The organism is Pseudomonadota bacterium (assembly GCA_008501635.1).
In the GTDB taxonomy this organism is placed as follows: Bacteria; Pseudomonadota; Gammaproteobacteria; order QQUJ01; family QQUJ01; genus QQUJ01.
This window is the reverse complement of record QQUJ01000001.1, coordinates 1-57,671: the sequence shown is the minus strand read 5'-3', so window position 1 is coordinate 57,671 and position 57,671 is coordinate 1. Positions and strand designations below refer to the sequence as shown.

Genomic DNA, 57,671 nt, shown 5'->3' with positions numbered 1-57,671 from the left:
GGAACGAGATGAGTGCTATTAACCCGACACCGCAACCGGTCACGAGCGACGGCTACTATTTCCAGCCCGAATTCGAAACCCTGCCGCGCGGCGAACTCGCCGAGTTGCAGCGCGAGCGCCTGAAAAAGATGCTGCGCCACGCCTACGACAACGTGGCCCACTATCGCACCGGTTTCGATGCCGCAGGCGTCACGCCCGATGACTTCAGGGAGCTTGCCGATCTCGCCAGGTTCCCCTTCACGGTGAAGGACGATCTGCGCAACGCCTACCCTTTCGGCATGTTCGCGGTACCCCGCGAGGAGTTGGTGCGCGTGCACGCCTCCTCCGGCACCACCGGCAAGCCGACGGTGGTCGGCTATACGCGCGGGGACATCGACATGTGGGCTGATCTGATGGCCCGCTCGCTGGCGTCGACCGGCGTGCGTCCCGGTGACATCGTCCACAACGCCTACGGCTACGGACTGTTCACCGGCGGCCTGGGGGCCCACCACGGCACCGAGCGCCTGGGAGCGACCGTCGTACCCATGTCGGGCGGCAACACCGAAAAGCAGATCGTGCTGCTGCAGGATTTCGGCGCCAAGGCGCTGTGCGCCACCCCTTCCTATGCGCTCAACATCGCCGAGCTGGCGGAGGCGGAAGGCATCGACATTCGTTCGCTGCCATTGTCGATCGGCGTGTTCGGCGCCGAGCCCTGGTCCGATGCGCTGCGTGCCGAACTCGATGAGCGGCTGGGAATCACCGCGGTCGATATCTACGGTCTCTCCGAGATCATGGGACCGGGCGTGGCCGCCGAGTGCCGCGAAGAGCGTGCCGGACTGCACGGCTGGGAAGACCACTTCCTGTTCGAGATCATCGATCCCGAAACCGGCGAGCCGCAGCCCATGGGCGCATCGGGTGAACTGGTGATCACCACGCTCACCAAGCAGGCGCTGCCGATGATCCGCTACCGCACCCGCGATATCACTTATCTCTCCGACGAGCCCTGCGCGTGCGGGCGCACCCATGTGCGCATCAAGCGCGTCACGGGGCGCAACGACGACATGCTGATCATCCGCGGTGTCAACGTCTATCCTTCGCAGGTCGAATCGGTGCTGGTGGGTTTCGCAGGCATTGCCCCTTACTACCAGCTGGTGGTGCGCCGCGAGGGCTCGATGGATGATCTCACGGTCGAGGCCGAGGCTGCCCCGCAGACCGCCGCAAGCGGCTATCCGACGCTGGCACAGGAGATCCGCCACCACATCAAATCGATGATCGGCGTCACCTGTAAGGTGGAGTTGAAACGACCCGGCGAGGTACCCCGTTCCCAGGGCAAGGCGGTGCGCGTACGGGACCTGCGGAAGAAGTAAATCGGTTCATGCGACAACTCCTTTATCGCGAGGCGCATGGACCGCAAACGGGCTTTGGCCCGGTAGCGGGACGATCCACACCCGGTGGATGGTCAACAGCGCCTAGACTTAGGGAATCTGCGAGCCAAGAGCGGCGCAATTTCTCTTTGCATTGAGCGGCAACGGGGACGGTGGCCTGCCACCTCCCCCTATCGATAAACGGAGTTGAATATGGCGGTACAGGCAGCCCGCGCCACCGGTGGCGCGGAACGTTCGTTTGCGAATCAGGTCAAGCAGCTGCGCCTCGGCGCGGGTGAGACCTTCCACGGCGAGGCGATCCTTGCCGTGACCAAGGCGTTGCTGCAGTCCGGCGTCGCCTACGTAGGGGGTTATCCCGGAGCACCGGTCTCGCACCTGATGGACGTGCTGGCGGATTGCCGCTCCCAGGTGCTGGAACCATTGGGCGTGCAGTTCGAGGCCTCGGCCAGTGAGGCCGGTGCCGCGGCGCTGCTCGGTGCCTCCATTCACTACCCGCTGCGCGGGGCGGTGACCTGGAAATCCATCGTCGGCACCAACGTCGCCTCCGATGCGCTCTCCAACCTCGCCTCGGCCGGTGTCACCGGCGGAGCATTGATCATCATCGGTGAAGACTACGGCGAGGGCGCCAGCGTCATTCAGGAGCGTACCCACCCCACGGCGCTCAAATCCTCGATCCCGTTGCTCGACCCGCGCTATCACCTGCCCAAGCTGGTCGAAACAACCGAGCAGGCCTTCGCCCTTTCCGAGGCGTGCCATCTGCCGGTGATGATGTCGCTGCGCATCCGCGCCGCACACCTGACCGGCTCCTTCGTCTGCAAGGCGAACCAGGCGCCGGCCTTCGGCCCCAAGAACCCGATCCGCGAGGTGCGCTACGACTTCGGGCGTATCGTCCTGCCCCCCTCCACCTATCTGCAGGAAAAGGCCAAATTCGAAGAGCGTCTGCCCGCCGCGCAGCGTTTCATTGTCGACCACGGCATCAACGAACTGTTTCCCGGCAAACGCAAGCGCGTGGGCATCATCCTCCAGGGAGGCACGTACACGGTCGTCATGCGCGGCTTGCACCTGCTCGGCGCAGCCGATGCCCTGGGCAATACCGACATCCCGCTGCTGGTACTCAACGCCATCCACCCGCTGGTACCCGGGCAGATCACCGATTTTCTTCAAGACAAGGACGAAATACTGATCGTCGAAGAGGGCAACCCGGCGCTCATCGAGCAGCAGGTCTGTACCTTGGCGCAGCAATCCGGCATCCCGGTGCGCATTTCCGGTAAGAACGTGCTGCCCGAAGCAGGCGAGTACGTCGCCGACGTGGTACGCGACGGGCTGGCTGCCTGGATGGCCCTGGTGGCACCCGCCGATCTCGGCAAAACGGCCGGTGCCCTGCAGGCGCAACGCGCCCAGAAGGTCGCCGCGGCGCGTGCCCTGTCACCGGGCGAGATTCCCCAACGCCCGCCCAGTTTCTGCACCGGCTGCCCCGAGCGCCCGCTCTTCACCGCGCTCAAACTGCTGATGCGCGAGACCGGGCCGATACACATCTCTTCGGATATCGGCTGCAACACCTTTGCCACCCTGCCGCCTTTCAACATGGGCAGCTCGGTCCTGGGTTACGGTTTGAGTCTCGCCAGCGGCGGTGCCGTGGGGCGTGCCCTCGACCAGCCCACGGTGGCGGTGATGGGCGACGGCGGCTTCTGGCACGGCGGCCTCACCACAGGAGCGGCCAACGCCTTCTGGAACGGTCACGATGCGGTGCTGATCATTCTTGAAAACGGCTACGCCTCGGCCACTGGCCAGCAACATGTCCCCTCCAGCGGTTCAACCCCGTGGGGCGACGTGCGCGAGATCTCCATTGAGAAGACGCTGCGCGGCATGGGCGTGCGCTGGATCAAGCGTGTCGACGCCTACGATGTCACCAAAACCATGGGCGTGCTGCGCGAGGCCCTGGCGCGACGCGGCCCGGAACTGCGCGTCATCATCTCCGACCAGGAGTGCATGCTGGCCCGTCAGCGCCGCGAAAAACGCAAGAGCGCGGAGTTGGCCAAGGCCGGCAAGCCCGTGGCCAAGGCACGCTTCGGGGTCGATGCCGATGTCTGCAGCGGCGATCACTCGTGCATGCGTCTCTCGGGCTGCCCGTCGCTTACCTTGAAAGCAGCGCTGGATCCGCTCAAGGATGGTCCCACGGCGTACGTCGAGGCGAGTTGCGTGGCCTGCGGACTATGCGGCTCCGCAGCGCAAGGGGCCACGCTCTGCCCCTCCTTCTACCGGGCGGAGAAGATCAGCAATCCCAACCGATGGCAGCGGTTGCGCGCCGGGGTTTCCGCCAGGTTGCTCAAAATGATGGGGGCCTCATAGTGACTCATACGCTCACACCATGGGTAGGAGCGGCGAAAGCCGCGATTCGTTTGAGTTTTGTCTCGCGCCAAGACGCGAGGCCCATTCAATTCAAACCGAGGTGACCTATGACGCCTGACCGTCCCCTTACCGTGCTCATCGGCGCTCTTGGCGGCCAGGGTGGCGGTGTGCTCGCCGACTGGCTGGTGGAGGCGGCCCGTGAAGCCGGCTATCCCGCCCAGGGCACCTCGATTCCCGGCGTCGCCCAGCGCACCGGCGCCACGACCTACTACTTCGAGCTGTTCCCGCAGCGCGATCCGGCCAGCCACCCCATCTTCTCGCTCTTCCCCAGCGCCGGTGATGTGGACCTGGTGGCTGCCATGGAGCCCACCGAGGCGGGTCGCGCCCTGGATCAAGGCCTGGTCACCGCCAACACAACGGTCATCAGCACGGCACTGCGTGTTTTCAGCACTGCCGAGAAGGTGATTGCCGGTGATGGCAGCATTGATCCTATGCCGATCCTGCAGGCCCTGCGCGGTGCTGCACGGCGACTGATCCGCCTCGATGCGGTCGATACAGGCGGCGCGGCCATCAATGCGGTGATGCTGGGAGCGATTGCCGGCAGCGGCAGCCTGCCCATAGAACCCGACTGTTACCGCGATGCGATCCGTCATCGCGGGGTGGCGGTGGAGGCCAATCTGCGCGCCTTTGAAACCGGCTATGCTCTGGCCCGGCAAGACGACACGGCGGCGGTTGCACCCCCTGGCGCAATCTTCCAACCTGTGCCGGACGCCTTCCGCCAGGCGCTGGATCAGTTGCCCGCGGCGCTGCGGCCCATGGTCGGACATGGCCTGGCACGGTTGATCGACTACCAGAACACCGATTACGCCCAGCGCTACCTGGATCGGCTGCTACCCGTTATCGCGCTCGACGCCGAGCACGGTGGCGAGGGGAATGCCTACCGCCTCTCACAGGAGGTGGCGCGGCGGCTCGCCGCCTGGATGAGCTACGAGGATGTGATCCGCGTCGCCCAGCTGAAGACCCGCGCAGGACGCCTGGCAAGGATTCGCGACGAGGTCGGCGCAATAGGCGGCGAGCCGTTGCGGGTGGCCGAATTCCTCAAACCGGGCCCTGCGGAGATCCGCATGATCCTGCCGCCCCGGCTCGCCCGGCTGATCCGCGATCCCGCGCCGGGCAAACCCGCCGGCCGTTCGCTGCGGCTGCCCACCACATCGGCCTGGGGCTACGCCGCGTTACGCTTTCTTGCCGGGCTGCGCCCCTGGCGGCCGCGCAGCGTGGGCTTCGCCCGCGAGCAGAACGCCATCGATCAATGGCTGGCGGCGGTAACCACAGCCACTGCCTACGATTACGGATTGGCCTGTCAGGTGGCTGAACTGGCAGTCTGGGCAAGGGGTTACGGCCAGGTGCGCGAACGCGGCATCGAGTGCCTGGACGGGCTCTTCACCGGCTGGGCGGAGAATCTGCAGGCGCGACCCGAGGCGACAAGATCCGCCGTTGGCGAGGCATTGAAAGCGGCTCGCGACAACCCCGATGCGGGTTACCGTGCTGTCATAGGCCAAAATTCGTAAACTAGTTCGAAACGTACAATTCGAAACGCACAAATTGGAGGGGAGCCGATGAGTGACAAAAAGGTAGGAGGCGACGGCTATATGTTTCAGCCGGAAGTGGAGGCCATGCCCCGCGACCAGCTGGAGAAGTTACAGCTCGAACGCCTGCAGACAACCCTGCGCCGCGCTTACCGGAACGTTGCACATTACCGCCAGGTCATCGATGCCTGTGGCCTGCCGGTCGATAAGGTCAACGATCTGGACGACGTGCGCTGGTTGCCCTTCACCGTGAAGGACGATCTGCGCAATGCTTACCCCTTCAACCTGTTCGCCGTACCGCGCGAGGAGGTGGTGCGGATCCATGCCTCGTCCGGAACGACCGGTAAACCCACGGTCGTCGGCTACACCCGCGACGATATCGGCACCTGGGCCGATCTGATGGCCCGCTCCATGGCCGCCACCGGTGTGCGCCCCGGCGACATCATCCACAACGCCTATGGTTACGGGCTGTTCACCGGCGGCCTGGGCGCCCATTATGGCGCCGAGCGGCTCGGCGCCACGGTCGTACCCATGTCCGGCGGCAACACCGAAAAGCAGATCGTGCTGCTGCAGGACTTCGGCGCCCGCGCCCTCTGCGCCACGCCCTCCTACGCGCTCAATATCGCCGAACTGGCCGAGCAGGAGGGCATCGATCTGCGCTCCGGCCCATTGGCCATCGGCATCTTCGGCGCCGAACCCTGGTCGGACGCCATGCGTGCCGAACTGGAGCAGCACCTGGGCATCAAGGCGGTCGACATCTACGGCCTCTCCGAGATCATGGGACCGGGCGTGGCGGTCGAGTGCTGCGAAGCCCAGGCGGGGTTGCACGGCTGGGAGGATCACTTCCTGTTCGAGATCATCGACCCGGAAAGCGGTGAACCGCTGCCCATGGGCGACACCGGCGAACTGGTCATCACCACGCTCACCAAGCAGGCGCTGCCGATGATTCGCTATCGCACCCGCGACATCACCCGCCTCACCGACGAGCCCTGCGCCTGCGGCCGCACCCACGTGCGCATCCTGCGGGTCACCGGGCGCAACGACGACATGCTGATCATCCGCGGCGTCAACGTCTACCCCTCGCAGGTTGAAGCGGTGCTGGTGGGCCAGGAAGGAATCGCTCCCTACTATCAGTTGGTAGTTCGGCGTGAAGGCAACATGGACGACCTGACGGTGGAAGCGGAAGCGCTGCCGGAGACCGATCCGTCGCGTTATACCGAGGTCGCTGCCGAGGCGCGTCACCACATCAAATCGATGATCGGTGTGACCTGCAAAGTCGAGATGAAAAAGCCCGGCGAGGTGCCGCGCTCCCAGGGTAAGGCGGTGCGTGTCAAGGATCTGCGTAAAAAGTAACGGCCCAGCGATACCTCTGACGCGTCGCAAACGCGTCAGAGGCCGCATGACAAGCTAGCGTTGATTCACCATGACCGGTTCACCTCAGATTCCACATATCGACCTGGACAGGGCGCAACCGGTCGCCTTCCAAATTCGCAGACTTCGCGATCTCTACTATCCACGACCACAAGTCGTGAAAAACGAACGACCCCATCGCCATAACTTTCAGGAGCTGATCTGGGTAGCCTCCGGAGCTGGCCAGCACGAAATCGACGGCAAACGCCTCGCGATACACCCCGACACTGTTTACCTGATCGCGCAGGGTCAGGTGCACTGCTTCCTGGAAGCGAAAGGAATTCACGGTTATGTCTTGAGCTTTACCGATGATTTTCTTCCCGACTCGGCGACACCGGCAGGCCGTTTCTACCACGCGCTGTTCAACAACGTTCAAACGCTGCCCGCGCTGCATATCGATAAGAAGGATTCGCAATCCATCAAACAGCTGCTGAAACTGATTGACGAAGAGTATGAGCACACGTATCCAACGGCCGACGTTGCCGTCCTTCAGCATCTCCTGCAAGCGCTGCTCATCAAGATAGAGCGGCTGCTTTATGACAGCGCAACCGCGCATGAGAACAGCGAGGCCGACAATTCTCTACTCAGCAGATTCCTAACCGTGCTGGAGGCCAACTACACGATACATCATGACGTCGAATTCTACACACAAGCGCTTGCCACAACCCCACGGCAACTCTCGGCAGCCGTAAAACAACACCTGGGAAAGACCGCCAAACAGATCATCGAAGAGCGTCTGATACTGGAGGCCAAACGCAATCTGCGCTTCACTGATATGAAGATCAAAACAATCGCCGAGCAGCTCGGTTTTTCAGACTCCTCCTACTTCAGCAAAGTGTTTCGGAGGCATGCCAAGACATCACCGCAGGCATTCAAAGCCGGCTGAGGAAAAGCTGCCAAAATCAAGGAATCGGGCGTCAATGGGGTCCGTCACTGGGGTCGGAGTCATTGATCTACCGTTGCTTGTGTGAATTCACCGTGCTGCCACAGAATCAATGTCTCTGTCCCTGTCCCTATTGATCCCGAAGGCGCAAGGGGATTGCGCCCTACCTATCTGATACCAATCCAACGCTGGCTAATTGCAGATAATTACCCGCCTAACGCCGATTATTCCATTCCCCCATACGCCGCGAGTGGTTAAGTTAGTCCCTGGAAAGAACAGGAGGGGGTATCGAGAATGGTCGAGTTCGTATACTCAAACGCCGAGCGTGAGCAGGAGGTCTATGGCTACGACTCCGTCACCAAGAGTCATTGCCGTATGTGCCACGGCGGCTGCGGCGTATTGATCTACACCAAGGACAACAAGGTGGAGAAGATCGCGGGCGACCCGGAGTGTCCCATCGCGCACGGCACCTTGTGCAGCAAAGGATTGGCGACCACGCAGATCGCCTATCATCCGGATCGTCTGCTGCATCCCGTCAAGCGCATCGGCCCCAAGGGCAGCGGCCAGTGGGAGCGGATCACCTGGGACGAGGCACTGGATACCATCGCTGAAAAAATCAACGGCTACAAGGCCGAGTTCGGCGCCGAATCCATCGTCATGGGCTACGGCACCGGGCGTGAAAACGAAGCGGTGATCTACCGTTTCGCCAATCTGCTGGGCACGCCCAACGTGCTCACCGCCGGGCACCTCTGCTATGGCCCGCGTATCTCCACCAGTATCATTACCTGCGGTTCCAATCCCATCGTCGACTACGAGAACCATCCGGAATGCATCATGGTGTGGGGCAACAACCTGGTCATCGGCAACTCGGATGAATACAAGGGCGAATCGCTGTCGGTCTCCATCGAGGAAGGCGCCAGGCTGATCGTGGTTGATCCGCGCATGACGCGCCTCGCCGCGCGCGCCGATCTGTGGCTGCAGCTGCGTCCCGGTACCGACACGGCACTGGCGCTGGGCATGCTTCACTGCATCATCGAGGAAGAACTTTACGATAAAGAATTCGTTGCCAACCACGTGCACGGCTGGGAACCCTTCGTCGAACGCGTCAAGGAGTACCCGCTGGACAAGGTGGCCGAGATCACCTGGGTGCCGGCGGAGAAGATCGCCGCGGCCGCGCGCCTGTACGCCACGGCCAAGTCGGCCGGCATCCAATGGGGTGTGGCCATTGAGCAGCAGATCAACTGCGCCGACAACAACCGCACATTGATGGCGTTGATGGGGCTCACGGGCAACATCGATCGCAAGGGCGGACAGGTGCTGTTCAAGACGCCCAAGGTACGCAACGTCGGGCAGTTCGGCGCCCACAAAGAGATCTCCGCGGAGCAGAAGGCCAAACGCCTCGGCGGCGACCGCTTCAAGCTGGCCCACAACTTCGCCATCATGAATCCCAAGGCGGTGTGGGATGCGATCATCGACGAAGAGCCCTACCCGGTGAAGATGTGCTTTTTCATCAGCTCCAACCCGGTGATGACCCGCGCCAACGCGCAGGAGGTCTACAAGGCGCTGGAGAAGGTGGAGTTCATGGCCGTGGCGGACTTCTTCATCACCCCTACCGCAGAGCTGGCAGATATCGTACTCCCGGCCGCCACCTGGCTGGAGATGGACTACGTCGCGGATTTCTGGAAACGTCACGGTTATATCCTGCCGCGCCGCAAAGTCGTCGAGATCGCCGAGTGCCGTTCCGACCATGAGATGCTCAACGATCTGGCGCACCGCGTCGGCCAGGGCGAGCACTGGTGGGACAATTTCGAAGGCGGACTGGACTACATCCTCGAACCCATGGGCATCACCTGGAAAGAGTTCAAGGAGATGAAGTACATTCGTGGCGAGATGAGCTACGAAAAGTACAAGACCAAGGGTTTCTCAACACCCACCGGCAAGTTCGAACTCTACTCCACCAAACTCGAGGAGTGGGGTTACGACCCGCTGCCCCGCTACCGCGAACCGTCGGAGAGTCCCGTAAGCACGCCCGAGCTGCTCAAGGAGTTCCCCTACATCCTGGTGACCGGCGCCCGCTCGCCGGGTTACTTCCACACCGAAAACTTTCAGTCACCGTGGCTGCGCGAGCAACGCCCCGAGCCTTTCATCGAGATTCACCCGGACACTGCAAAACAGCTCGGCATCAAAGAGGGCGACTGGGTGACCATCGAATCACTGCGCGGCAGAGCCAAGCAGCGTGCCAAAATATTCTCCGGTATCCATCCCCAGGTGCTCGGCGCGCAGCACGCATGGTGGTACCCGGAGAAGAAAGATCCCGGCCACGGCTGGAACGACTCCAACATCAACGTGCTGACCGACAACTCCTACGAGTCCTGCGATCCGGCCATGGGGGCCACCAGCGTGCGTACCCTGCTGTGCAAAATCTATCGTTCCGAGAACCAGGAAGGCAGCAGCCATGGGTGAGCTGGCACTGATCATCGATCACGAGGCGTGCTGGGGTTGCCTGGCCTGCGAGGTGGCGTGCAAGCAGGAGAACAACACCGACCACGGCGTCAAGCTGATCGATGTGCTGGAGGACGGGCCCAAACTGGTCGATGGCGAACTGGCCTTCACTTACAACGTCAACGCCTGCACCCATTCGCTCTGCGACGGTCACCCGTGCATCGAGGTCTGCCCGGTGTTCTGCATCGAGTCGCGCGACGACGGTATCGTGGTGATGGACTACGACGAGTGCATCGGCTGCGAGATCTGCGTCGATGCCTGCCCCACCGGGGCGATCACCATGAATCACGGCGAAAACATCACCCAGAAGTGCAATCTCTGCCATCATCGGGTAGAAAAGGGACTGATACCGGCGTGCGCCGACAATATCTGCCTGGGGCATTGCATTTACTTCGGTGATCCGAAGGAGATCGCCTCGATCATCGAATCGAAACGTCGCAGGCGGCGCGGCGAAGCCCAGGAACATCCGGCAGAGATCCGCATGAAATACCGGACGATCAACTAGGGAACCTCTGATTAAGTCTGTTTAGATGAGAGTGTTGTCCAGAAGCGACGAGTTCAAGGCGGAAAGCGCGCGTAATAGGCAGTTATTGCCAAGCTTTCCAACGCCGAAATCGTCGCTTCTGGGCTGCAGAATCGCTGAACACGACTTGATCAGAGGATCCCTAGAACCCGAGAAGTCGAAAAAGCTGCGATTCGTTGTCTCTCCCTTCCCGTTGGGAGAGGGCTGGGGTGAGGGAAACGCTTTAATCAAACCCTCCCCCTCATCTCCCCCGTCCCGGGGAGAAGGAACACCGCGAGGGGCGAGTCGCATCAACTGAAATCGATCCTGCCAACGAAGCAGGAACGGGGGAACGGCCAAACCACGCAACGTGCTCTGCGGTACGTCGCGCTGCGTACCGCTCCCGCACAGCACCGAGGGGGAGGAAACATGGCATCGACCGCACGACTGGGGATCAATCCCGGCACCCGAGACGGTTATTACTACCAGCCGGAACTGGAGACGCTGCCGCGCTCCGATCTGGCCGCTCTGCAGTTGCAGCGGCTGAAAAATCTGCTGCCTCACGCTTATGAAAATGTTCCCCGCTACCGGGAAAAATTCACAGCGGCGGGAGTGACACCCTCTGATCTGGAGTCCTTGGACGATCTGCGGCGTTTCCCGTTCACGGTCAAGAGCGATCTGCGCGATGCCTACCCCTTCGGCCTGTTCGCCGTGCCGCGCGAGCAACTGGTGCGCCTGCACGCCTCCTCCGGCACCACCGGCAAATCGACCGTGGTCGGCTATACGCGAGACGACCTCAACACCTGGTGCGATCTGATGGCACGCACCCTCTCCACCAGCGGCGCCCGGCCCGGCGATATCGTCCACAACGCCTTCGGCTACGGCCTGTTCACCGGCGGCCTGGGCAGCCACTATGGCGCGGAACGTCTCGGCTGCACGGTGATTCCCATGTCCGGCGGCAATACCGAAAAGCAGGTGCTGTTGCTGCAGGATTTCGGGGCGCGCGTGCTCTGCGCAACACCCTCCTACGCGCTCAACATCGCCGAAGTCGCCGAGCAGATGGGGGTCGATCTGCGCGCGACGCCGTTGGCCGTCGGCTTCTTCGGCGCCGAACCGTGGAGCGAAGCGCTGCGTGCCGAGCTCGATCGGCGTCTGGGGATACGCGCCGCCGACAACTACGGCCTGTCGGAGATCATGGGGCCGGGCGTGGCCGCCGAGTGCATGGAAGAACGCGCCGGGCTGCACGGCTGGGAGGATCACTTCCTGTTCGAGATCATCGACCCCGAATCGGGCGCACCGCTGCCCATGGGCGCATCGGGTGAACTGGTGATCACCACCCTCACCAAACAGGCGTTGCCGATGATCCGCTACCGCACCCGTGATATCACCCGCCTGACCGATGAGCCCTGTGCCTGCGGTCGTACCCATGTGCGCATCCTGCGCGTCACCGGGCGCAACGACGACATGCTGATCATCCGCGGCGTCAATCTCTATCCCTCGCAGGTCGAGGCGGTGCTGGTGGGTTTCGCGGGCATCGCCCCCTACTATCAACTGGTGGTGCGTCGCGAGGGTTCGATGGACGATCTCACCGTCGAAGTCGAGGCCGCCCCGCAGACCGCCGCGAGCGGTTATCCCGCCCTGGCGCAGGAAATCCGTCACCACATCAAATCACTGATCGGCGTCACCTGCACCGTGGAGATGAAGCGGCCCGGCGAGGTACCGCGTTCCCAGGGCAAGGCGGTACGCGTGCGCGATCTGCGCAAGAACTGATCCCCTCCTGTCTCCCTTCAGCGCCCGCACCCGGTGTGCGGGCGTCGCGCTTTTGGGGAACCGTCCTCCCGGCACCGCACCTAATAGGGGAGACTCGCGCCCCTGCGCGCACCGAGTTGATTTGGTTACACTAGGCCCAACTCCGGTCGCACCCACAACGAAAAAGAGGCTGTAATGCGAACCCCCTGCCATCTGCGTCTGCTTGTCCTGCTGTTACCTGCCCTCCTCGCGCCCTTCGCCTCCGGTGCCGCGGAGACCGTCAGGGTCCACGGACTGGCGATGCACGGCGCGCCCAAGTACGGACCCGATTTCAGACACTTCGACTACGTCAATCCCGATGCCCCCAAAGGGGGAACGGTGCGCCTCGCCTCCATAGGAAGTTTCGACAGTCTCAATCCCTTCATCATCAAGGGCGAGGCCGCCGACGGCATCGGCAGCCTCTACGATTCCCTGACCACCGCCTCGGCTGATGAACCCTTCACCCGCTACGGCCTGCTGGCCGAGTCCATGGAACTGGCCGCGGACCGCTCCTGGATCATCTTCACTCTGCGCCAGGAGGCCCGCTGGCACGACGGCAAGCCGGTCACCGCCGATGATGTGATCTTTACCTTCGAGACTATTCGCCGCGACGGCGCACCGCAGCTGAAGTACTACTACACGGATATCCGCGCGGTGGAGAAGCTGGGCACGCATCGCGTCAAGTTCACCTTCGCCAACGGCGAGAACCGCGAGTTGCCGCTGATCGTCGGCGAGCAGGCGATACTGCCAAAACACTTCTGGGAAGGACGTGAGTTCAACAAAACCAGCCTCGAACCACCGCTGGGCAGCGGTGCTTACAAAATCGATTCGCTGGAGCCGGGACGCTTCATCGTCTACCGTCGCGTCGATGACTACTGGGGGAAGTCGCTTCCGGTCAACATCGGGCAAGACAACTACGATGTCATCCGCTACGACTACTACCGCGATGCCACCGTGGTGATCGAGGCCTTCAAGGCCGGTGAGTTCGATTTCCGCAACGAAAACTCATCGAAGCACTGGGCGACCGCCTACGAGATTCCCGAAGTGGCCGACAAGTTGATGGTCAAGGCGGAGATCGGACACGACCGTCCGGCCGGCATGCAGGGTTACGTCTACAATACCCGCCGCCCGCTGTTTCAGGATGCACGGGTACGCGAGGCCCTCGCCTACGCCTTCGATTTCGAACGCTCCAATCAAACGCTGTTTTACGGTCAGTACACCCGTACCCGCAGCTATTTCCAGAACTCCGAACTGGAGGCCAAAGGGACACCCAGCCCCGCCGAGCTGCAACTCCTCGAACCCTATCGCGACCAGCTCCCGCGGAGGGTCTTCACCGAGGAGTACCAACCTCCGGGGACCGACGGCAGCGGACGCATCCGCGAGAATCTCCGTATCGCCGTCAATCTGCTGAAAGAGGCCGGCTGGTCGATCCAGGAGGGAAAACTGCGCAATGCCGCCGGCGATCCCTTCGAATTCGAGATCATGCTGGTGAGCCCCCTGTTCGAACGCATCACCCTACCCTTTATTCAGACGCTGGAGCGACTCGGCATTACGGCGCGCGTGCGCACCATCGACACCGCACAGTACATCAAACGGCTCGAAACCTTCGATTTCGATCTATTCGTCTTTGTCTGGGGACAGTCGCTCTCACCCGGCAACGAACAGCACAACTTCTGGTCCTCGCCGGCCGCCGAGCAACCGGGAAGCCGCAATTTTGCGGGCATCAAGAATCCGGCGGTCGATGCGCTCATCGACCTGATCGTCAAGGCGCCCGACCGCGAGAGCCTGGTGACCCGCGTGCGCGCTCTGGATCGGGTTCTGCAATGGGGCTTTTATGTCATCCCCCACTGGCACATCGATTACGATCGCCTCGTCTACTGGAACAAGTTCGGGCGACCGGAGATCACCCCGCTGCAAGGCGCACAGTTCAACACCTGGTGGGTCGACCCGGTGAAAGAGGCGCGTCTCAAAGGTCGCATCAAATCGGTGGCGCGCTGATGGACGCCCCATCGAACACAAGCGCAGGAGCGGTGGAAGCCGCGATTATGATTGGGCTTTGTCTCGCGATACCTCGCAATTCATTCGCGGCTTCCGCCGCTCCTACGCGATTCCAACCGGCTGCGCGGTAGACCACGGTGCTTGCCTATATCTTTCGCCGCCTGTTGCTGATCATCCCGACCTTGTTCGGGATCATGGTGCTCAATTTCGTCATCGTACAGGCAGCACCCGGCGGGCCCGTGGAGCAGATCATCGCGCAGGTACAGGGCCTCTCGGTGGAGGCTACGGCGCGCGTCAGCGGCGGCGCCGGGGGTGAAACAGGCGGTGGCACCGGCCAGGGGAAAGTGGCGACTCCCGGCGGCGGCGAAACGCAAGGCAAGTACCGGGGCGCGCAGGGGCTGGATCCGGAATTCATCGCCCAGATCGAGAAGCAGTTTGGCTTCGACAAGCCAGCGCATGAACGCTTCTGGCTGATGATGCAGAACTATCTGCGCTTCGATTTCGGCGACAGTTTTTTCCGTGACCGCTCGGTGATCGATCTGGTGATCGACAAGATGCCGGTCTCCATCTCACTGGGACTGTGGACGACGCTGCTGGTCTATCTCATCTCCATCCCGCTCGGCATCAAGAAGGCGGTCAGGGACGGAACACGCTTCGACGCCGCCAGCAGCATGGTGGTCGTCGTCGGCAACGCCATACCCGGTTTTCTTTTCGCCATTCTGCTGATCGTTCTGTTTGCGGGCGGCCGTTACCTGGATTGGTTTCCGTTGCGTGGCCTGATCTCAGAAGACTGGGAGACACTCGCGTGGCCGCAGCGGATCACCGATTACTTCTGGCACATCACTTTGCCCATCGTCTCCATGGTGATCGGCGGGTTCGCCGGACTGACCATGCTCACCAAAAACTCATTTCTGGAGGAGATCAACAAGCAGTATGTGATGACCGCGCGCGCCAAAGGCCTCACCGAGAATCGCGTGCTCTACGGCCACATCTTCCGCAATGCGATGCTCATCGTTATCGCGGGCTTTCCCAGCGCGTTTATCGGCATACTCTTCACCGGAGCGATGCTCACCGAAATCATCTTTTCGCTCGACGGCCTGGGCCTGCTGGGATTCGAAGCCGCCATCAAGCGCGACTATCCCGTCATGTTCGGCACGCTCTACATCTTCACGCTGCTCGGATTGATCCTCAACCTGATCGGCGATCTGATGTACGTCGCCATCGATCCGCGCATCGACTTCGAGAGCCGGGATGTATAAAAAGCACTCAACGCCAAGACGCAAAGGGCGCAAAGAGATTTCTTTCAATGGCAACCTTTGCGATCTTGGCGTCTTGGCGTCTTGGCGTCTTGGCGTTGAAAAAATTCAATCATGCGTTTGAGCCCACTCAACCAACGCCGTTTGCACAGCTTCCGCGCCAACCGCCGCGGCTGGTGGTCGCTGTGGTTGTTTCTGGTGCTCTTTTTCCTGTCGCTGTTTGCCGAGTTCATCGCTAACGACAAACCAATCCTGGTCTACTACGACGGCGGGCTTTACATGCCTGTCTTCAAGGCCTATCCCGAGACCGACTTTGGGGGCTTCCTGGAAACCGAGGCCGAGTACAAAGACCCCGACGTACGCGAACTGATCAACGAGAAGGGCTGGATCGTCTGGCCGCTGGTGGCGTTCAGCTACGACAGCATCAACTTCTCGCTCACGGTCCCGGCTCCCTCGCCACCCTCGGCCAACAACTGGCTGGGCACCGACGACCAGGGGCGCGACGTTGCGGCGCGCCTGATCTACGGGTTCCGCATCTCCGTGCTGTTCGGACTGACGCTGACCATTCTGAGTTCGATCATCGGCGTCGCAGCAGGTGCGGTTCAGGGCTATTTCGGCGGCTGGACCGATCTCATCTTTCAGCGCTTCATCGAGATCTGGTCGGGCATGCCGCAGCTCTATCTGCTGATCATTCTCGCCAGCGTGGTGGAGCCCAATTTCTGGTGGCTGCTGGGACTGCTGCTGCTTTTCTCCTGGATGTCGCTGGTAGGCGTCGTCCGTGCCGAGTTTCTGCGCGCGCGCAACTTCGACTACGTAAAAGCGGCTCGCGCCCTGGGTGTCAGCAACGGGATGGTGATGTATCGCCACGTCCTGCCCAACGCCATGGTAGCGACGCTCACCTTTCTGCCCTTTATCCTCAACGGTTCGATTACAACCCTGACCGCGCTCGACTTCCTCGGCTTCGGGCTGCCGCCGGGTTCACCGTCACTCGGCGAACTGCTCAATCAGGGCAAAAACAATCTGCAGGCGCCATGGTTGGGATTTACCGCATTCTTCGTGCTCGCGGTGATGCTCAGTCTTCTGATTTTCATCGGTGAAGCGGTGCGTGACGCCTTTGATCCGCGCAAGACAAGATTATGAAAAGCTTTCAACGCCAAGACGCCAAAATGCGAAGAGGTGCTGTCGCTAAGGAGAATTCCGTGTTTCCCGACAAGGGCAGTTCGCTCACGAACCCAATGGTATCTCTCGCGAAGACGCAGAGGTCGCCAGGATGAGTGACAAATACCTTTTGCGGTCTTGGCGTCTTGGCGTTGAGATCCGTGTTCCATGACCACCAACCCTTCGAGCAAACTGCTACAGGTCCGCGATCTGGCGGTCACCTTCGACACACCCGGCGGTGTCGTGGAGGCCGTGCGGAATGTGTCGTTCGACATCGACAAGGGCGAAACGCTGGCACTGGTCGGCGAGAGCGGTTCGGGGAAATCGGTCACCGCACTGTCAATCCTGCAGCTCCTCCCCTACCCGCTCGCCAAACACCCACGCGGCAGCATTCAACTCCGCGGGCAGGAGATCGTCGGCGCGACGGAACCGGTGATGCGCGCCATCCGCGGCGATCAGGTTGGCATGATCTTCCAGGAACCCATGACCTCGCTCAATCCGCTGCACTCCATCGAAAAACAGATCGGCGAAACGCTGCAACTGCATCGCGGCCTCACCCCGAAACAGGCGCGAACCCGTATCCTGGAACTGCTCAACCTGGTGGGATTGAGCAACGTCGAGCAACGCCTCGACGCTTACCCGCATCAGCTTTCGGGCGGACAGCGTCAACGGGTGATGATCGCCATGGCGCTGGCCAACGAGCCCGATCTGTTGATTGCCGATGAACCCACGACCGCACTCGATGTCACCATCCAGGCGCAGATCCTGAAGCTGCTGAAGGATCTGCAGCGTGAACTGGGCATGGCGCTGCTGTTGATCACCCACGATCTCGGTATCGTGCGTAAGGTTGCGGATCATGTGTGTGTCATGCAAAACGGGGCGTTGGTAGAGAGCACGGATCGCGACACCCTGTTCGCTACGCCGCAACACACCTATACCCGACATCTCCTCGCCGCCGAGCCCAGGGGCCACCCGGGTCGACGCCCCGCAGAAGCCAGCGAGATCCTGCGCGCCGAGGATGTCAAAGTCTGGTTCCCCATCAAAGGCGGCCTGCTACGACGTACGATCGACAATATCAAAGCCGTTGATGGCATATCCCTCACCATCAGGGAGGGACATACCGTGGGCGTGGTCGGCGAAAGCGGTTCGGGCAAGACCACGCTTGGCATGGCATTGCTGCGTCTGGAGCGCAGTCGCGGGGGGATTCGTTACAACGGTCGCGAACTGCAGGGACTGAAGAACAAGGCTATGCGGCCGCTGCGCCGCGAACTGCAGGTGGTGTTTCAGGATCCCTATGGCAGTCTGAGTCCGCGCCTGTCGGTGGGACAGATCATCGGCGAGGGACTGGACGTGCACGCGCTTGGTGCAAATGACGCCGAGCGCGAGGCGCTCATCGTTCAGGCCCTCGAAGAGGTGGGACTGGATCCCGCCAGTCGCCATCGTTATCCGCACGAGTTCTCCGGCGGTCAACGCCAGCGTATCGCCATCGCCCGCGCCATGGTGCTGAAACCGCGACTGGTGGTGCTGGATGAGCCGACGTCGGCACTCGATATGTCGGTGCAGGCTCAGATTGTCGATCTGCTGCGGGAACTGCAGCAGCGCCACCGCCTCGCCTACCTCTTCATCAGTCACGATCTCAAAGTGGTCCGCGCGCTCAGCGATGAGGTGATCGTGATGAGAAATGGTCGGGTTGTCGAACAAGGAAGCGCCGAACAGATCTTCGATGCGCCTCAACACCCCTACACCCAGGCCCTGATGGCCGCGGCCTTCCAGCTAGAGACCCTCGTTCCGTGATATGCGCAATTATTTCGCGAGCAACGATCTCTGGTGTGAATCTGTCATGACATGTGGTGCTAGACTACCTAGTGAACAAGTCATGAATAACAGGATTGGCAGGACGACACCCCGAGGATCGCGTATTTGCCACCGGGGGTGCGGCTGTCAGGGCGCAAGGGGCAGTGCGGTATGGATCAGAGACTGGTCGACCCAGTCGATCTGGCAGATGTCGGTCGTGGTCTGGAACAACACAGCCGGCATCTTCGACTGCTGGCTACGGCGGTTCATGAGATCAACCGGATCAATGATATTCCCCTCATACTGCAACGATTGGTAGAGGTGGCGCTGCAGCTTACTGATGCCGGTTGCGGTGCTGCCGGCGTCATGAACGGTCAGCACATGGCGTTCCAACACTACCTGGCAAACGGTGAGTGGCGCGGCATCGATTTTACCTTCGCGCCAGGCTACGGAGTTCCGGGCCAGGTCATACTCACCAAGCGTCCCTACCTGAGCAACCATGCCGCTACCGATCCGCACGTCATTCCCGAGATTCGTGAAGCCCTGCAGATTTATAACCTGCTCAATTGTCCGATTCTTTCCGCGGATGACGAATTGCTCGGCAGTTTCGAAATCCACAACACCCGCGACTACCGTCCCTTCGACGCCCATGACCAGATGATGCTTGAGACTCTGGCTGCAGCCGCCTCGATTGCCATGCAGAACGCCCGCAACACGGAGGCAAGAGTCCAAGCCCAGGATGCCCTGACGAATTCCGAACAGCGTTACCAGGCTTTGCTGGAAGGCGCGAGCGACGCCATCCTGGTGGCCGATGCCAGCACCGGCATTCTCCTCGAAGTCAACCAAAAGGCCCAGCAACTGACCGGTCGCACTCGCGAGGAACTGGTGGGCCAACCGCAGACCCTGCTCCATCCCGAGGAACTGGCTCACTACCACCGCGCCAGATTCGCCGAGAATGGAGTAGCGGGACACACGGTCCATACCGACGCGCTGCTGGTGCATAAAGACGGCCGCCGCATTCCGGTGGAGATCGGCGCGACCGTCATCGAACTGGGAGACCAGCGGCTCATTCAGGGCATCTTTCGTGATCTCTCCCAGAACCTGATCACTCAGGAAAAGCTGCGCCGGTATGCCAAACTGTACGAGGCGACCTCGGAAGGAATCGTCATCACCGATGCGACCCGCGGGATCGTTGACGTCAATCCCGCCTTTTGTCAGGTCACCGGCTACCGGCGCGAAGAGGTGATCGGTAAAAATCCCAGCATGCTGCAATCCGGCCGCCACGACGCCGCTTTCTATCAGGCGATGTGGGAATCGATCAAAGCCACCGGACACTGGCGCGGCGAGGTGTGGAATCGGCGCAAGAACGGTGAGATCTACCCGGAATGGTTGAGCATCAACGCCGTCTACGATGAGAAAGGCGAAATCGTCAACTTCGTGGGCGTCTTCACCGATATCTCCACCATCAAGGAGTCGCAGGAACGCCTCCAGCGTCTCGCTCATCACGATCCCCTCACCGACCTGCCCAACAAACTGCTTTTTGGAGCAAGGCTCTCCCACGCGCTGCATCGCGGTCACCGCGATCAAACCATGGTGGCTGTCCTGTTTCTGGATCTCGACCGTTTCAAAAACGTCAACGACACCTTGGGACACCCCGCTGGGGACAAACTGCTCTGCCAGGTTGCAGCCCGCCTCAAGCTCTGCGTGCGCGAGGACGATACCGTCGCCCGCCTGGGGGGCGATGAATTCACCATCATCCTCGAGAATGTGAAAGATGCGCGCGACATCGTCCCGGTCGCTCAGAAGGTCATTGACGCGTTGAAAACACCCTTCTCATTGAGCAATCAGGATCTGTTTATCACCGTCAGCATCGGGATCAGCGTCTTCCCCGAGGACGGTACCGACAATGACACTTTGCTCAAGAACGCTGATTCGGCGATGTACTGCGCCAAGGACCATGGCCGCAACAACTACCAGTTCTATACCAGGGAGCTGACCCAAGAAGCTTGCGAACGCCTGGCTTTGGAAACCAGCCTGCGGCGCGCGCTCGAGCACAAGGAGTTCGAACTCCACTACCAGCCGCAATACTGCCTGCGCCGCGAAGCGCTGGTCGGCGCCGAAGCGCTGGTGCGCTGGCGACATCCGGAACTGGGCATGGTCAGCCCGGCGCGTTTTATTCCGATCGCCGAGGAGATCGGACTTATCGAACCGCTCGGGCGTTGGATACTGGACACCGTCTGCACTCAGGCCAGGTTCTGGGATGACGCGGGTTTTCCCGCAATTGTGATAGCGGTGAACCTGTCAGCCATGCAGATCATGCGCGGCAGCGTTGTACAAACGGTTCGCGACTGCCTGACCGCTGCCGGAATTCCCGGAAACCGACTGGAACTGGAACTTACGGAAAGCGTTTTCATGGGCCGGCGCGCGCAGGTTGTCGAAACCCTCGATGCGCTAAAGGAACTGGGCGTCTCGCTGGCCATCGACGATTTCGGTACCGGTTACTCGTCGTTGAGGTATCTCAAGCGCCTGCCCATCGACAAACTCAAGATCGATCAATCGTTCGTTCACGAGATACCGGGCGACGAAAACGATGCCACCATCGCCCGCGCCATTATGGCCCTGGGCCGCAGCATGCAGATGGTGGTGATTGCCGAAGGCGTCGAAACCCGTGAGCAGGAGGAGTTTCTGCGCCAGGAGGATTGCGACTGTATCCAGGGCTACCGATTTGGACGCCCGGTTGCGGCTGCCGTGTTCGAGCGCTTCCTGCGCAATCCCAACGGCCTGTTGAACAGCCACTGAGAGACTCTGTCCCTCGATCGGGATCAACGCGTTCGCTGCGCCTGCGCCCATACCGCCTGTGCACATCGCAAACCATTTTGCCGTATGCTTAGTTTAAAGGGGTTTCGCCGGGGAGGAACCAACCATGCACCCGTTGACGCTCGCTGTCATCACATTCGTCGTAATGCTGACCGGCTGCTCGGACCAGGACAAAGCCGCCGATTCGAAACGCGACCACATCTGGAAATCGCAGACTCAATCGATCGAGAAGGCGCGCAGCGCCGAAGAGGAGATTCGCAAAGCATTCAGCCGGCGCGACAGGGAGGCCGATCAGCAATCACGCTAAGCCGGGAACCAAATCGGCGCCATCCATATCGGCGTCGGTGTATACGACACCGCTCTCCAACGCCTGCAAGTAACCCACGAGGATCTCGTGCGTGTCGCCGATGTCTTCATTCAGAATCCCGTGGCGTTCAGAGGGAATCACGTGCAGTTTTTTTGCCGGCGACGCCAGTTTCATCATAAGAATCTCCGCACTCCTCGGATCGACGACCTTGTCCTCATCGCCCTGCATCACCAGCACCGGGCACGTGACCTCCTTCAGACGTTTCTCCGCCTGATCGACCAGCAGCCGCAGTTCGTAGAGTCCCCGCACCGGTATATTGCGGTAATTGATGCGAGGATGTTCCGATTCGTTGAGTCGAAACGGGATGATGCCTTCGAACAAGGGGAGCCAACTCGCCACCCGGTTGGCCCCGTGCAGCAAGGGCACGAAAATCATGTTGCGGTTGCGGAACCGCAGCGGCACCGACACCGCGCATACCCCGGCCAGGCGATGCGGGTGCTCGGATGCCAGCAACAGCGACAATGCGCCTCCCGTAGAGAAACCTATGATCACCACCCGTTCGACCAATTGCGACAGAATCTCGTAACCGCGCCTTGCCGACGCCAGCCAATCCTCCCATTCCCGGTCACGCAGATCCCAGGGCGACGTTCCATGGCCTTTAAGGCGGATGCCAAGCACCGTGTAGCCCTGCGCCTCCAGTTTGGCACCGAACTCGGCCAGTTCGGCAGGCGAGGCAAGAAAGCCATGGACCAGCATGATGCCCAGGGGGCGCGGCTGCGACGGTTGCAGCAGGAAGGGTTCGCCGCTTTCGCTCGCGGTCTCCTGACTATTGATGGCGGCGTGCCGCGGCTTGTGGTATTGGGCGCGATCCCATGTGTAACTCACGCACTCATCATCGAAATAGTAGACCGCGAGTTGTTGCGGAGTCAGTTCTCCGACGGTTTTCTGCGCTGTCCGCAACGCTGTCGAAACGGCGGCAATCGGATCGGCCTCGTTGGCATAAACCGCAATCGGGTTTTCGAGCCGGATACTGTGAAACTCGTGCTCCTCGCGCAGCTTGGGAAGGAAGTGGTAGTAAGACTCGTCCCTCTGCACCAATCCGGCTTCGCTCACCACGGCGAAGAACTGCTCGATACCCTGGCATTGACCGGCGGCCATGCTGCGGTAACAGTCCGGGTTGCGCAGACTGCGATGCAGATACACGGTAGGTTCCTGCTGCAGTTTTTTGAGCGTGACATAGACGATGCGGTCGAACACCTCGCGTTTACAGCGGGTTTCGCCACGATTGATCAACTGCATGATGAGACTCGAGGCCAGATGGCTCAGGTTGATCGTCACGCCTTCGTACATGCGGTGCATGTAGAGGTTGCGAATACGCAGCGATTTATTACGCAACCACCGCGCGGCGGCCCGATCCGTCCAGCGCTCGCCGTTGCGCGACAGAGCCAGCATCTGGTCAATATTTTCGATATTGCGCGTGAAGTGGCGAAAGAGGCTGAGTTCCCAGTGCTTCCAAAAGGAGGCAGGATCCACCGGGTCACCGAGTCGGATATCCATGTCGGTATCACGTAACAGGATATTGCCTTCGATGAGCAACTCCTCGGTCAGACGCCGGCTCAAACCGCGCGACACCAGCTCCACTCCCCGATGCAGCAGATTGCCGCCGATGCGAATCGGGTAAAAGGTGATATTGGCCGGGACGATGAGCGAGGGTTTGCGTGCCGCCTTGAGAAGATCGCTCTCGTGCTCCAGCCCCAGATGCGCCATCCATTTCTCGATACGGGCGTCGTCTCCGTGTTGAAAGGCATTGTTGATCGCAGCCTTCAGCGCATCGAGCGCCAGCGCCAGCAGTGCCGCCCCGGTGTGGTGTTTACGGCGCTCACGCGCGGTCGGCGAATAGATGCTGTAACGCCCCTGTTTATCGAGTACCCGACGATCCTTCACCATGCCTCCCTCGGGGAAGACGATCACCTTGCGTCCACGCAGGATCTCCTCGGCGAGAAACGGCAACAATCGGGGATGCTTGTTGGGTACGGCGCCCAGGCTGAGGAGGTAGTTGGAAAAGACATCGCCTTCCTTGAAAAACTCACTCGAAGCGATGGAGCGACAGTAGGCGCCGGTTTCCTGGTAGATCAGGTATTGAGGAATAAAGGTTTCGAATCGGGCAAAGTGATTGAAAAGAAAGATCTGGCCGTTGGCGATCTGGCCTTCGCTGTGATGAAGTTTGATATTGACCTTCAGCAGCTTCTTGATGGTAGTGATCGCCCTTACCGACCACTCGTAGGTGGAAGGGCTTATCTCTGTATGAAACGTCGACTCCATTATTCTGACTGACGCATAGTCTGTGATCGTGCTTTGACTTTACACCGCGTGTTCCCTATAGAGTAGACCCAGTCACCTGCCGATACCTAACAGTCCCCTGCTCCTCACCGGCTGTGCAGGCAGGAAAAACCTACGCAGGACGCCATACTGACACTATGACAACCGAAAACCCGACCGCACTCAACCTGCTGAGCGAAATTCGTCCGCGCGACCTACCGCAACCGCGTCAAGCTGCCATGGCACTGATTCAGGCCTGTACGCGCGCCGATGTCACCACCGATGAACTGGCGGAATTGGCATGCCAGGATGCGACGCTCACCGCGGAGTTGTTGCGCGTGGTCAATACGCCTTTTTTCGGCCTGGGCAGGGAAGTGACGTCGGTGAAACGGGCGGTTACCGTGCTGGGAAACCGGGCGTTGCGCAACCTCGGACTCTGCCTCGCCGTGCGCGATGCCCTGCGTCCGGATGCGATCTCCGGCCTCGATCCCGCGCATCACTGGGAGGATGCATTACGCCGTGCCACCAGTGCCCGGCTGCTGGCCAAAGCGCTCGGTCAGGACGCCGACGAGTGCTTTACCCTTGGGCTGCTTCAGGACTGCGGCCTGCTGGTCATGTTCATGCGCTGGCCCGAACGGCTGGAGGAATTGCCGGAGATCCTTGCAGCCGATCCCGACAACCGCTACGCGCTTGAACAGCAGCACTTCGGCGTGACTCACGACCAGGTGGCCGCCTACCTGGCTCGACAGTGGGGCTTGCCCGAGGAGATAGCCGCCCTGCTCGACCAGCATCACCACTGCGGGACGGCAGCGCCCGAAGAGATAGAGACCCGTTGTCGCATACTCTACTGCGCCGACTGGCTGGCCGCGGTCTATTCGGTCGAGGACAAGACCCACGTCATCGACAGGTGCCGCAAATTACTCCGCAAGCACTTTGATTTTGACTCGCACACCGCCGATCAGCTGCTGATAGCGGTGCCGGAGACGGTGGAAGAAGCCGCTGCGGCCCTCAGCCTGACAATTCCCCAGCAAAGCGATTTCCAGGACATTCTGCGCGAGGCCAACCTGCGGCTCAGCGAGGAGAACCTGAGCTATCAGGAACTCACATGGCGTCTGGAACAGACCCTGCGCGAACGCGATCAGTTGGCCGCGGAACTCGACCGCGAGATCGAGATGGCGCGCGAGATCCAACGCAGCCTGTTGCCGCCACCGCTGGACGATGCGCTGATCGTCGGCGTCAATGTCCCGGCACGTGACCTCTCCGGTGACTTCTACGACTTTTTCCGCCTGCCCGACGGCAAAATTTTCTTCAACCTGGGCGACGTATCCGGTAAAGGGATGAACGCCGCTTTGCTGATGGCCAAGACCACCAGCCTGTTCCGCTGCCTGGGTAAACGCATTCACGATCCGGCGCAGTTGCTCACCCAGATCAACGATGAAATCTGCGAAACCACCATTCGCGGCATGTTCGTTACCATGATTGCCGGGCTCTATGACCCCTCGCGGGGCACCATCCGCATCGCCAATGCCGGCCATCCGCCGGCGCTTTTGTTCCGCGGTACCAAGTTGAGGCAGTCGTTCGGTGCTCAGGCACCACCCCTGGGAATAGTGCCGGGGATGGATTTCCCGGCCGGCGAGGTCAGTCTGGACGGCGGCACACTGGTCATCGTCTCCGATGGCATCACCGAAGCGAAGCGTATCGACGGACAGGCATTAGGCGTTAAGGGATTGGTGGAGATGATCACCACCTCGGAATCCCAGGCCCCGCGCGATCGCGTGGAGCGAATCGTCCAGCAGTTGCGCGCCACACCCGAGGCGCTGCACGATGACATGACGATACTGATGGTGGGCAATCACCATGGGCAGGGTTGAACAGCTTCTCACGCTCCGCGTGCCGGCCGAAGCCGCGGCGCTGAAAGTCGTCCGCGAACAGCTTCAGAACGCGCTGGAAGGGACCGGGGTCGATGGCGATACGCGGCATCAATTGGTGGTTGCGGTGAACGAGGCCTGTATGAACGTTATTCAGCACGCCTACGGGGCACAGCGATCGGGCGATATGGTGCTGATGCTGGAGCGCGAATCGGGTTGGCTCACGTTCCGGATTATCGATTTTGCACCAACCGTGGACACCAGCACGCTGCAACCGCGAGACTTGTCCGAAGTGCGACCCGGTGGTTTGGGTCTGTCATTGATCCATAAGATCATGGACGAAATCCGCTACCCCGCACCCCCGCCCGATGGCGGTAACGTGTTGGAAATGCGCAAACGGTACCCACCCGCGATAGCCGATGGAGGCTAGATCCGATAGGCTGTTGGTCACAAGCGTAGGAGTAGGTCAATGGAGTACCCGGTACACGTGGAGGGGCAATTCACAGTCATCGCGCTCACCGGTGATGTGGATCTGCAGCAATCGCCACAGGCTCGCAAGCAGATATTGCATCACGTACGTGCCAGCGCACATGTCTTGATCGATCTCTCGGCTGTGAAGTATATCGACAGCTCAGGCGTTGCAACCCTGGTGGAGGGGTTTCAGCTGGCGCGCGAGCAGGGCCGGGTATTCGGGCTGGCCGGCGTCAGTGATACCGCCATGCAGGTGCTGCATCTGGCGCGGCTCGACAAGGTATTCGCCATCCGCAGCTCCATTACCGACTGGCTTCAGGAACCTCTGGAACGCTGATGCGCACCGCTGTAGAACAACTGGGGAGGCGCGTCTACGGGGCGATCGAAGAGCTCGGCTATATCACCACGCTGCTGGGCGAGTGTCTCTACTGGCTGATTTTCGGCGCTTCGCGACGTCAGGCGGTACGCCTCGACAGTGTCTTTCGCGAGGCGATGCAGATCGGCGTCCAGGCTATCCCCATCGTTGCGGTACTCTCCTTCGCCGTCGGCATCATGCTCGCAATCCAGGGTATCGAAACATTGAAGAAGTTCGGCGCCGAGGCGCAGGTGGTGGTCGGCATTGCACTCTCGGTGACGCGCGAGTTTGCGCCACTTATCGTTGGCATTCTGGTGGCCGGCCGCTCGGGATCGGCGATCACGGCGCGCATCGGCACCATGCATGAGTCGCAGGAGATCGATGCGCTACGGGTGATCGGCGTCAATCCCGTGCGCTATCTTGCTGCTCCCCTGCTGCTGGCGATGCTGATCATGGTTCCAACACTCACCATACTCGCCGACTTCATGGGGCTGCTGGGCGGCGGCGTGTTTACCGCCGCCGAACTGGGCAACTCGCTAAGCGTCTACGGCTCGCAAACGCTCGAGGTGCTGACCACGGAGGACATCTACCAGGGCCTGGTCAAAAGTATGGTGTTTGCAGTCATCATCACGCTGGTGGGTGTGGCCAACGGTTTTCAGGTTCGTGGCGGTGCCGAGGGTGTCGGCCGTGCGACAACCCGTGCGGTGGTGCTCTCCATCAGCGGCATCGTGGTCTCCGACATGATCTTCACCTACTTCCTCAATCGCTAGATACCGGGGCATGACGATTCCGCCACGCGAACCGCTGATCGAAGTCACGGACCTGGTCACCCACTACGGTGAACGCCAGATCCTCAAAGGGATCAATCTCACCGTTCATCGCGGTGAGATCATGGTGATCATGGGCGGCAGCGGATCGGGCAAAAGCACACTGCTCAGGCATCTGCTCGGGCTTGCCCATCCCACATCGGGCAGCATCCGCCTGCTGGGGCGCGACATCACCCGCATGAGCGGTCGCGAACTCGATGCCCTGCGCAAGGAGATGGGGGTCGCCTTCCAGGGCGGTGCGCTGTTCGGCTCGATGACGGTCGGCGAAAATGTGAGCATGCCGCTGCGCGAGCACACACGGCTCGACCGCAACACCATTGAAATCATGACCCGCATGAAACTCGAAATTGTCAATCTGGCCGGCTTCGAAAAGCTCAAACCCGCTGAACTTTCGGGGGGCATGATCAAGCGCGCCGCTCTGGCGCGGGCCGTGATCATGGATCCGAAAATGCTTTTCTTCGACGAGCCCTCGGCGGGACTCGACCCCGTCGCCGCGGCGGAACTGGACGAGCTTATCCTCAAACTGCGCAGTGCGCTCAATATCACTATCGTGGTGGTGACCCATGAATTGGAGAGCGCTTTCAAGATCGCCGATCGCATCACCGTGCTCGATCATGGTGAAATCCTCCTGACCGGCAGTGTCGACGAGGTGCGCAACTCCGATCACGAACGTATTCAGGGCCTGATCAACCGCCTGCCGCGTGAATTGGAACCGGATGTCGACGCCTACCTGCGGCGTCTGACAGGACGTCCGTAAACGATATGACCGCGCTCGACTCCCTGCCAGGCGGCGAAACGATTGGCACCATCGGACATACCCGACAACACCTGCAGATGCAGGCAACGCTTGATCGTCGATTGGTTCCGTCAACCAGCACCCGCCTGTGGTATCTTCAGTCCAACTTTTCGAAGCTTTCGATGTGCCCGGCAGTCTGAGCACTCAATAAGCGGCGACAGGGTTTATTGGGCAACAATAAAAATTCATCGAGATGAAACGCGACAACGTCAATTATCTTCTGGTCGGCCTCTTCACCCTGACCATGTTCGGGCTGCTGCTGGTGGTGCTGTTCCGTATCACCGGGCGTGATGTCAGCGCCGAACAGTACTACGCTCTGTTCGAGCAGGTGCCGGGCGTGCGCAGCGGCACCGCAGTCACCTACGGCGGTTTTCGTATCGGCCAGGTGCTGGCCATCACGCCGCAGCGCGACGCGGCGCGCACGCGTTATCGGCTCACTCTGGCGATCCGTTCCGACTGGAAAATCCCCGAAGACAGCGTCGCCTATATCATTGCCCCCGGGCTGCTTTCGGACAAAGTGGTCAATATCGAAGAGGGACGCAGCACCCAACAGCTGAAATCGGGCGCCACGCTGAGCGGGGCTGATCCGCAGGATATCTTCGTCACCATGAACCGCGTCGCCCTGGAGATGGAGAATCTGTCACGCAACGGCATCCGTCCCTTGTTGACCAACCTCAACGAACACGTCGACCGTCTCGCCACCGATGTGGGTGACAAGCTGGGCCGGGTGACCAGCGAAGTGGAACGTTTGCTTGGCAACCTCAACGATAGCGCCGGCGAACTCAACAAACTGATGAGTCCCGATAATCGTCAGCGGGTAGTCACCTTGCTCGATCAGAGCGAACGCATTACCCGTGACCTGGCACAACTCGCCGGCGAATTTCAAGGCGCAGGCAAGCAACTCGAAAACCTGCTCAGCGAATCTCACGCGTTAGTGACGGAGAATCGTACCGACCTGCGTATGGCGGTCGAAACCCTGCGTGACTCACTGAGTACCGTCTCGCAGAACATGGACAGCATCGTCCACAATCTGGAGAGCACCAGCCGCAACTTCAGCGAATTCAGCCGCGAGATTCGCCACAATCCCGGTCGACTGCTGAGTGGAGAATCACCCGCCGACAAAGCCACGGAGGCGGCGCAATGAACAGCATTCTCCGCACCATTCTGCTCCCACTCACCCTGGGCGCTTTATTGACCGGTTGCGTGGGCTCCGGCGCCCTGCCCGAACAGCGTTTCTATCGCCTGCCGGAGCCTCGGCCGACGCCTGTAGCCAACCCGGTCATTACCCGGTCGTTGGGCATCCCGCGCCTGCGGGCGAACGGGCTCTACCACGAACGTGCGCTTCTCCATTTCGTCCCCGAGCAGCCGCTGGATCTGCGTCCCTACCACTATCACCACTGGAGCGACTCGCCGACGCTGTTGATCCGCGATCACCTGGCCAGCTATCTGGGCGCTGCGGGTGCTGTCCGCGAGATTTCACGCTTTCAGGATGAGGGCCGCGCCGAGCAAAAACTCTACGGCCGGCTGATCCGTTTCGAACGCGAGGTGACGACTACCCGCATCGTGGTTCACATCGCACTGGAGTTCAGCCTGGACGCGGGCCATCAGGTACTGCTCCCTGCGAAACGCTATGAGGTGCGACAGGAGGCCGCCGACCGCACGGTACACAGTACGGTGCAGGCCTTCGGAACGGCCCTGGAAGCGATCTACGGAGAGTTGCTGGCCGATCTGCGCACCGTTACGCGCTGATCAGCCACCCACCCCTTGCATCAGCGCCCCTATCGCCGCCGCCAGATCGGGCGAACGCGCCGGATTGCGAAAGCTCTCCAGCAGCAGCGCCCGCATCCCCGGTACGAAAAGCAGGTCGCGCATCACCATCGGAAAGAGTTCTCCGCCCGCCGTACTGCCCGCCAGGGCCTCCAGGTAGCGCAGACGCAGCACTTCGTCCTCCAGGGCCTCCCGCGCGCGACCGGCAATCGCGATATTCGTGAAGCGCACGTCCGCGCCAAGCAGGTACTGGCAACCAAAAGAGCACCTGGCAGCCGTCTAGGCTGAAATGGCCAACGCTATGTCGCGCTGCGAGGATCTGAAGCAGTGCGCTGCCGGTTGAACGTTTCCCGAGGTTTCACGCGGGCGGTGGTTCGTCAGCGCTTGCTGCGCACAATCTGGTATGCACGCCCGAAATAGCCGAATGGCGCGCTCCAGATATGCACCAGCCGGGTGAACGGCAAGAACAGAAAGACCGACATACCGAGGAACATGTGAAATTTGTAGACCGGGCTCACTTCCATGACCAGCTTCGGATCAGGATGTAGATAGAGAATGCTCTGCACCCACTCCGCAAGTCTGAGCATCGTCTCGGGGTTGCCGCCGCTGGCATGCTGGATGGAGGTCGGGATGGTCAGCAAGCCGGCCGCGGCAGTCAGGGCCAGCCAGCCCAGGATATTGATGTCCATCCAGCGTGAGGCTGAACGCACACGTGAATTAGTCATGCGCCGGAACCAGAGATACACTGCTCCGATGAGGCATGCGCCGCCTAACACCGTGCCGGCGATAATGGCAATCCACTGATGGGTCATGTCGGAAATTCCGAGCGCCAGAAATACAAAGTGTGGCGTCAGCAGCCCGATAATGTGGCCAAGAAACAGTCCGATGATGCCGTAATGAAAGAAGTTGCTGGCGAAGCGCATACCGCCTTTCGACAGAAGCTGGCTGGAATCGCTCTTCCAGGTGTATTGCTCATTGTCGAAACGGATCCAGCTGCCCAGCAGAAACACGGTGGTGGCAATGTAGGGATACACTCCAAAGATGAAGTTATGCAGCAATTCCATAGTCGGCTCCTTTTTGATATCCGAGGTTGGCTGTATTCACTTGTGTACTCACAAGGAGCGGAGGTGGGCGCTGCATGATGGCGCCGCCCAGTTGACCGGCGGATCGAAATCGCCATCATCGAGGCAGGGATCCGTTTTCACCGTGGCGGCCGGTGTGACCGGATCGCCTGCCTGCCCGACCAGCAAGCTGCGCGATTCGACAAGATGCACCAGCCTGGCATAACTGCTGCCCGCCTCTTCGAGGTTGGTGCATAGTTGCCTGAGAACCTTGTTCCAGCGAGAAAGAAATACCTTGTCCTCCCCCGCCTCCAGCATTGAGACGAATTCCAGCATCAGCGGCAGGAAATCGGGTAGTTCCCTGGTATTGATCTCGAATCCGCAATTCTTGTAGAACTCGCTCAAATCAATGAGCGCCGGCCCCCGGTTCTTGTCCTCACCGAGCAGATGATGCGTCAGGTGCAGGCTGTGCTCCGGCACCATGTCGAAGGTGCGCACATACTCTTCTTCCACGGCCGTGGGGTCGGCCGAGGCCAATGCTTCAAGCTCCGCAAGGAAAACGGCGAGGACGGTACGCTCGTCCGGAGAAAAATCGCCCTGGGCGGCAATCGCGGTGCGAATTTCCGGCAGCGCCTCGCGCAGGGTGGCGTCTGGATATCCCAGCAGGGTTGAAACGATACGGTAGAACATGATGCGGTCTCCTCTCAGTGCTCGTCGGCGGTCGGTGCGGGTTGTTTGGGTTCGACCGTTTCCTTGCGCCGCTCAGGGAACAGCGACTTGCTGCTTATACCTGGCGAGGAATCGTTGCCGAAGGTGAAACCGATCTGGCCCTGGAAGCCGTAGGGGTCCTCCTGATTCAGTTCATCGTGGCCGGTGGGGATGACAAAGCGATCTTCGTAGTTGGCGATGGCCAGCAACTTGTACATGTCCTTTGCTTGTTGCTCGCCCAGACCGACGGCGTCGAGGGTGCGGGTATCGGCTCTGCCGTCCACATGCACAGAGCGCTGGTAGGAGCGCATGGCCAGGAGCTTGTTGATGGCATCGCGGATGGGTTCTATCCTGCCAGCAGTCAGCAGACTCGCCAGATACTGCAGGGGTATACGCAGCGCGTCACCCGTGGGGATAGCGCCGTCCGGCTCCGTTGGCAACTGATCCTGGTCAATGGCGGACTGCACGGGAGAGAGCGGCGGCACGTACCAGACCATGGGCAGGGTGCGGAACTCGGGGTGTATCGGAAAGGCGATCTTCCATTCCATGGCCATTTTCCAGATCGGCGATTTGCGTGCCGACTCGATCCAGTCCTCCGGCACACCATCGCGTCTTGCGGCTGCGATAACCTCTGGATCGTTGGGATCCAGGAAGATGCTGCGGTGGGCTTCGTAGATGTCCTGCTCGTCCGAGGTCGAAGCAAGCTGCTCGATCTTGTCGGCGTCATAGAGCATAACGCCGTTGTAACGGATACGGCCAACGCAGGATTCGGAACACGCCGTCGGCATGCCGGACTCGACGCGCGGGTAGCAGCCGATACACTTCTCGGCCTTGCCCGACTCCCAGTTATAAAACACCTTCTTGTAGGGACACGCAGATACGCACTGGCGCCAGCCGCGGCACTTGTCCTGGTCGACCAGTACGATGCCGTCCTCCTCGCGCTTGTAAATCGAGCCGGAGGGACAGGCGGCGACGCAGGCAGGGTTGAGGCAGTGGTTGCACATGCGCGGCAGGTACATGTGGAAGGTGTTCTCGAATTGCGCGTAGATCTGCTTTTCGAGACCCTTCATGTTCACGTCCCTGGCGCGCTTGTCGTACTCGCCGGCCAGGTCATCTTCCCAGTTAGGCCCCCATTCGATCTTGTCCATTTTCGCACTGGTGATCTGCGAGATCGGCCGCGCGGTCGGTGCCGCCTCGGACAGTGGTGCATTCTGCAGGTGCGCGTAGTCGAAGGTGAAGGGCTCATAGTAGTCGTCTATTTCCGGCATGTCCGGATTGGCGAAAATGTTGAGCAGGCGCCACAGCTTGCTGCCGGACTTCAGTTGCAGCTTGCCATTCATCAGTTCCCAGCCGCCGCGCCAGACTTCCTGGTTTTCCCACTGCTTGGGATAGCCGATCCCGGGTTTGGACTCGACGTTGTTGAACCAGGCGTACTCGACGCCTTTGCGGTTACTCCAAATGTTTTTGCAGGTGACCGAACAAGTGTGACAGCCGATGCACTTGTCGAGGTTGAAGACGAGGGCGAATTGGGCACGAACTTTCATGCGAATCTCCTATCTATTCCGTATCAACGCGGGCCGATGCCGACAGGGTTGAGTTGCACTTCGCCTTCCGGCGTCAGCGGTCGTTCCAGCCAATCCACGTCCTGATCCGCAATCTTATGCACCACAACGAACTCGTCGCGCTGGGTGCCGACGGTACCGTAGTAGTTGAAGCCGTAGGCCAGCTGGGCGTAGCCGCCGACCATGTTGGTCGGCTTGACCACCACGCGCGTCACCGAGTTGAGGATGCCGCCGCGCTTGCCGGTAGAGGGCGAGCCGGGAACGTTCACGGTCTTCTCCTGGGCGTGGTACATCAGCGCCACGCCGCGCGGAACGCGCTGCGAGACAACGACGCGGGCTACCGTGGCGCCGTTGCCGTTCACCGCCTCGACCCAGTCGTTGTCCGCCAGGCCGATGCTCCTGGCGTCATCCTCGGCGATCCAGAAGTAAGGGCCGCCGCGAAACAGGTTGAGCATGCGCAGGTTGTCCTGGTAGGTCGAGTGGATACCCCACTTCGAGTGCGGCGTGATCCAGTTGAGCACCAGGTGCGGTTTCTTCCTGATGGCAGCCGGCGCAGCCTCGATCGCTTTCATATCGAGACCCGGCCGGAAGGCGCAGAAACCCTCGCCGAAGTCCAGCATCCACTCGTGGTCCTGGTAGAACTGGGCACGGCCGGTCAACGTGCGGAACGGGATGTGCTCGTGGATATTGGTGTAGCCGGCGGTGTAGGAGACCTTCTCCGACTCGATGCCCGACCAGGTCGGCGCGGTGATGATCTTGCGCGGTTGGGCCTGGATATCGCGGAAGGTGATCTTGTCCTCCTGGCGACCAGCGTACAAATGGTGGTGATCCACGCCGGTTTTCCGTGACAGCGCTGTCCAGGACTTGTGCGCCACTTCGCCATTTGTTTCCGGCGCCATGCGCAGCACCGCCTCGCAGGCGGCGATGTCATCAGCGATGCTCGGCATGCCGTTGGAGATACCGTCCTCGAGGACAGTGCCGTTACGCACTTTCAGTTCCTCGTACTCTATCTCGGTATTCCAGTCGATGCCTTTGATGTTGTTGCCAAGCTTGGTCATCAGCGGACCAAGCGCGCAGTACTTCTTGTGCGTGTTCGGGTAGTCGCGGTCGACGACCTTGAGCAGTGGCAGCGTTTTGCCTGGAATCGGTTCGCACTCGCCGCGTTTCCAGTCCTTGACACCGAGAGGTTGCGCCAGCTCAAAAGGCGAATCGTGGTGCATCGGCAGCGCGACGACGTCCCTGCGCGTGCCAAGATGCTTCTCGGCGAGCTTGGAGAACGTCTTGGCGATGTTCTGGAAGATCTGCCAGTCGGACTTCGATTCCCAGCCCGGGTTCACAGCCTCGGCCAGCGGGTGGATGAAGGGGTGCATGTCCGTGGTGTTGAGGTCGTGCTTCTCGTACCAGGTAGCGGTCGGCAGGATGATGTCGGAATAGGCACCAGTGGAATTCAAGCGGAAGTTGATGTCCACCATTAGATCGAGCTTGGCGGTCGGGCCATTCTCATGCCATTTGATTTCCTCACAGGCTTGCCCGTCGGTGCCTTCCTGCATGACGCCGTTCTGCGCGCCGAGCAGGTGCTTGAGGAAGTACTCGTGGCCCTTGGCCGAGCAACCGAGGAGATTGGCCCGCCAAACGAAGAGGTTGCGCACGTGGTTCTCGGGCGCATCGATGTCTTCATACGCAAAAGCCAGCTTGCCGGACTTCAGCTGCTCAATCATGTACTTGGCGATGCCGGCCTCGTCGGTGGCGCCGTCCCTTTCGGCTTCGGTGACCACGTCGATCGGGTTCTTGTTGAAGTGCGGAGCCGAGGGCAGCCAACCCATGCGCTGCGCGACAACGTTGTAATCTGCGAGCTGATAGCCCTTGTAGCGGGCCTTGGCGTTTTCAGCGAGCAGACCGTCGGCGGAGACCTTCTCGTAGCGCCACTGGTCGGTATGGAAATACCAGAACGTCGTCGAGTTCATGTGACGCGGCGGGCGGTGCCAATCGAGTGCGAAGGCCAGTGGTGCCCAGCCGGCCTGCGGCCGCAGTTTTTCCTGACCGACGTAATGCGCCCAGCCGCCGCCGCTCTGGCCCACGCAACCGCACATGTGCAGCAGGTTCATGATACTGCGGTAGCTCATGTCGTTGTGGTACCAGTGATTGATCGCCGCGCCCATAATGACCATGGACTTACCCTTGGTTTTCGCGGCATTGTCGGCGAACTCACGGCCGGTGCGGATCAGATCGGCGCGCTTGACGCCAGTGACCTTTTCAGCCCAGGCTGGCGTATAGGCAACGTTGGCGTCGTCGTACGAGGTGGCGACGTTGCCGCCGCCCAGGCCGCGGTCGATGCCGTACTGCGCGACCTGCAGATCGAACACGGTGGCGACCAACGCCTCCTGGCCGTTGGCCAGATTGACCTTGCGCACCGGCACGTTGCGGTAGAGCAGCCCCGGCTCGCCCTGGTTGAAGTGTGGGAAACCGACCGAAACCACATCGTCCATGCTGTCGATGCAGCTCAGTTCGGCGACGATCTCTTCCTGGGTGAGCGCGTTCTTGGGCAGCGTGTTCCACTTGCCGTCTTCACCCCAACGGAAACCGATACTGCCATTCGGCACGACGAAAGATTTGCTCTTGTCGTCATAGACAATAGTCTTCCACTCGGGGTTGTTGGTTTGACCGAGCGAACCGTCGAAGTCTGAAGCGCGCAGTGTGCGGTCGGTGGCATAGCCCTCGCCGTACGGACGCAGCATCACCTGCATCGGCAGATCGGTGTGAGTACGGGCGTACTCAGTAAAATAGGGGTCCTGCCTGGCGATGTAGAATTCCTTCAGCGCCACATGGCCCATGGCCAGGAAGGCGGCCGAGTCCGTGCCCTGTTTGACCGGCATCCAGAGGTCGGCAAACTTCACGTATTCGGCATAATCGGGCGCCATCGAGACGACCTTGGCGCCTTTGTAGCGCACCTCGGTGGCAAAGTGTGCGTCCGGCGTGCGCGTCATCGGCAGATTCGCGCCGGTGATGATGAGGTAGGTGGAGTTGTACCAGTCGGCGGCTTCGGGGACGTCGGTCTGCTCACCCCAGGTCTGCGGGCTGGCGGCCGGCAGATCGCAGTACCAGTCGTAGAAGGAACCGCAGGCGCCGCCGATCAACGACAGGTAGCGCGAGCCAGCGGCGTAGGAGATCATCGACATGGCCGGAATCGGTGAGAACCCAAAGATACGATCTGGACCATGCTTGAGAATGGTGTAGATGTTGGCGGCGGCGATGATCTCGGTCACTTCATCCCAATGGGTGCGCACGAAACCGCCCAGGCCGCGCACGGCAGTGTACTTGATGCGCTTGGCCGGATCCGTCTGGATGGCTTCCCAGGCTTCGACCGGATCCTTACCGGCCTTGCGCTCGGCGCGATACAGGTCGAGCAGGCGGCCGCGGATCAGCGGATGCTTGATGCGGTGCGGGCTGTAGAGATACCAGGAGAACGAGGCGCCACGCTGGCAGCCACGCGGCTCGTGGTTCGGTAGATCGTCGCGGGTACGCGGATAGTCGGTCTGCTGCATTTCGAACGACACCAAGCCATTCTTGACGAAGATCTTCCACGAGCAGCCGCCGGTGCAGTTCACACCGTGGGTGGAGCGCACCACCTTGTCGTGGCGCCAGCGATTGCGGTAGGCGTCTTCCCATTGGCGGTCTTCGTTGGTGACGATACCGTGACCGCCGGAAAATGTGCCCTGGATACGCTCGAAGAACTTCAGTCGATCGAGGAAATGACTCATCGTTTTACTCCTTATGCAAATTCGTTGACGATCAGATGTTCTTCGTGTCGGTGCCCGATCCCGGCGGACAGCGGAGTGGAAGACGGTTCATCGCTGCTCTCCGTCACCAGGCTGCCCGGCCCGATCGCTCGCGCGTGCCGACAGCAGGACAGAGAAGGTTGTGCTGTGGGCATTTGCGGAAACCCACAGGCCGCACTCCAAAAGCAGAAACAGCAGAACGACATAGGGACCATAGACAATCACGCCATCGACGACGGGAACCAGCGGTGACAGTACTGATTGCACCTTGAGTGCCGGAGCCACCGCGATCGTGAAGGCGCAAAACATGCCGAAGGTGAAGTTTCTTGACCACTGGGAAGCGTGATAGGTGAGAATGCCCTTGCGCAGGCCGTGCCTGCGGACCCGCAGGGTCGCGCGCACGATCTCGACGATTTCCACGGCCAAAAACGCTAGCAGTACATAGAGCCATGTCGCGATGCCGACGATTTCCGGCATCAAGCCGGTTTGAACGGCAGCCAGGCCGCTGATCGACATCGCCCCGTGCACGATACAGTTGGTGTTGTCCCAATCCTCGCTGAGCGACCAGCGCGGTTCCCTCCAGTAGCGCTGGACGATCAGTACGAAGCCGACGCCATAGAGCAAGAAACCGAGCACCATCAGCCCCACTGCCGGCGCCCGCAGAAAGTCGGACTCGGGAAAGAGGTCCCAGGCAATCAGAACCAGCGACTGCGTGCTCACCGTCGCGAGCAGGATACGGCCGGTTGCGCGCAGCCGATCGCGGCTGGAGATAATCGCGCGTGCGCCACGAATCACGAACCGGACGTACCATAGCCACAATGCGAATGCGACAATCGCCAGGGCAAGCGCCAGAACCTCCCAGTGGGGCACGCCGAGCACGACCATTCTCGCGGTAACCGCGGTGCCCGCCACCCAGGTGCCTATCGCAAAGCTGTCGATCGGTGAGACGGTGTGGACGGCCGTTCGGCCCTGCCGCCAGGACTCCGCGTAAGAGGCGGCGATAAAGCCCCAGATGACGAGCAGTCCGATCGTGAACGGCTGTGCCGCAGCGGTCGGGATCGCGGGGATCGCCGCGTCGTGCCGGAAGACCACCAGTCCGAAAATACCTATTGCCATGACAATGGCACCTGCGGCAGTCGGCGAGGGGGCACTGCGCAGGAACGCGTGTCGCAGTATCCACGCCCCTGCCGCTACCGCCAATAGTTGAATCTGGAGAAGGCTGAAATTCATCTTTCCGGCCTATTGGTGACGGATCACTACCGCTTCACCGGTCGGGTGCTGCGCGCCGGCAGCGGTGCTTCTGTTGCAGTAATGCAGAAGCAGACCGGTCAGCACGGCGCCGCTCAGGACGTTGCCCAGCGTCACCGGAATTTGATTCCAGAACAGCCATTGCCCGACGCTGATGTCGGCACCGAGAATGATGGCGGTGGGCACGACAAACATGTTCACCACCGAATGCTCGAGCGCTAGGGCGAAGAAGGTTGAGACAGGCAACCATATCGAGACAATTTTGCCGATGGACGCACTCGAGCTGAATCCCAGAATAGTGCCGAGCGCGACCATCCAATTGCAGAGAACGCCTTTGACGAAGGCGGTCAGCCAACCGTTGGCGCCGGCGTGCTCGTAGACCAGCGTTTTCGACTCGGCGACTGCGATAATCCTGGTGCCGAGGGGGCCGGATCCCTGGATAAAACCCTCGGTCAGCGTGAAGGCGAGCAGCACACCGACAAAGATGCAGCCGAGGAAATTGCCCAGGTAAACCCAGCCCCAGTTGCGCAGCATCCCGGCAGTGGTTGTATTACCGCGCACGACGCCTACCGGCAGCACAGCGAAGTTCCCGGTGGCGAGTTCCAACCCAAGAAGCACAATCATGGCGAAGCCCACCGGAAAGACCGCGCCGGCGACGAGGGCAGCAAGGCCCTCCGGCAGACCGCTCGAAACTTTGAAAGCGAGAGCGGTAGCGTAGGCCAACAACACGCCGGAGAGAAAACCCTTGAACAGCATCGCCTGTGTGCCCAGGCCGGCTTTCTTCTCACTCGCGACTTCGACTTCTTCCATGAACCTCGGGGGTGGTAAGTAGTCCAAATCCCTCTCCGGATCGGTTTCATCGGCGGCCCGACCGTACATCGTGCGGGGCGCGCATGCATCGCGTCGCACTCTACTTTTTCGGGCTAGTCACAGATTTTCGCTGGCACCAATTTAGCCCGGCGGGGAACCACTCACCATTCGCCGATAGGAGGAGGGCAACGAGTAATTCGGAGGACAGGAAGTCGGTCGTTAGACCTAGGCGAACAGGCTGGAGTAGTTCGAAGGAACTAGCCCCTTCAGCGGATCAGGCAGTTTGGTCTTTCTCGGTCAAGCCGTGCTCGACGGCATAAACGGCCGCTTGCACCCGGCTCACGAAATTGAGCTTCTTCAGGATATTCTGCACATGTATCTTGACGGTGCTTTCGGCCAGATCGAGGCTGCGGGCAATATCCTTGTTGCTGGCGCCGCGGGCCAGAAACACAAGGATTTCCCGCTCACGCGGCGACAGGCGTTCCTTCTCAGCCGGCGGCATAGCCTGCGCAACCGTGTTTGTGCGAACGCTTTTCATCAGCTTGTTGGTCATCTGGGGAGACATCACCGAGTCGCCGTCGACGGCACTGCGGATCGCACTCAGCAGAAAATCCGTTTCGATGTTCTTGAGCAGGTAGCCGTGCGCGCCGGCGCGTAGTGCGTGCAACAGATCTTCCAGATCCTCTGAAACCGTCAGCATCAGGACGCGTGTCTGGGGCGCCTCGTCAACGACCAGTCTGACCGCATCGCGCCCGGTCATTCCCGGCATGTGAATATCGAGTAGAACCACGTCAGGTTGCAGTATTTTGGCCCGTTTCACGCCCTGCAGCGCATCGCCGGCCTCACCCACGATCTCGAAGCCCGGCTGGCGTTGCAACAGCACTTTAATACCGCTGCGAAAGAGCGTGTGATCGTCAATCAGCAGGACGCGAATTTGCTTTTCCATCGATCAATCCGTATCGCAAGGCAGAACAAGGGTCACCGTGGTGCCCTGCCCGAGCTTTGATTGTATGTCGAAGTGCCCCCCTATGCGATGCGCACGTTCCCGCATGATGCTGAGACCCACGTGCATATCGCTGTCAAGGTCCGCCAAGTCGGGATCGAAGCCCCGGCCATTGTCCTGGACCACAATCGCGCACCGGCCGTTCCGTTCGATCGCCACGCGCACCCGAGTGGCCGCAGCGTGCTTGCGCACGTTGGACAGCGCTTCCTGAACGATATGCAGAATCTGGATGGTGTTCCTGGAGGGCAATTCTCCGTCTTCACTATCTCTGGCCAGCTCGGTGGCGATGCCGGTCTGCTCTTCGAATTTTTCCAGGGCGCCTGCGACGGCGCTATTTACGTCACCATCGACTACACGCATGCGGAAATGCGCCAGCAGTTCACGCACGTCATCGTAGCTTTCCTGAATCCCTTCCCGGATCCGCGCCAGCTCTTCCTCCGCCTCAGCCAGGTCGCCACGCCGGAGGGAATCCTGCAGCATCTGCGATTGAATGTTGAGGAAAGCAAGCGACTGGGCAATGCTGTCGTGGAGTTCCGCGGCGAGCAGGTTACGTTCCTCGGAGACGGCCAGCTCCTTTTCGCGTTCCACCAGTCGCTGGTTCTCGATGGCAACGCCCAGATGCTGGCCAACCGCCTCGAGCAGGCGCGTCTCGTTGGTACTTAGCGTGCGCGAGTTGTAAAAGAACAGGTTGAAGATTCCCATGATCTGATTTTTCGAATGGATCGGGATTGCGACCATTGAAGCGAAGCCCTCGCTGTTACAGCGCGCCGGCTTCAGGCCTGTCACGGACCGATCCGTCAATACGCAGGAAATCGCCCGGCCGTCCAACGCCGCACCTCCGCAGAGGCAATCGCCCACCGGCCAGCAGGCTTCGAACTGGAGAAAGTCCTCGGATAAATTCCTATGCACACCGATCCGCAGTTGCCCGCCGCTGATATCCATGAACCGGACCAGGCCAGCATCGGCGCCCAGCAGGAGCATCGTCTTCTCGAGCACCTCGCGGCAAGCCGGATCCCGCGCGACAGGTTCGTTCAAATAGGCGGCCACTTCGTAGAGCAGTGTCAGCTCACGGTGCTTGTTCTCGATATCGCGCGTCTTTTCCTCGACCCGTTGTCCCAGCGTGCTGTATAGATCCTCCAGGCGATCCGCCATGCGGTTGAAACCCTCGCCCAGTTCCCCAAACTCATCGGCGCGCCGGATCTTCAGGCGCACGCTGAAGTCGGCATCGCCCATGCGCCTTATCCCGTCGCGCATTTCCTGCAGCGGACGGATCACCATCACGAAGAAGAAACCGATAAGAATGGAGGTTCCGATCATAGCCAACACTATCAGGCCGACCTGAAGCATGCGCAGCCAACGGGTGCTGCTGGCGCTGCTGACCTCAACCGCCAGCACCAGCCGGTTGAGATCGACCATGAGTTTCTCGACGGAGGTATTGAAGCTCACCATCTGTCTTGCGCGCTCGTCGCTCTTTGTCATGTCCATGAGGCGCTCGATCTGCGGCTTGATAGTATCGCGCCACTCCTGCCGCATCTGCTTCACAAGGCGATCAATGGCGATTTCCCGCGGCAGAAACAACGGGCGCTGCGGATCACCGCTCTCCAGTACGGCCATCACCCGGTCGAAAGTCGCCACTTCGTCGATAATGCTTCGCCTGACCGCAGCGCGCTCTTCATCGTCAAGCGGATCCTGTGAGAGCAGGTAGGCGATTCGGTAGGTGTGCATGCGCTGGCTACCGGCATCGTTGATTGCAGCCGCGCTGCCCTGCAGTTGCCACGAGAGGAACAGGGTCAGGCCGATAGCGACAAGCGCCACCAGGAAGAACGCGAAGAGAATCGTGATGATTCTGGTACTGAGTCTTTTAAGCAGCATGGCTTGCATCCATCGCAGAGGAATGCGGCGGGCCATCCGGAGGAGCTGGATGAATTCCCGTCTTGAGCCGTCGGGGCATCGGGCCGTTCGGAGCAGGATTTCAACGTGAAGACATTATGCGACATTCTTCGCGAATCGTCCGCCGGTAATTCCGCCAGCGACCATAGTCTGAGCGCGCGGCAGGCTCGGGGCGATCCGGGAAGTGCGCAAACGGCTGAGGACAAAGGAAGGCACCCACGTCCCGCATATCGCGCTGCCAGGTCATTTGCCGCTTGGCCAGTCGGTGCGTGGCGGCGATGGCCTTGTCGCGGCGAGGCGGTATTGCGCATTATGAGCTGGTCGTCCCCGCCAGACTCTCCTGAGCTTCCTTGAGCGGCCGCGGTGTATTTCGATGGGCACCGTTCTTGATCGCTGTGTCAATCAAGCACCGCGCTTCGGCCAGGATATGCTGCGTTATGGCACTCAGTTCAATCTCTCGACAGACCTTGACGATATCCTTACTCCCGCCGTGTGAGCCCGACCGGTTTTGATTTTCGATATCCCCGGCAGGCGAGCGGAACTGATCCGCGACCACCTGGCGGTTACCTGGAGGCTTCCGGCGCAGCCAAGGAGATCATTCGCTATCTGGAGGAGAGGCAAGCCACGCAGCTTCTTCATGGCCGGCTGCGTTATTTTGCTCACGAAGTGACGGAGACGCACGCCGTGGTTCACGTCGCACTGGAGTTCAGCCTGGAAGCGGGCCGTCAGGTACTGCTCCCTGCGAAACGCTATGAGGTGCGACAGGAGGCCGCCGACCGCACGGTACACAGTACGGTGCAGGCCTTCGGAACGGCCCTGGAAGCGATCTACGGAGAGTTGCTGGCCGATCTGCGCACCGTTACGCGCTGATCAGCCACCCACCCCTTGCATCAGCGCCCCTATCGCCGCCGCCAGATCGGGCGAACGCGCCGGATTGCGAAAGCTCTCCAGCAGCAGCGCCCGCATCCCCGGTACGAAAAGCAGGTCGCGCATCACCATCGGAAAGAGTTCTCCGCCCGCCGTACTGCCCGCCAGGGCCTCCAGGTAGCGCAGACGCAGCACTTCGTCCTCCAGAGCCTCCCACGCGCGACCGGCAATGGCCACCAGCAGATCGGCTTCGGCGCCCCAGCGGCTCTCCAGTGCCGCCGTGATCATCCTGTGGCGCACATCGCCCCGACAGGTATTGCCGATAGCGCGCACCAGTGCGCTGATCTCGGCGATAGAGGCCTTCTCGCAGGCAAGCGTGCCCAGCAACCGCGCGCACAACTGCACGCCGATAGTACTCGGCAGTGGCTCGTTCTCCAGAAGTTGGCACAACCGGCTCAGGGGCTCCAAAGGCAAGTGTGGTATCGCTGCGGCTACGCATTCGGAATGGCCGGGATCACCGAGCCGTGCCGCCATATCGGCGAGCCCCTGCAGCCCGACAAAGGCCCACTGGTCGTATCCCAGAGTTCCGGCCAGATAGGCCCTGGCGTGGTCACAATAGCGCGATGGAGGTTGTTTCAGCTCAGCCAGGGCCTTGGCATGGAAAGCCGCCAGACGCTCCTCCCGGGGTTTGAAAGCGTAGGGACTCTCCTGCTGGAGCTCTTGGATATTGCGGGGGGTGCCCTGCGGGTTGCCCAAGGCGCGCAGCACACTTTCCAGGAATTCATCGCGCGCCGCCGCTTGCAGTCCGCCCAGTTCGTCCAACGGAAAACGCAGGAACCAGACGAAGTGCTGCTCCGGTTTGGCTCGATCCCAAAACAGGATGCCCAACCACGCCTGTTGCTGCAGCGGCAGAGGATAGGGTATCTCGCCCCGCTCAATCCTGCGAAACCGGCTCTGTGAAATCCTGACGACGCGCCGCCCGAGATCGAAGACGGCGTAGCGGGCGTTGGCCTGCTCCAGTAGTCCGCCGAGGGTCGGGAATGGGTTCATGCGCTGCGTCTGCCCGGAAAAAGGCGGCTGATTATAGCCGCATCGCCGAATCGATGTGCCACAATGGTCCGCCATCCACAAAACACAAGAGACGGAAAGGATTCCGATGATTGGTATGCAGCGCAGTTTCTACTGGCACGACTACGAAACCTTCGGTATCGACCCCCAGCGCGATCGACCCGCGCAGTTCGCGGGTCTGCGCACCGACGAGGCGCTGCGACCCATCGGTGATCCGCTGGTGGTCTACTGCCGGCCGGCCGACGACTACCTGCCTCAACCCGAGGCCTGCCTGATCACGGGCATCACACCGCAGCTGGCGCGTGAACGCGGCCTGCCCGAGGCTGAGTTCATAGCCCGCATCCACGACGAACTGGCCAAACCGGGTACCTGCGCCCTGGGCTACAACACCTTGCGTTTCGACGATGAGGTGACGCGCAACACCCTCTATCGCAATCTCTACGACCCGTACGCCCGCGAATGGCAGAACGGCAATTCGCGCTGGGATCTGATCGATGTTACCCGCCTCACCCGTGCCCTGCGCCCCGCCGGCATCGAGTGGCCCGATCACGCGGATGGCACGCCCAGCTTTCGCCTGGAGGATCTGACCGCCGCCAACGGCATCGAGCACGGTGCCGCCCATGACGCGCTGGCTGATGTGCAGGCCACCATCGCGCTGGCCCGCCTGATCCGCAAACGCCAGGGCAAACTCTTCGATTACGTGTATACCCATCGCGACAAGCGTCATCTAAGCGCGGAACTCGATCCGGCCAGGGCGAAGCCAGTGGTTCACGTCTCAGCCCGTTATCCGGCCACCCGAGGCTGTCTCGCCGTGGTGATCCCGCTGGCCTGGCATCCGGTCAACCGTAACGCGGTGATCGTCTATGATCTCAGCGCCGATCCCGAGGCGCTGTTGACCCTGGACGCGGGCGCAATTCGCGAACGGCTCTTCACCACCGCTGAGCAGCGCCCTGAAGGAAGCGAACGAATCCCGCTGAAGCTCGTGCACATCAACAAGGCGCCGGTGATCGTCCCCTATGCGACGCTGCGTGCCGAGGATGCCGAGCGGCTTGGCATCGACCGTGTTCAATGCGAGGCCAACCACGCGCTCATTGCCTCCGGCCCTCCGCTCACCGCCAAGCTGCACGCGGTTTTCGAGACGCCTGATTGGGAGCCGCACAATGATCCTGATCTGATGATCTACAGCGGCGGTTTCTTCAACGATGCGGACCGTGCACGTATGGATCAGATCCGTGTCGCGGCACCCGAGCAGCTGGCGCGAATGGCGCCGTCGTTCGATGACCCGCGCCTGCCGGAGATGTTGTTTCGTTATCGAGCACGCAACTACCCGAACTCGCTGTCGGCTACCGAACGCACGCGCTGGCAGGCATGGCGTCGCGAGAGACTACTGGGCAGCGCAGAACAAGCTGAATCCCCGCTCACGGCCTATCGTGGGCAGCTCGCGGTACTGCGTTCCCGGGAAGCCGGGAACGCGGCACACCTTGCGATAATTGACGCCCTGGAGACCTATTGCGACGAACTCGCCGCCACCCTACCGACGACGACGCCGCCGCTCATGCCTTCCAAAATGTGACCGATTAGGCCCAGGCACGTCGGGACGGGAGGTATAGTTCTCAGGTCAATATGGCCCAAGGGGGGATCATGGTGGACATGGAAGCACCCGTCGAGGAGATCCAGCTTACGGCGTCCGTTGTGCCCACTGAGGATTCGGCACCAGAAGCACGCGCCGTGCAGATACGCTTCGATCTGGTACAAAGAAATCCCGGTCGCGGGATTTACCGTCAATTCGCAATCTGCGATGACGAGTGCCTGCATATTCTGGAGCAGGTAGGGCGGCAAAAACGCCGCTACCGAGTCAACCTCGCTTTTCTTGACGCCGAACCGCAGAAGCAGTTCATCATCGCCAGATTGTGGATCTATCTGGCCACAGCCGCACTGTGTGTGACCTTGGTGCTGACGCTCCTGTCACCCACCACGGTTGGCAGCGAACTACCGATACCTCTGGCCCCCACAGCAATCGTCGCAGGCGCGTTCAGCATCGTTTTTCTCCTGGCGTTCATCTACAAATCGCGTCTGCGATTGTGCTACCGCACGCGCCACGGCGAACTGGAACTGGCGGAACTCCTCTGGGGACGTCCGTCACGCCGTCGCTACCATGACTTCGTGGCCCGCCTTTCGGGCGCGATTCGGGATGCGCAGCGTGGATATACGGGTAGCTTGGCCAATGCGCTGGCGGAAGAACTTCGCGAACATCGTCGACTGCAAGAGATCGGTGTTATATCGAGTGCGGCCTACGAAGCGGCCAAACAGCGCATTCTCTCTTCGCATGGCCAAACAGAGCAGAGATCTCGCGCCTCCCCCGGGTGAGGTCTATCCGGAGATGGACGCAAGCTCCCACGGCGCGGGCTTCACGGAACACCCCATTCACGCCAGCCACTGGACCAATTGGACCAGTCCGAAGATGACGCCGAAACAGATGACGCATACAACAAGAATTTTCAGGAATATCGTCATGGTGCTTGCGGCCAAATTCTACGCCCACCTGCCGTTGTTCAGACAAACAATCCTTCAAAAAGGGCAATCCTGACCACGAGGCCGAACCCAAGCGCAACGGTGGCGAAGCCGATCATGGCCTGAAAGCCGTTGTGCAATCCTCTGAAGCTGTGAGCAGAATAGCGCAGCGGCAGCGCAATAAGCGCAGAAAGGGCCGCCATACCGGCGATAGAGCCAATACCGAACAGCGCGATATAGGCGAGACCTTCCGCGACCGAATGAACCTGTTGCAGGGTGAGCAGTATCAATGCCGCCGAGCCCGCCATGCCGTGCATCAGACCCACCGCCAGGGCGCGCAGCGGAAATCCACCGGGGGAAGCGATCGCCTGACGCAGAGGATCGAGTACCCTGCCCCGATTGATGCGGTCGCGATTGAGGCGTCGCAGCACATCGGCGCCGAGCGCGATCAACATAAAGCCGACTGCAAATTCCAAACCGAGCGCGAGACGCTCGGGCATGACAACATCCAACAGCAGCACCGCCGAGCCAACCAGAAACAGTGTCATGGTATGGCCCACGCCCCATGCCGCCCCCTGCAGCATCGTGTGACGTGTCGATCCGCTGCGGGTCGCCAGGCTGGCCACCGCCGCCACATGATCGGTCTCCACCGCGTGACGCATCCCCACGACGAACCCGAGGAGCAGCAAACTACTCATAGCATCGCACCCATTACGCGCGTTTTGATTCGGCTCGAATCATGGTGCCCCCCGGATACCAAGTAAGAGTTATGATTTATTCTTAATAGTTATGAACATTACGGCCATCGCCCCCGGACCGTCAACCCCGCGCTTCACTCGGGTTAGGGGGTGAAGGAGCGGTGATCTACAATGGCGGGCCTGCAGCCTGCCAACCCGACGAGGAGCCTTTACGTGGAGCGCATTACCATATCCCTGGATACCGAGCTGGCTCAGCAGTTCGATGCCTATATCAGCCAACGGGGCTACAAGAACCGCTCTGAGGCGGTGCGTGATCTGATCCGTGATGCGCTGGGCGCCGAACGCCTGGCGGAAGAAAAATCAGCGCAGTGCATTGGCACCCTCACCTACGTCTACAACCACCATGAGCGGGAACTGGCCGCACGACTGACCCAGGCGCAGCATCACCATCACGATCTGGCACTTTCGACGTTGCATGTACACCTTGATCACGACAATTGCATGGAGACGGTGGTGCTGCGTGGTGCAACAGAAGAGGTGCGGCAGTTCGCCGATTCGGTCAAGTCACGGGCGGGCGTCAGGCACGGGCATCTCTATCTGGTACCCGCCGAAGTGGAGAAAATCACCCATACCCACGGGCACGGGCATCAACACGAACACATCCATAGCCGGCCCAAACTCTAAGGCGAGATTCCGAGGGGCGGCGTATCTTGCCTGATCCGCCGCGCCTGGCGCTGGAGCCACGAGCGACCGGCACAGCTCGCAGGGGATTCTGAGATAGGTTCTAGTTACTCATCGCGAATCGGGAATGAGTTAATTGAGGTTTGATGCGCCATACAGCGACGAGCGTCCGACCCCGTGCAGGGGGTTCGATACACGTGGAGACCAGGTATTGGTGTAATGCTTTGTTAAACACATCACTCGCTTGAACTTTCTTCGGGATCATCGTCTTTTACGGCATTTTCGATCCATCGCTCATAGCACTCGAGACCGCAAAAATGGGCAATATAATCGTCCGCCTCTGACACACGCGCCTCGCTGGCCGGGACCTCCCTTAGACAAATTTCACACTGTATGGGCTGGGTATCCTTCGATTTCTCTGCTGCCGCCATGGTCTTGACCTCTGGTAGCGGGCATGGTCGCCCCCACAGCTTCAAGTATAGCCACCCGATGGCAGTCAGCTCGTTGGGCGTTTGTCGTTCTCCATCAACCCAGATGCTTTCCCAGGAAAGCCAGCGTGCGTTGCCACGCCAGCGCGGCATCCGCCTCGTCGTAGCGTGCCCCGGTGGGATTGGCGAAGGCGTGATCCGCTTCGTACCAGTGCACGGTCAGATCGCGTCGGCCGGCTGCGGCCATGGACTTTTCGAAACCGGCGACCATCGCGGCATCGATGTTCTTGTCGAGTGTACCGAAGTGCCCCAGTACCGGTCCCTTGAGAGCCTTCACTTCGTCGGCGCTCTTGGTGACCCTGCCGTAGTAAACAACAGTGGCATCAACCGGGGTGGCGATTGAGGCGTTCAGCGACCAGCCACCGCCAAAGCACCAGCCCACAGTGCCGACCCTGCCGTTACTCTTTTCATGCCCGCGCAACCATGCGACGGCAGCCACCACATTTTGTGTGGCCACCGTGGCGTCAAGCCCCTGGGTTTGCGCCTGCGCCTGTTCCCGCGTTGTCGCCACCGAACCGTTGAAGAGATCGATGGCTTAGGCCAAAAAACCCGCGCTGGCGAATTCCGCCGCCATCGCTTTGATGTGATCGTTCAGCCCCCACCATTCGTGAATCAGAAGCACGGCGGGCGCCGGGGTCTTGGCGGGTATGGCCAGGGCACCGTTTACTGTGCCGCCGGGACGGGTGATGGTCGCCATGGGCAAGCGGTCGGCCGCGGCCTGCACCAGGCGGGGATCGGCAAGAACGGCTGCCAGCGGCAGCGAGGCAAGCCCTTTGAGAAACAACCGGCGCTTGTCATCCGGAACGAAGATCGGCGTCCGGGGTTCTCCTGCACCACAACTGATTTCGTCGCACATACTTCTGATCTCCTCTATTGACCGAGAGGCGTCAACCCTTATTCCAACTCCTCCCCCGACAGTAGAAGGGATTCGGTAGGCGGCGTATTTCGCAACACGAAGCGCTGAATCACTGACGGGCGGTGCGATAGACCACCAGATGGTCAGTGCCCGATTCCGGCACCCACACCTCACCCGTGCGACCGAGAATCTGCCGTACCGCGGCACCACGGCGTGGCGATGGAAACGAATCGAAGGTTTCCATGACAGGATCGAAGCGCACCATGGCGTTCGCACCGAAATCGCTGACCCATACCTTGTCGCGCTCGTCGACATAAATCGCGTAGGCGCGCGGATCGGCGCCGGGCAGCCGCCAGGCACGCCACTGGCCGTTGGCCGGGTCGTACAGCGAGAGCTGACCCGAGTTCCATTCGCTGACCCAGATGCGGCCCTGCGAATCGGACCAGACACGGCGCGCGCCCTGTCGGAGTGTGGGCGGTTCGATCACCGTGGCGATGCCGGTCGCGGTATCGATACGCGCAATGTGGCTGCCCGCCAACGACGCGTAGTAGATATCGCCGCGCGGCGTGGCGGCGATGCCGTAGGGACCGCGACCGTGCGGTGCCGGAAAGACCTTGAGCGCGCCGCTCCTGGGATCGAGCCGCCCATAGATGCCGGATTGCCCGGTAAACCAGAGCACGCCATTCCCATCGAAAGCGGCGGTATTGAGATTCGTATAGCCGGAGTCCTCCGGCAGCGGGAAGCGCGTAACCGCCAAGGTCTGCGGATCGACCCGCACGATGGCGTTCAACCCGCCATCGGTAAGCCACGGTGCGCCATCGGGACCGACGATCACCCCATGGGGGGCGGATCCGCGGCCGAGCTCAATGTGGCGCGTCTCCCCGGTTGTGGGATCGAGCCGCCCCAGCGCCCCTTGCCGCTGCGCGGCATACCAGACCACGCCGCCCCGCGGATCGGGAGCGACATCGTGGGGACGCGCTCCCTGCGGAACCGGGAAGTGCTCGATGGTCACCTCGGTACCATAGGTGGGCAGACTTACTAAGCCTACCAGTGCCACTACGATCGCGCGCCATTGCATGGCAACCTCCTTACAGTCCCGCGGGCTCCGCAGACCTATTGTCGATAGCAATAAGACTAGCCCACTCCTCGGGTCCGACCATGGCGACCACTGAAAATCCGCCCCGACCATCCCCGCGCACAATGGCCGCCCCCGCCTCACTTGGCCGGGTTCCGGCTGCCAGCAAAAAGACGTTGCCGTGAGCAACGATCACGGTATTGGTGCCAGCGGGCGGAGTCGCGGTCAATCGGGCACGAGCGGTGCGCGCCAACGCCGCGCGCCCGCCGATGTAATCGGCCACACGTGCGTTGATAACGTCGCGCGTCGTTTCCACCTCCCCCAACCCGAGCAGATGTGCGGTTTCCCTGGTGCGGCAGTATTCGCTGGCCAGGACCTGGCCAATCGGAATCTTCAGCTGGCGGATGGCCGCACCGAGCTGTTGGGCCATGGCGCGTCCCTCCGCGGAGAGTTGCCGCATGCGCAATGGGTCGCAGCTGGTGCAGTCGTCAAGGTTGCGCACGCGATCCTGCTGCGACCATTCGGTAGGCGCATGCCGGAAATAGATGACATGGCCACCGCGGCGCAGGGCTTCCAGCAGGTGCCCGTTAACGGTTTCAGCACTCGCTGCCCCTGTCAGAAGGAGCGCTCCGACAATCGCCAGGGCTGCCCCGGAATTGAGGTTGTCTATCACAGAACGATGCCGTAAACAGACTGTCATGCCACTCCCCGATCGCCGCGCCGACGATAATGTGGTGAGACAACGGCGTAGCGTAATGATTCGCCCCGCTAACCTTTGCCGTCACGGGACGACTCGCCCCACGCGGAGCGCCTATCCCCGTCTGGCACAGCCAATCATCGTGCGGCTGACCGGCGGATCGATTATGGTTACGCCCTCGGCATGAAAGGCACCTGTTGCAGAACGACAACGGAATCGAAGTGATGCGAACACGGCACGGCGAAGTGGTATTGCTGACGATGCTGGTTGCCCTGGGCGTTTTTTCGGTCACGCTCTACGTACCTTCGATGCCGGCAATTACCGCCGACTTCGCAGTCCCGGCGGTCGAAGTCCAGAGCACACTGGGTCTTTTTCTGCTGGGTTTTGCCATTGCACAACTTCTGGTTGGACCGCTCAGCGACCGTTTCGGCCGTCGACCGGTGCTGCTCGTCGGCCTGGTTGTCTATCTGCTGATCAGTGGCCTGTGCGCCATCGCACCCAGCATAGAGGCCCTGCAAGGAGGTCGTTTCCTCCAGGGAGCGGCCGCGTGTGTCGGACCGGTGGTGGCACGTGCCGTGGTGCGTGACCGTTATCACGGCCTGGAGGCGGTGCGCATCTTTGCCTTCATTGGTACCGCCTTGGCCCTGGCGCCGGCGCTCGCACCCATCGTCGGCGGCTTCATCGAGGAACTGGCGGGCTGGCGCGCCAACTTCGGCGCACTGGCACTGTTCGGGGCGCTGCTGTTCGGATTGAGCATGATCCGCTTTGAAGAGTCCCACCTACCAACCGCCACCCATGCGCTGAACCCGCTGCGCCTGGGCGCTGCCTATCTCCACATCATTCGCAACCGCTACTTCCTCGGCAATGTCCTGGCAGGCAGCCTCATCTTCGGGGGGCTCTTCTCATACAACACCCTGGCACCTTATCTGTTCATCGACAAGCTGGGCGCTTCGCCGCACCAGTATGGCTATCTGATGCTTTTCACGGTGGCGTCGTACGCCACCGGCAGCTACCTCTCGGGCCGGTTGCGCAGAAAAGTCTCGGGGCATAGGCTGATCATCCTTGGAACCACCAGCGCCATGGTGGGGGGACTGATGCTGCTGCTCCTGTCGGGTGAACTGACCTATGGGCGGGTCATCGTACCGATGATGGCTTTTCAGTTTGGCATGGGGCTGGTGCTGCCCCCTTCCATCGCTCGTGCCATGCAGCCCTTCCCGCAGAATGCCGGCAGCGCGTCGGCACTGATGGGGTTTCTGCAAATGTTGAGCGGCGCACTCGCCACCTTTGTGGCGCAGTCGATTTTCGATGGGTCCGCCGGCGGTCTGGGATGGATTGCCTTTCTACTCGGCGGCGGGGCCATGCTGTGCTATCTGCTGCTAACGACAGGCGCAGCGGGCTCCGGTAGCGACACCGCCTGACCAGGTCTCAGATAAAACGCACACAATAGACGGGCGGCAGGTGAACAGCGATCGTTTCCCAGTGATCGCCCCCGTCTTCACTGGCCCAGAGTCCGCCGGTCGTACTGCCAAAGGCGAGCTTCTCGCCGCTGGCATCCACGTCCAGGGCATGGCGATAGATCAGATCGTAGGCATGTTCCTGCGGTAGCCCGGAACGCAACACCTCGAAAGACTCACCGCCATCCCGCGTACGCGCAACGACCAGCTTGCCGTCCACGGGCAGGCGCTGCTCGTCCTTGATCGCGGGCACGAACCAGGCGGTATCGGGATCCTGTGGGTGAACCGCAGTCGTAAAACCAAAAACCGAAGGCTGAACGGTGGTGATCTCCCGCCACTGTCGACCACCATCGAGCGAGCGAAAGACACCGTTGTGATGCTGGCACCACAGCACATCGGGCGCGCAGGGGCAGTTCACGATGTAGTGGACATCCTGGGCCGCTGGCTCGCCGGCCTGCTCGGGCGGCATGTAGGCCGCCCGCATCCCGGCGGTGCGCGCTTCCCAATGCACCCCACCATCGCGCGTCGCCCAAACCCCGCCCACGGATACGCCGATCAGGATATGGTTGGAATCGCGGGGATCGATGATCAGCGAGTGGATGGCGGGCCAGTCCGCGCCACCGCCGGCCCAATGTTTGCGCGCCGGATGATCCCACAGCGAACGCACCATCTCCCAACTTGCGCCACCGTCGGCCGAGCGAAACAGTCCGCCTGGCATCGTGCCGCACCAAAGCTCGCCCGTGGGTGCTGCGGCAAGCGACCAGATGCGCTTCAGCGACCAGGGAATGGATTGGCCGCTGAACAAATCGATATCTTCCACATCGTCGGGCTTGGGCGGGTACTCGGGCGCCGCTATCTCACGCCAGCTCTGGCCATCGTCATCCGAGCGGTGCAGCTTGACACCAAAATGGCCATGATCCAGCGCGACGTACAGCGAACGGCTTTCCGGCAGCTTCAGAACCATGGTGACAGGGTCCCCGAGAAACGGTGTTCGGGAAATACGCCAGCGCGGCTTCGCAGCACGTGCGTATTCCAGAATGAAGAGGCCTTTGCGTGTGGCGACCAGCAGTCTTGGTTCCATGGTTAGCCTCCTGACAAAGCCTGAAACACGAAAATCGTCTGCCCATCCTTGACTGACTCAGAGAGCCTTGTGCGGTCAAGGGTTGGGTGATCTTCAACGAAGACGTTGACGTGGCGTTGCAGCGCATTCTGATCATCGAGGACGTAGCGCCGCACCTGGGGGTGTGCTGCGAAATAGTGGTCCAGAACTTCGCGTACTGTGCTACCGGGCAACTCCAGTTCCGGGCAGTGCAGGTGACGTGCAAGGTTGGCGGTGAAAACGACATGTACCATAGATCAAACTATAGTCAGCATTTCGGAAAGAGCAGGTGCGCTCCTGTTTGCCACGTTGCGCTATAAAGCACATCAACAATACGTAAATCGACAATGCTCCGACCGTTACTTTTTCGGTAGTAGCGAAGCGTTTCAACGCCGAGCCGGAGCATTTCAGCCGCCAGACACGGATTCATGACTTGATCAGAGCTTTCTTAAACACACAATTACCAGCCGCTCGATTCCCCGCGGCCGACGCAGCGAAAGCAACCAACTATTACCTCGGTGTATACCTAATGGGCAATGCTCTGGCCAGCATCGACAATTGTAAAATTCATCCACTGTCTTTGGACTCCGGATCTCCCCGCACCATGACGTTCTATATCTTTCTCCCAGCGATTGCGGTTGTAATTGCAACTGCGTGGCTCTACATGAGATCTCAGCACAGAGCCCAGAAAAAGGCCCCGCCAACGATAAACCGCATAAGCAAAGATGGCACCGAGGTCCGGTGCTTTACCTGCGGTATCTGGGTGCCGAAAGAGGGCGCGCTGGAGAAGAAGGGACGCTACTTTTGTGGCGTAAAGAAAAGCGACCGCGATCGCGTCGGCCCGAACAAGGAAGCCGCTTAAGCAGCCGAGACTCGCCAGCCGGCAAGAGGCACACTGGCGACGGTTCGCACCGAGCGCAGAACCCTCTAAAAGTCCGTGAAGCGTTTGGTTTCCAAGAAGACCTCGAGAAAGGGATTGATCTCCAACTCGTTCACCGGCTCTTCACCCAATAATCGCTTCACCATATCGATGTACTCCTCCCACTTTTTCAGGCCGGGAATCAGCCCCATGGGTTTCCCGTCGCGGAATACCACCAGGGTGGGCAGCACCTTGATTGCGAAGCTGTCACGAAACAGTTTTTCCTCCGCCCGATCGGCGAGCGCCACCCGAACACGCCCGGCGTAGTCGCGCAGAATTTCTCGTAAGATGACAGTCAGATCGCCCACTTCCAGGCGCTTTTCGACATCGCCCGTGATGAAGAGGATGCGCACACCCTCACCCGCCAGGAGGTTCTCCCGCTCGGGGCCGGTAACGACAGCCGCCTGGCATTCGGCGCTGAAACGATCTATCAGGAGCTGGGAACTCACATAGCCGAGTATGCCGGTACCCCTCGCTGCACCGCAATCCTTTATGTGCTCCCACAGGGATGGCACAGAGACCCGTTGCTTCACTTGTGGACTCGATTCTCAAGGAAAAGATGCTAGGGAACAAAGAGTGCGGATAAACTGTGCGATCAGGGAAATAAGTAAAGGAAAAGTGCAAAAAGGAGGGTTCATACCGCGAACACAAGCTCTTCACATACAACGGATATTCTCTTCAGATTGTGAAACTACGCAATAAAATTGCGTTTTAACAGCTAATCTTGCAAAACGGTACTTTTGTCGATTGGTATGCTCAACCAAGTTACAAACTGAGACCGTCGCTGTTCGAACTCCCCTAGTGTCTTACGACTTTCTGGAGGCAGTCATGAATAAAAAACTCACAACATTGATTTCAGCCGTTTTCCTCACTTTAGCGGTAGTAATAATGCCCACCAAGGCACCTGCCAAGGCTACGTACAAGGTCACTTTTGGTCACGTTGAACCGGTTAACTCTGGAATCCACGCAACCGCCTTAAAAATTAAGGAGTTGGTGGAACAAAGAACTAATGGTGATGTATCAATTATGATACATCCCACTTCAGAGTTGGGGCCTGGACCTGATCAAGGGCAAATGACCCAAACTGGAGCTATCCAGATGGCTATCTTGCCAGAATCGCATATAGCTGGAATATTTCCCGAAGCACAGATTTTCTCTATTCCATTTCTTTTTCCTGGATCTCTTGAAAAAGCTGCCGAGGTAATGAATGGCGATGGGGGCCGAAAGCTTTTTTCCTATCTAGACAAAAAGGATCTAATTGGACTTGCCATTTATCCACAGGCCTATAAACAGTTTACTTCTAATAAAGCAATCCATACACCGGACGATTTTAAAGGGCAAAAAATTCGTACCATGGCCTCGCCGTTAGTCGTAGAGAGTTACAAACTACTAGGTGCCTCTCCGACGCCAATTAGCTATCACGAAGTCTATACGGCACTACAGATGGGCACGGTTGACGGCGAGGAAAACCCTTTCTGGGCCATCGGAGAGATGAAATTCTATGAGGTTCAAAAATACATAGTCGAGAGCAATCACGCACCGTTCGTTAGTCTTTTCATTGCCAATAAGCAGTGGTACGAAAAACTCCCTGAAAAATACCGCAACATCATCCGTGAAGTTGCTCAGGAGGTGGTGCCGTCACAGGTAAAGCTTGAACTGGAACATGATAATAAATGGAAAGAGAAATTCGCAAAAGAGAAGCGAGTTAATTTAACCAAACTAACTCCGGAGAGTAGAGAGGCGTTTAGGCATAAGTTGTCACCCTTAAGTGACGTCTATGTGAAACTTGTCGGTCCTCACGGTGCTGAGATTCTCAACGCGTATAGTAATGATTCACCCAAGTAATTGTATCGTGTGCTCGGGGTATAACCACTTTTGCGTATGCCACCCTCCGAGCGCTTTGACAAGGATAAATGCCCATGACATTTCGCGCTAACTAGAGTAATAAACAATGGCAATGATAATTACTGATGAATGCATCAACTGTGATGTATGCGAACCGGAATGTCCCAATGATGCTATCTCCCAGGGCGATAGTATTTATGTGATCAATCCGGACCTTTGCACCGAGTGCGTTGGTCATTTTGATGAACCACAGTGCGTCGCGGTCTGTCCCGTGGATTGCATACCAGTCGACCCAGAACGTGTGGAGTCTAAGGAAGACCTGCAAGCTAAGTTCGAAAGGTTACAGGCTGTCTGAACGGTACTTTGCGGGATTGTTTTGTCCCCCGCGGAAATGAATATTGGTTGCATGTGCTATTTTGAATCAAGGGGTGTACGGGTTACGCGGTCACAGAAATGCCGACTCATTGGTGGTGGATCATGTCCAGAAAATAATGGACTGCTACGGGTTTCCTCTTCTGGCCAAACCGCCCGCCTGACAGCGTTCTGATACTACAAATTGTTCGGCGTTTACCGGACAAGCGATTGATGTCGCCGCTCTGTGTTGCAATATGAAAAGTACCTGCCCAGCAACTCAGAGCGGCGGCGATGCTCTCGCAGTAGGCTCTCCACTCGTAAACTTCCTATTTGGACTTCCGCCTAGAGGCGGCGCGCACCCTTAGTGTCAGGATAGAAGTCGCGTCCACTTTGTTGGGTAGTCAAATATCAGGGGATGGCAAGCGACATCCCCTCTCAAGGTAATCCCCGCGTTTTTAGCAGTGCTCAGAAGTGGAGCCTGGGCCGCTAGGGACAACTTCTGTTTGGGGGTGATGTTGACCGTATCCCTAGAAGTGAGCCACGTTTGATGTGGAAAGTTGAGCATATCAGGCTACTTGCTGGGCGAACACGGCCGGTGGTTTTCTACCGATCGATCGGTGTGGTCTGACGCGGTTGTAATGGTCGCGCCAGGTATCGATGGTTTCGCGTGTATCCTCTACCAGTGCAGATCCAGACAGTAATCTCGGAATTTACCATTGAAGCTCTTCACGAAAGCGTTCTGTGTCGGCTTGCCGGGCAGAAATGGCCCCCGCTGATTGGACAGTCAATAGACGACGATAAGTGCTTCCTCCATGATGAGCGCTACGCTCTGGAGAGAAACAATGAGACGGAAGAGACGAACCCATTCGCTCGAGTTTAAGGCC

49 protein-coding genes and 1 pseudogene are annotated in these 57,671 nt (G+C 60.2%); 29 read left to right on the top strand and 21 right to left on the bottom strand.

Annotated elements, in window-relative coordinates; translation table 11 throughout:
- Positions 1–8 precede the first annotated feature (8 nt).
- The 14 genes from DWQ09_00250 (at position 9) to DWQ09_00185 (ending at position 21,714) form a co-directional block, all read left to right on the top strand.
- Complete coding sequence (locus DWQ09_00250) at positions 9–1,346, top strand: phenylacetate--CoA ligase (GenBank protein KAA3630499.1); 1,338 nt, start codon at positions 9–11, stop codon at positions 1,344–1,346.
- A gap of 210 nt (positions 1,347–1,556) precedes the next feature.
- Positions 1,557–3,713: an indolepyruvate ferredoxin oxidoreductase gene (locus DWQ09_00245; protein KAA3630498.1), complete on the top strand. Its 2,157-nt coding sequence runs from the start codon at positions 1,557–1,559 to the stop codon at positions 3,711–3,713.
- Between the two features lie 107 nt (positions 3,714–3,820).
- A complete protein-coding gene (locus tag DWQ09_00240; GenBank protein ID KAA3630497.1) occupies positions 3,821–5,281 on the top strand; it encodes an indolepyruvate oxidoreductase subunit beta family protein in 1,461 nt (486 codons plus the stop codon).
- Positions 5,282–5,329: 48 nt separating this feature from the next.
- Positions 5,330–6,652 (top strand): phenylacetate--CoA ligase, encoded by a 1,323-nt coding sequence (locus DWQ09_00235; protein KAA3630496.1) that lies wholly within the window; start codon positions 5,330–5,332, stop codon positions 6,650–6,652.
- Positions 6,653–6,722: 70 nt separating this feature from the next.
- Positions 6,723–7,595: a helix-turn-helix domain-containing protein gene (locus tag DWQ09_00230; GenBank protein ID KAA3630495.1), complete on the top strand. Its 873-nt coding sequence runs from the start codon at positions 6,723–6,725 to the stop codon at positions 7,593–7,595.
- Positions 7,596–7,886: 291 nt separating this feature from the next.
- Entirely contained in the window at positions 7,887–10,055 is a 2,169-nt protein-coding gene (locus tag DWQ09_00225) for a molybdopterin oxidoreductase (GenBank protein KAA3630494.1), read from the top strand.
- On the top strand, positions 10,048–10,599 hold the full coding sequence (locus DWQ09_00220; GenBank protein KAA3630493.1) for a hypothetical protein: 552 nt from the start codon (positions 10,048–10,050) through the stop codon (positions 10,597–10,599). The genes DWQ09_00225 and DWQ09_00220 overlap by 8 nt, the downstream gene beginning before the upstream one ends.
- A 426-nt stretch (positions 10,600–11,025) precedes the next feature.
- On the top strand, positions 11,026–12,366 hold the full coding sequence (locus DWQ09_00215) for a phenylacetate--CoA ligase (protein KAA3630492.1): 1,341 nt from the start codon (positions 11,026–11,028) through the stop codon (positions 12,364–12,366).
- A 174-nt stretch (positions 12,367–12,540) separates the two neighbouring features.
- Positions 12,541–14,382 (top strand): ABC transporter substrate-binding protein, encoded by a 1,842-nt coding sequence (locus tag DWQ09_00210; protein ID KAA3630491.1) that lies wholly within the window; start codon positions 12,541–12,543, stop codon positions 14,380–14,382.
- Between the two features lie 137 nt (positions 14,383–14,519).
- Positions 14,520–15,641 (top strand): microcin C ABC transporter permease YejB, encoded by a 1,122-nt coding sequence (locus DWQ09_00205; protein ID KAA3630490.1) that lies wholly within the window; start codon positions 14,520–14,522, stop codon positions 15,639–15,641.
- Between the two features lie 111 nt (positions 15,642–15,752).
- Positions 15,753–16,778: an ABC transporter permease gene (locus tag DWQ09_00200; protein ID KAA3630489.1), complete on the top strand. Its 1,026-nt coding sequence runs from the start codon at positions 15,753–15,755 to the stop codon at positions 16,776–16,778.
- A 186-nt stretch (positions 16,779–16,964) separates the two neighbouring features.
- Positions 16,965–18,590, top strand: coding sequence for an ABC transporter ATP-binding protein (locus tag DWQ09_00195; GenBank protein ID KAA3630488.1), 1,626 nt, complete (start codon positions 16,965–16,967; stop codon positions 18,588–18,590).
- A gap of 171 nt (positions 18,591–18,761) precedes the next feature.
- Positions 18,762–21,389 (top strand): EAL domain-containing protein, encoded by a 2,628-nt coding sequence (locus DWQ09_00190; GenBank protein KAA3630487.1) that lies wholly within the window; start codon positions 18,762–18,764, stop codon positions 21,387–21,389.
- A gap of 124 nt (positions 21,390–21,513) precedes the next feature.
- Entirely contained in the window at positions 21,514–21,714 is a 201-nt protein-coding gene (locus tag DWQ09_00185) for a hypothetical protein (protein KAA3630486.1), read from the top strand.
- Here DWQ09_00185 and DWQ09_00180 read toward each other — a convergent pair.
- Positions 21,706–24,036, bottom strand: coding sequence for an alpha/beta fold hydrolase (locus DWQ09_00180; GenBank protein ID KAA3630485.1), 2,331 nt, complete (start codon positions 24,034–24,036; stop codon positions 21,706–21,708). The genes DWQ09_00185 and DWQ09_00180 overlap by 9 nt on opposite strands.
- A gap of 155 nt (positions 24,037–24,191) precedes the next feature.
- Between DWQ09_00180 and DWQ09_00175 the strand changes: the two genes are divergently transcribed.
- The 7 genes from DWQ09_00175 to DWQ09_00145 all read left to right on the top strand — a co-directional run bounded on the left by DWQ09_00175 (position 24,192) and on the right by DWQ09_00145 (position 30,099).
- On the top strand, positions 24,192–25,904 hold the full coding sequence (locus tag DWQ09_00175; GenBank protein KAA3630484.1) for an HDOD domain-containing protein: 1,713 nt from the start codon (positions 24,192–24,194) through the stop codon (positions 25,902–25,904).
- On the top strand, positions 25,891–26,331 hold the full coding sequence (locus DWQ09_00170) for an ATP-binding protein (GenBank protein ID KAA3630483.1): 441 nt from the start codon (positions 25,891–25,893) through the stop codon (positions 26,329–26,331). Before DWQ09_00175 ends, DWQ09_00170 begins: the two co-directional genes overlap by 14 nt.
- 39 nt (positions 26,332–26,370) lie before the next feature.
- On the top strand, positions 26,371–26,709 hold the full coding sequence (locus DWQ09_00165) for an anti-sigma factor antagonist (protein KAA3630482.1): 339 nt from the start codon (positions 26,371–26,373) through the stop codon (positions 26,707–26,709).
- Positions 26,709–27,497 (top strand): ABC transporter permease, encoded by a 789-nt coding sequence (locus DWQ09_00160; protein KAA3630481.1) that lies wholly within the window; start codon positions 26,709–26,711, stop codon positions 27,495–27,497. The genes DWQ09_00165 and DWQ09_00160 overlap by 1 nt, the downstream gene beginning before the upstream one ends.
- Positions 27,498–27,507: 10 nt before the next feature.
- Positions 27,508–28,311: an ABC transporter ATP-binding protein gene (locus DWQ09_00155; GenBank protein KAA3630480.1), complete on the top strand. Its 804-nt coding sequence runs from the start codon at positions 27,508–27,510 to the stop codon at positions 28,309–28,311.
- A gap of 232 nt (positions 28,312–28,543) precedes the next feature.
- Positions 28,544–29,494 (top strand): MCE family protein, encoded by a 951-nt coding sequence (locus DWQ09_00150; protein ID KAA3630479.1) that lies wholly within the window; start codon positions 28,544–28,546, stop codon positions 29,492–29,494.
- Complete coding sequence (locus tag DWQ09_00145; protein KAA3630478.1) at positions 29,491–30,099, top strand: hypothetical protein; 609 nt, start codon at positions 29,491–29,493, stop codon at positions 30,097–30,099. Before DWQ09_00150 ends, DWQ09_00145 begins: the two co-directional genes overlap by 4 nt.
- Here the strand turns inward: DWQ09_00145 and DWQ09_00140 are convergent, their stop codons facing one another.
- From DWQ09_00140 to DWQ09_00100, 9 genes are all read right to left on the bottom strand, one after another.
- Complete coding sequence (locus DWQ09_00140) at positions 30,100–30,363, bottom strand: DUF3549 family protein (protein ID KAA3630477.1); 264 nt, start codon at positions 30,361–30,363, stop codon at positions 30,100–30,102.
- Between the two features lie 131 nt (positions 30,364–30,494).
- The gene (narI, locus tag DWQ09_00135) at positions 30,495–31,181 is read right to left on the bottom strand and encodes a respiratory nitrate reductase subunit gamma (protein ID KAA3630476.1); all 687 of its coding nucleotides are present in this window, start codon (positions 31,179–31,181) and stop codon (positions 30,495–30,497) included.
- Between the two features lie 48 nt (positions 31,182–31,229).
- Complete coding sequence (narJ, locus tag DWQ09_00130) at positions 31,230–31,871, bottom strand: nitrate reductase molybdenum cofactor assembly chaperone (protein ID KAA3630475.1); 642 nt, start codon at positions 31,869–31,871, stop codon at positions 31,230–31,232.
- 11 nt (positions 31,872–31,882) lie between these two features.
- Positions 31,883–33,430 (bottom strand): nitrate reductase subunit beta, encoded by a 1,548-nt coding sequence (narH, locus tag DWQ09_00125; protein ID KAA3630474.1) that lies wholly within the window; start codon positions 33,428–33,430, stop codon positions 31,883–31,885.
- A gap of 23 nt (positions 33,431–33,453) precedes the next feature.
- Positions 33,454–37,206: a nitrate reductase subunit alpha gene (locus DWQ09_00120; protein KAA3630473.1), complete on the bottom strand. Its 3,753-nt coding sequence runs from the start codon at positions 37,204–37,206 to the stop codon at positions 33,454–33,456.
- Between the two features lie 87 nt (positions 37,207–37,293).
- A complete protein-coding gene (locus tag DWQ09_00115) occupies positions 37,294–38,454 on the bottom strand; it encodes a hypothetical protein (GenBank protein KAA3630472.1) in 1,161 nt (386 codons plus the stop codon).
- 9 nt (positions 38,455–38,463) lie between these two features.
- On the bottom strand, positions 38,464–39,351 hold the full coding sequence (locus DWQ09_00110; GenBank protein KAA3630471.1) for a formate/nitrite transporter family protein: 888 nt from the start codon (positions 39,349–39,351) through the stop codon (positions 38,464–38,466).
- 205 nt (positions 39,352–39,556) lie between these two features.
- Positions 39,557–40,228, bottom strand: coding sequence for a DNA-binding response regulator (locus tag DWQ09_00105; protein ID KAA3630470.1), 672 nt, complete (start codon positions 40,226–40,228; stop codon positions 39,557–39,559).
- A gap of 3 nt (positions 40,229–40,231) precedes the next feature.
- Positions 40,232–42,193 (bottom strand): HAMP domain-containing protein, encoded by a 1,962-nt coding sequence (locus DWQ09_00100; protein KAA3630469.1) that lies wholly within the window; start codon positions 42,191–42,193, stop codon positions 40,232–40,234.
- 474 nt (positions 42,194–42,667) lie between these two features.
- On the opposite strand from DWQ09_00100, the gene DWQ09_00095 reads away from it, so the two are divergent.
- Positions 42,668–43,045: a hypothetical protein gene (locus DWQ09_00095; GenBank protein KAA3630468.1), complete on the top strand. Its 378-nt coding sequence runs from the start codon at positions 42,668–42,670 to the stop codon at positions 43,043–43,045.
- Here the strand turns inward: DWQ09_00095 and DWQ09_00090 are convergent, their stop codons facing one another.
- Complete coding sequence (locus tag DWQ09_00090; protein KAA3630467.1) at positions 43,046–44,167, bottom strand: DUF3549 family protein; 1,122 nt, start codon at positions 44,165–44,167, stop codon at positions 43,046–43,048.
- Between the two features lie 40 nt (positions 44,168–44,207).
- Between DWQ09_00090 and DWQ09_00085 the strand changes: the two genes are divergently transcribed.
- Positions 44,208–45,683, top strand: coding sequence for an exodeoxyribonuclease I (locus DWQ09_00085; protein ID KAA3630543.1), 1,476 nt, complete (start codon positions 44,208–44,210; stop codon positions 45,681–45,683).
- 50 nt (positions 45,684–45,733) lie between these two features.
- A complete protein-coding gene (locus DWQ09_00080; protein ID KAA3630466.1) occupies positions 45,734–46,477 on the top strand; it encodes a hypothetical protein in 744 nt (247 codons plus the stop codon).
- 185 nt (positions 46,478–46,662) lie between these two features.
- On the opposite strand, the gene DWQ09_00075 is transcribed toward DWQ09_00080, so the two are convergent.
- Positions 46,663–47,319, bottom strand: coding sequence for an urease accessory protein (locus DWQ09_00075; GenBank protein ID KAA3630465.1), 657 nt, complete (start codon positions 47,317–47,319; stop codon positions 46,663–46,665).
- Positions 47,320–47,532: 213 nt separating this feature from the next.
- Here DWQ09_00075 and DWQ09_00070 point away from each other — a divergent pair, with 213 nt between their 5' ends.
- A complete protein-coding gene (locus tag DWQ09_00070) occupies positions 47,533–48,003 on the top strand; it encodes a nickel-responsive transcriptional regulator NikR (GenBank protein ID KAA3630464.1) in 471 nt (156 codons plus the stop codon).
- Between the two features lie 233 nt (positions 48,004–48,236).
- On the opposite strand, the gene DWQ09_00065 is transcribed toward DWQ09_00070, so the two are convergent.
- The 4 genes and pseudogenes from DWQ09_00065 to DWQ09_00050 form a co-directional block, all read right to left on the bottom strand.
- Positions 48,237–48,431, bottom strand: coding sequence for a DUF3330 domain-containing protein (locus DWQ09_00065; protein ID KAA3630463.1), 195 nt, complete (start codon positions 48,429–48,431; stop codon positions 48,237–48,239).
- Positions 48,432–48,525: 94 nt separating this feature from the next.
- Positions 48,526–49,344, bottom strand: a pseudogene (locus DWQ09_00060) (dienelactone hydrolase family protein).
- A gap of 109 nt (positions 49,345–49,453) precedes the next feature.
- Positions 49,454–50,422 carry a lyase gene (locus DWQ09_00055; protein ID KAA3630462.1) on the bottom strand — a complete coding sequence of 323 codons (969 nt, stop codon included), beginning with the start codon at positions 50,420–50,422 and terminating at the stop codon, positions 49,454–49,456.
- Positions 50,423–50,432: 10 nt separating this feature from the next.
- On the bottom strand, positions 50,433–51,119 hold the full coding sequence (locus DWQ09_00050; GenBank protein KAA3630461.1) for a hypothetical protein: 687 nt from the start codon (positions 51,117–51,119) through the stop codon (positions 50,433–50,435).
- Between the two features lie 194 nt (positions 51,120–51,313).
- Here DWQ09_00050 and DWQ09_00045 point away from each other — a divergent pair, with 194 nt between their 5' ends.
- The gene (locus tag DWQ09_00045; protein ID KAA3630460.1) at positions 51,314–52,534 is read left to right on the top strand and encodes an MFS transporter; all 1,221 of its coding nucleotides are present in this window, start codon (positions 51,314–51,316) and stop codon (positions 52,532–52,534) included.
- Positions 52,535–52,541: 7 nt separating this feature from the next.
- Here DWQ09_00045 and DWQ09_00040 read toward each other — a convergent pair whose 3' ends face one another.
- On the bottom strand, positions 52,542–53,651 hold the full coding sequence (locus tag DWQ09_00040) for an exo-alpha-sialidase (protein ID KAA3630459.1): 1,110 nt from the start codon (positions 53,649–53,651) through the stop codon (positions 52,542–52,544).
- A gap of 2 nt (positions 53,652–53,653) precedes the next feature.
- Positions 53,654–53,923, bottom strand: coding sequence for a MoaD/ThiS family protein (locus DWQ09_00035; GenBank protein KAA3630458.1), 270 nt, complete (start codon positions 53,921–53,923; stop codon positions 53,654–53,656).
- A gap of 350 nt (positions 53,924–54,273) precedes the next feature.
- On the opposite strand from DWQ09_00035, the gene DWQ09_00030 reads away from it, so the two are divergent.
- Positions 54,274–54,531, top strand: a complete 258-nt coding sequence (locus DWQ09_00030) for a hypothetical protein (protein ID KAA3630457.1) — start codon at positions 54,274–54,276, stop codon at positions 54,529–54,531.
- A 65-nt stretch (positions 54,532–54,596) separates the two neighbouring features.
- Here DWQ09_00030 and DWQ09_00025 read toward each other — a convergent pair whose 3' ends face one another.
- Positions 54,597–55,121, bottom strand: coding sequence for a hypothetical protein (locus DWQ09_00025; GenBank protein KAA3630456.1), 525 nt, complete (start codon positions 55,119–55,121; stop codon positions 54,597–54,599).
- Positions 55,122–55,416: 295 nt separating this feature from the next.
- Between DWQ09_00025 and DWQ09_00020 the strand changes: the two genes are divergently transcribed.
- Both DWQ09_00020 and DWQ09_00015 read left to right on the top strand, forming a co-directional pair.
- The gene (locus DWQ09_00020) at positions 55,417–56,433 is read left to right on the top strand and encodes a hypothetical protein (protein ID KAA3630455.1); all 1,017 of its coding nucleotides are present in this window, start codon (positions 55,417–55,419) and stop codon (positions 56,431–56,433) included.
- 106 nt (positions 56,434–56,539) lie between these two features.
- Positions 56,540–56,788 (top strand): ferredoxin, encoded by a 249-nt coding sequence (locus DWQ09_00015; GenBank protein KAA3630454.1) that lies wholly within the window; start codon positions 56,540–56,542, stop codon positions 56,786–56,788.
- A gap of 565 nt (positions 56,789–57,353) precedes the next feature.
- On the opposite strand, the gene DWQ09_00010 is transcribed toward DWQ09_00015, so the two are convergent.
- Complete coding sequence (locus DWQ09_00010; protein KAA3630542.1) at positions 57,354–57,497, bottom strand: hypothetical protein; 144 nt, start codon at positions 57,495–57,497, stop codon at positions 57,354–57,356.
- Positions 57,464–57,571: a hypothetical protein gene (locus DWQ09_00005; GenBank protein ID KAA3630541.1), complete on the bottom strand. Its 108-nt coding sequence runs from the start codon at positions 57,569–57,571 to the stop codon at positions 57,464–57,466. Before DWQ09_00005 ends, DWQ09_00010 begins: the two co-directional genes overlap by 34 nt.
- Between the last annotated feature and the right edge of the window lie 100 nt (positions 57,572–57,671).

What these genes read in the sequence shown, in the direction of transcription:
- DWQ09_00250 (KAA3630499.1), top strand. Translation starts at nt 9, where the DNA reads ATGAGTGCTATTAACCCGACACCGCAACCGGTCACGAGCGACGGCTAC.
- DWQ09_00245 (KAA3630498.1), top strand. Translation starts at nt 1,557, where the DNA reads ATGGCGGTACAGGCAGCCCGCGCCACCGGTGGCGCGGAACGTTCGTTT.
- DWQ09_00240 (KAA3630497.1), top strand. Translation starts at nt 3,821, where the DNA reads ATGACGCCTGACCGTCCCCTTACCGTGCTCATCGGCGCTCTTGGCGGC.
- DWQ09_00235 (KAA3630496.1), top strand. Translation starts at nt 5,330, where the DNA reads ATGAGTGACAAAAAGGTAGGAGGCGACGGCTATATGTTTCAGCCGGAA.
- DWQ09_00230 (KAA3630495.1), top strand. Translation starts at nt 6,723, where the DNA reads ATGACCGGTTCACCTCAGATTCCACATATCGACCTGGACAGGGCGCAA.
- DWQ09_00225 (KAA3630494.1), top strand. Translation starts at nt 7,887, where the DNA reads ATGGTCGAGTTCGTATACTCAAACGCCGAGCGTGAGCAGGAGGTCTAT.
- DWQ09_00220 (KAA3630493.1), top strand. Translation starts at nt 10,048, where the DNA reads ATGGGTGAGCTGGCACTGATCATCGATCACGAGGCGTGCTGGGGTTGC.
- DWQ09_00215 (KAA3630492.1), top strand. Translation starts at nt 11,026, where the DNA reads ATGGCATCGACCGCACGACTGGGGATCAATCCCGGCACCCGAGACGGT.
- DWQ09_00210 (KAA3630491.1), top strand. Translation starts at nt 12,541, where the DNA reads ATGCGAACCCCCTGCCATCTGCGTCTGCTTGTCCTGCTGTTACCTGCC.
- DWQ09_00200 (KAA3630489.1), top strand. Translation starts at nt 15,753, where the DNA reads ATGCGTTTGAGCCCACTCAACCAACGCCGTTTGCACAGCTTCCGCGCC.
- DWQ09_00195 (KAA3630488.1), top strand. Translation starts at nt 16,965, where the DNA reads ATGACCACCAACCCTTCGAGCAAACTGCTACAGGTCCGCGATCTGGCG.
- DWQ09_00190 (KAA3630487.1), top strand. Translation starts at nt 18,762, where the DNA reads ATGGATCAGAGACTGGTCGACCCAGTCGATCTGGCAGATGTCGGTCGT.
- DWQ09_00185 (KAA3630486.1), top strand. Translation starts at nt 21,514, where the DNA reads ATGCACCCGTTGACGCTCGCTGTCATCACATTCGTCGTAATGCTGACC.
- DWQ09_00180 (KAA3630485.1), bottom strand. Translation starts at nt 24,036, where the DNA reads ATGGAGTCGACGTTTCATACAGAGATAAGCCCTTCCACCTACGAGTGG.
- DWQ09_00175 (KAA3630484.1), top strand. Translation starts at nt 24,192, where the DNA reads ATGACAACCGAAAACCCGACCGCACTCAACCTGCTGAGCGAAATTCGT.
- DWQ09_00170 (KAA3630483.1), top strand. Translation starts at nt 25,891, where the DNA reads ATGGGCAGGGTTGAACAGCTTCTCACGCTCCGCGTGCCGGCCGAAGCC.
- DWQ09_00165 (KAA3630482.1), top strand. Translation starts at nt 26,371, where the DNA reads ATGGAGTACCCGGTACACGTGGAGGGGCAATTCACAGTCATCGCGCTC.
- DWQ09_00160 (KAA3630481.1), top strand. Translation starts at nt 26,709, where the DNA reads ATGCGCACCGCTGTAGAACAACTGGGGAGGCGCGTCTACGGGGCGATC.
- DWQ09_00155 (KAA3630480.1), top strand. Translation starts at nt 27,508, where the DNA reads ATGACGATTCCGCCACGCGAACCGCTGATCGAAGTCACGGACCTGGTC.
- DWQ09_00150 (KAA3630479.1), top strand. Translation starts at nt 28,544, where the DNA reads ATGAAACGCGACAACGTCAATTATCTTCTGGTCGGCCTCTTCACCCTG.
- DWQ09_00145 (KAA3630478.1), top strand. Translation starts at nt 29,491, where the DNA reads ATGAACAGCATTCTCCGCACCATTCTGCTCCCACTCACCCTGGGCGCT.
- narI (KAA3630476.1), bottom strand. Translation starts at nt 31,181, where the DNA reads ATGGAATTGCTGCATAACTTCATCTTTGGAGTGTATCCCTACATTGCC.
- narH (KAA3630474.1), bottom strand. Translation starts at nt 33,430, where the DNA reads ATGAAAGTTCGTGCCCAATTCGCCCTCGTCTTCAACCTCGACAAGTGC.
- DWQ09_00120 (KAA3630473.1), bottom strand. Translation starts at nt 37,206, where the DNA reads ATGAGTCATTTCCTCGATCGACTGAAGTTCTTCGAGCGTATCCAGGGC.
- DWQ09_00115 (KAA3630472.1), bottom strand. Translation starts at nt 38,454, where the DNA reads ATGAATTTCAGCCTTCTCCAGATTCAACTATTGGCGGTAGCGGCAGGG.
- DWQ09_00110 (KAA3630471.1), bottom strand. Translation starts at nt 39,351, where the DNA reads ATGTACGGTCGGGCCGCCGATGAAACCGATCCGGAGAGGGATTTGGAC.
- DWQ09_00105 (KAA3630470.1), bottom strand. Translation starts at nt 40,228, where the DNA reads ATGGAAAAGCAAATTCGCGTCCTGCTGATTGACGATCACACGCTCTTT.
- DWQ09_00100 (KAA3630469.1), bottom strand. Translation starts at nt 42,193, where the DNA reads ATGGCCCGCCGCATTCCTCTGCGATGGATGCAAGCCATGCTGCTTAAA.
- DWQ09_00090 (KAA3630467.1), bottom strand. Translation starts at nt 44,167, where the DNA reads ATGGCGGACCATTGTGGCACATCGATTCGGCGATGCGGCTATAATCAG.
- DWQ09_00085 (KAA3630543.1), top strand. Translation starts at nt 44,208, where the DNA reads ATGCAGCGCAGTTTCTACTGGCACGACTACGAAACCTTCGGTATCGAC.
- DWQ09_00080 (KAA3630466.1), top strand. Translation starts at nt 45,734, where the DNA reads ATGGCCCAAGGGGGGATCATGGTGGACATGGAAGCACCCGTCGAGGAG.
- DWQ09_00075 (KAA3630465.1), bottom strand. Translation starts at nt 47,319, where the DNA reads ATGAGTAGTTTGCTGCTCCTCGGGTTCGTCGTGGGGATGCGTCACGCG.
- DWQ09_00065 (KAA3630463.1), bottom strand. Translation starts at nt 48,431, where the DNA reads ATGGCGGCAGCAGAGAAATCGAAGGATACCCAGCCCATACAGTGTGAA.
- DWQ09_00055 (KAA3630462.1), bottom strand. Translation starts at nt 50,422, where the DNA reads ATGCAATGGCGCGCGATCGTAGTGGCACTGGTAGGCTTAGTAAGTCTG.
- DWQ09_00050 (KAA3630461.1), bottom strand. Translation starts at nt 51,119, where the DNA reads ATGACAGTCTGTTTACGGCATCGTTCTGTGATAGACAACCTCAATTCC.
- DWQ09_00040 (KAA3630459.1), bottom strand. Translation starts at nt 53,651, where the DNA reads ATGGAACCAAGACTGCTGGTCGCCACACGCAAAGGCCTCTTCATTCTG.
- DWQ09_00035 (KAA3630458.1), bottom strand. Translation starts at nt 53,923, where the DNA reads ATGGTACATGTCGTTTTCACCGCCAACCTTGCACGTCACCTGCACTGC.
- DWQ09_00030 (KAA3630457.1), top strand. Translation starts at nt 54,274, where the DNA reads ATGACGTTCTATATCTTTCTCCCAGCGATTGCGGTTGTAATTGCAACT.
- DWQ09_00020 (KAA3630455.1), top strand. Translation starts at nt 55,417, where the DNA reads ATGAATAAAAAACTCACAACATTGATTTCAGCCGTTTTCCTCACTTTA.
- DWQ09_00015 (KAA3630454.1), top strand. Translation starts at nt 56,540, where the DNA reads ATGGCAATGATAATTACTGATGAATGCATCAACTGTGATGTATGCGAA.